Source organism: Ancylobacter rudongensis (genome assembly GCF_900100155.1).
GTDB lineage: Bacteria > Pseudomonadota > Alphaproteobacteria > Rhizobiales > Xanthobacteraceae > Ancylobacter > Ancylobacter rudongensis.
The window spans coordinates 1-56,717 of sequence record NZ_FMTP01000006.1 but is presented as its reverse complement, the minus strand read 5'-3'; the positions used below and the strand labels follow the sequence as shown (position 1 = coordinate 56,717).

At 68.0% G+C, this 56,717-nt stretch carries 51 protein-coding genes, 1 tRNA gene and 1 pseudogene (1 of these 53 running past the window's edge); 17 read left to right on the top strand and 36 right to left on the bottom strand.

Annotation, left to right across the window (positions count from 1 at the left end; translation table 11 throughout):
• Together hisC and BLO63_RS15350 are read right to left on the bottom strand one after the other, a co-directional pair.
• Positions 1 to 361 carry the start of a histidinol-phosphate transaminase gene (gene hisC, locus BLO63_RS15355; RefSeq protein WP_091442245.1) on the bottom strand. The gene continues 767 nt to the left of window position 1, outside the view, so the window shows 361 of its 1,128 coding nt (coding positions 1–361); the start codon lies at positions 359 to 361; its stop codon lies beyond the left edge, outside the window.
• A 76-nt stretch (positions 362 to 437) separates the two neighbouring features.
• The gene (locus tag BLO63_RS15350; RefSeq protein WP_091442242.1) at positions 438 to 1,340 is read right to left on the bottom strand and encodes a chorismate mutase; all 903 of its coding nucleotides are present in this window, start codon (positions 1,338 to 1,340) and stop codon (positions 438 to 440) included.
• A 133-nt stretch (positions 1,341 to 1,473) separates the two neighbouring features.
• On the opposite strand from BLO63_RS15350, the gene metX reads away from it, so the two are divergent.
• Positions 1,474 to 2,661 carry a homoserine O-acetyltransferase MetX gene (gene metX / locus BLO63_RS15345; RefSeq protein WP_205409341.1) on the top strand — a complete coding sequence of 396 codons (1,188 nt, stop codon included), beginning with the start codon at positions 1,474 to 1,476 and terminating at the stop codon, positions 2,659 to 2,661.
• Complete coding sequence (metW, locus tag BLO63_RS15340) at positions 2,661 to 3,311, top strand: methionine biosynthesis protein MetW (protein ID WP_091442237.1); 651 nt, start codon at positions 2,661 to 2,663, stop codon at positions 3,309 to 3,311. The genes metX and metW overlap by 1 nt, the downstream gene beginning before the upstream one ends.
• A 104-nt stretch (positions 3,312 to 3,415) precedes the next feature.
• Here metW and BLO63_RS15335 read toward each other — a convergent pair whose 3' ends face one another.
• Positions 3,416 to 4,144, bottom strand: coding sequence for a class I SAM-dependent methyltransferase (locus BLO63_RS15335; RefSeq protein WP_091442235.1), 729 nt, complete (start codon positions 4,142 to 4,144; stop codon positions 3,416 to 3,418).
• Positions 4,145 to 4,438: 294 nt separating this feature from the next.
• On the opposite strand from BLO63_RS15335, the gene BLO63_RS15330 reads away from it, so the two are divergent.
• Positions 4,439 to 5,851, top strand: coding sequence for a DEAD/DEAH box helicase (locus BLO63_RS15330; RefSeq protein WP_091442232.1), 1,413 nt, complete (start codon positions 4,439 to 4,441; stop codon positions 5,849 to 5,851).
• A gap of 159 nt (positions 5,852 to 6,010) precedes the next feature.
• A complete protein-coding gene (infA, locus tag BLO63_RS15325; RefSeq protein WP_013168254.1) occupies positions 6,011 to 6,292 on the top strand; it encodes a translation initiation factor IF-1 in 282 nt (93 codons plus the stop codon).
• A gap of 79 nt (positions 6,293 to 6,371) precedes the next feature.
• On the opposite strand, the gene tenA is transcribed toward infA, so the two are convergent.
• The 8 genes from tenA to ccmA all read right to left on the bottom strand — a co-directional run bounded on the left by tenA (position 6,372) and on the right by ccmA (position 13,788).
• Positions 6,372 to 7,061, bottom strand: a complete 690-nt coding sequence (tenA, locus tag BLO63_RS15320; protein WP_091442230.1) for a thiaminase II — start codon at positions 7,059 to 7,061, stop codon at positions 6,372 to 6,374.
• 94 nt (positions 7,062 to 7,155) lie between these two features.
• Positions 7,156 to 7,572, bottom strand: coding sequence for a F0F1 ATP synthase subunit epsilon (locus BLO63_RS15315; protein WP_091442229.1), 417 nt, complete (start codon positions 7,570 to 7,572; stop codon positions 7,156 to 7,158).
• A 69-nt stretch (positions 7,573 to 7,641) separates the two neighbouring features.
• Positions 7,642 to 9,075 (bottom strand): F0F1 ATP synthase subunit beta, encoded by a 1,434-nt coding sequence (atpD, locus tag BLO63_RS15310; protein ID WP_091442226.1) that lies wholly within the window; start codon positions 9,073 to 9,075, stop codon positions 7,642 to 7,644.
• Between the two features lie 25 nt (positions 9,076 to 9,100).
• Complete coding sequence (locus BLO63_RS15305) at positions 9,101 to 9,982, bottom strand: F0F1 ATP synthase subunit gamma (RefSeq protein ID WP_091442224.1); 882 nt, start codon at positions 9,980 to 9,982, stop codon at positions 9,101 to 9,103.
• 40 nt (positions 9,983 to 10,022) lie between these two features.
• Positions 10,023 to 11,552, bottom strand: a complete 1,530-nt coding sequence (atpA, locus tag BLO63_RS15300; RefSeq protein WP_018388219.1) for a F0F1 ATP synthase subunit alpha — start codon at positions 11,550 to 11,552, stop codon at positions 10,023 to 10,025.
• Positions 11,552 to 12,106 (bottom strand): F0F1 ATP synthase subunit delta, encoded by a 555-nt coding sequence (locus BLO63_RS15295; RefSeq protein ID WP_018388220.1) that lies wholly within the window; start codon positions 12,104 to 12,106, stop codon positions 11,552 to 11,554. Before BLO63_RS15295 ends, atpA begins: the two co-directional genes overlap by 1 nt.
• 375 nt (positions 12,107 to 12,481) lie before the next feature.
• Positions 12,482 to 13,153: a heme exporter protein CcmB gene (gene ccmB / locus BLO63_RS15290; RefSeq protein ID WP_091442221.1), complete on the bottom strand. Its 672-nt coding sequence runs from the start codon at positions 13,151 to 13,153 to the stop codon at positions 12,482 to 12,484.
• A complete protein-coding gene (gene ccmA / locus BLO63_RS15285) occupies positions 13,150 to 13,788 on the bottom strand; it encodes a heme ABC exporter ATP-binding protein CcmA (RefSeq protein WP_091442219.1) in 639 nt (212 codons plus the stop codon). Before ccmA ends, ccmB begins: the two co-directional genes overlap by 4 nt.
• Before the next feature lie 220 nt (positions 13,789 to 14,008).
• Here ccmA and acnA point away from each other — a divergent pair, with 220 nt between their 5' ends.
• The 5 genes from acnA to aguA all read left to right on the top strand — a co-directional run bounded on the left by acnA (position 14,009) and on the right by aguA (position 20,619).
• Positions 14,009 to 16,693 carry an aconitate hydratase AcnA gene (gene acnA, locus BLO63_RS15280; RefSeq protein WP_091442216.1) on the top strand — a complete coding sequence of 895 codons (2,685 nt, stop codon included), beginning with the start codon at positions 14,009 to 14,011 and terminating at the stop codon, positions 16,691 to 16,693.
• Between the two features lie 307 nt (positions 16,694 to 17,000).
• Entirely contained in the window at positions 17,001 to 17,801 is an 801-nt protein-coding gene (locus BLO63_RS15275; protein ID WP_091442215.1) for a DUF1223 domain-containing protein, read from the top strand.
• A 400-nt stretch (positions 17,802 to 18,201) separates the two neighbouring features.
• Positions 18,202 to 18,543 carry a DUF2794 domain-containing protein gene (locus BLO63_RS15270; protein ID WP_091442213.1) on the top strand — a complete coding sequence of 114 codons (342 nt, stop codon included), beginning with the start codon at positions 18,202 to 18,204 and terminating at the stop codon, positions 18,541 to 18,543.
• Positions 18,544 to 18,632: 89 nt separating this feature from the next.
• A complete protein-coding gene (aguB, locus tag BLO63_RS15265) occupies positions 18,633 to 19,523 on the top strand; it encodes an N-carbamoylputrescine amidase (protein WP_091442211.1) in 891 nt (296 codons plus the stop codon).
• A gap of 4 nt (positions 19,524 to 19,527) precedes the next feature.
• On the top strand, positions 19,528 to 20,619 hold the full coding sequence (aguA, locus tag BLO63_RS15260; protein ID WP_091442683.1) for an agmatine deiminase: 1,092 nt from the start codon (positions 19,528 to 19,530) through the stop codon (positions 20,617 to 20,619).
• 3 nt (positions 20,620 to 20,622) lie between these two features.
• Here the strand turns inward: aguA and BLO63_RS15255 are convergent, their stop codons facing one another.
• The 8 genes from BLO63_RS15255 to BLO63_RS15220 all read right to left on the bottom strand — a co-directional run bounded on the left by BLO63_RS15255 (position 20,623) and on the right by BLO63_RS15220 (position 28,865).
• Complete coding sequence (locus tag BLO63_RS15255) at positions 20,623 to 21,654, bottom strand: SDR family oxidoreductase (RefSeq protein WP_091442209.1); 1,032 nt, start codon at positions 21,652 to 21,654, stop codon at positions 20,623 to 20,625.
• Positions 21,654 to 22,319 carry a nickel pincer cofactor biosynthesis protein LarB gene (larB, locus tag BLO63_RS15250; protein WP_091442206.1) on the bottom strand — a complete coding sequence of 222 codons (666 nt, stop codon included), beginning with the start codon at positions 22,317 to 22,319 and terminating at the stop codon, positions 21,654 to 21,656. The genes BLO63_RS15255 and larB overlap by 1 nt, the downstream gene beginning before the upstream one ends.
• 3 nt (positions 22,320 to 22,322) lie before the next feature.
• Positions 22,323 to 23,129: an ATP-dependent sacrificial sulfur transferase LarE gene (larE, locus tag BLO63_RS15245; protein ID WP_091442203.1), complete on the bottom strand. Its 807-nt coding sequence runs from the start codon at positions 23,127 to 23,129 to the stop codon at positions 22,323 to 22,325.
• Entirely contained in the window at positions 23,122 to 24,447 is a 1,326-nt protein-coding gene (larC, locus tag BLO63_RS15240) for a nickel pincer cofactor biosynthesis protein LarC (protein ID WP_244517897.1), read from the bottom strand. The genes larE and larC overlap by 8 nt, the downstream gene beginning before the upstream one ends.
• A complete protein-coding gene (locus tag BLO63_RS15235; RefSeq protein WP_091442201.1) occupies positions 24,444 to 25,751 on the bottom strand; it encodes a nickel-dependent lactate racemase family protein in 1,308 nt (435 codons plus the stop codon). Before BLO63_RS15235 ends, larC begins: the two co-directional genes overlap by 4 nt.
• Before the next feature lie 197 nt (positions 25,752 to 25,948).
• A complete protein-coding gene (selD, locus tag BLO63_RS15230) occupies positions 25,949 to 27,004 on the bottom strand; it encodes a selenide, water dikinase SelD (protein ID WP_091442198.1) in 1,056 nt (351 codons plus the stop codon).
• Positions 27,005 to 27,156: 152 nt separating this feature from the next.
• The gene (locus tag BLO63_RS15225; protein ID WP_091442196.1) at positions 27,157 to 28,299 is read right to left on the bottom strand and encodes a transglutaminase-like domain-containing protein; all 1,143 of its coding nucleotides are present in this window, start codon (positions 28,297 to 28,299) and stop codon (positions 27,157 to 27,159) included.
• On the bottom strand, positions 28,296 to 28,865 hold the full coding sequence (locus tag BLO63_RS15220) for a TlpA disulfide reductase family protein (protein ID WP_091442194.1): 570 nt from the start codon (positions 28,863 to 28,865) through the stop codon (positions 28,296 to 28,298). The genes BLO63_RS15225 and BLO63_RS15220 overlap by 4 nt, the downstream gene beginning before the upstream one ends.
• Positions 28,866 to 29,151: 286 nt before the next feature.
• Here BLO63_RS15220 and fdnG point away from each other — a divergent pair, with 286 nt between their 5' ends.
• The 7 genes and pseudogenes from fdnG to BLO63_RS21145 all read left to right on the top strand — a co-directional run bounded on the left by fdnG (position 29,152) and on the right by BLO63_RS21145 (position 38,514).
• Positions 29,152 to 32,241 (top strand): formate dehydrogenase-N subunit alpha, encoded by a 3,090-nt coding sequence (gene fdnG, locus BLO63_RS15215; protein WP_091442191.1) that lies wholly within the window; start codon positions 29,152 to 29,154, stop codon positions 32,239 to 32,241.
• A gap of 12 nt (positions 32,242 to 32,253) precedes the next feature.
• A complete protein-coding gene (fdxH, locus tag BLO63_RS15210; RefSeq protein WP_091442189.1) occupies positions 32,254 to 33,234 on the top strand; it encodes a formate dehydrogenase subunit beta in 981 nt (326 codons plus the stop codon).
• Positions 33,231 to 33,962 (top strand): formate dehydrogenase subunit gamma, encoded by a 732-nt coding sequence (locus BLO63_RS15205; protein WP_205409340.1) that lies wholly within the window; start codon positions 33,231 to 33,233, stop codon positions 33,960 to 33,962. Before fdxH ends, BLO63_RS15205 begins: the two co-directional genes overlap by 4 nt.
• A gap of 88 nt (positions 33,963 to 34,050) precedes the next feature.
• Positions 34,051 to 34,965 carry a formate dehydrogenase accessory protein FdhE gene (gene fdhE, locus BLO63_RS15200; RefSeq protein ID WP_091442186.1) on the top strand — a complete coding sequence of 305 codons (915 nt, stop codon included), beginning with the start codon at positions 34,051 to 34,053 and terminating at the stop codon, positions 34,963 to 34,965.
• 10 nt (positions 34,966 to 34,975) lie between these two features.
• Complete coding sequence (selA, locus tag BLO63_RS15195; RefSeq protein ID WP_091442184.1) at positions 34,976 to 36,397, top strand: L-seryl-tRNA(Sec) selenium transferase; 1,422 nt, start codon at positions 34,976 to 34,978, stop codon at positions 36,395 to 36,397.
• Positions 36,394 to 38,268: pseudogene (gene selB / locus BLO63_RS15190) on the top strand (selenocysteine-specific translation elongation factor); the annotation flags it as partial. The gene selA and the pseudogene selB, both read left to right, overlap by 4 nt.
• 150 nt (positions 38,269 to 38,418) lie before the next feature.
• Positions 38,419 to 38,514 (top strand) — tRNA-Sec (locus BLO63_RS21145).
• A 128-nt stretch (positions 38,515 to 38,642) separates the two neighbouring features.
• Here the strand turns inward: BLO63_RS21145 and BLO63_RS15185 are convergent.
• The 11 genes from BLO63_RS15185 to rplU all read right to left on the bottom strand — a co-directional run bounded on the left by BLO63_RS15185 (position 38,643) and on the right by rplU (position 49,154).
• A complete protein-coding gene (locus BLO63_RS15185) occupies positions 38,643 to 39,533 on the bottom strand; it encodes an ABC transporter permease (RefSeq protein ID WP_091442178.1) in 891 nt (296 codons plus the stop codon).
• A complete protein-coding gene (locus tag BLO63_RS15180) occupies positions 39,530 to 40,540 on the bottom strand; it encodes an ABC transporter permease (protein WP_091442176.1) in 1,011 nt (336 codons plus the stop codon). Before BLO63_RS15180 ends, BLO63_RS15185 begins: the two co-directional genes overlap by 4 nt.
• 1 nt (position 40,541) lies before the next feature.
• Positions 40,542 to 41,621, bottom strand: coding sequence for an ABC transporter ATP-binding protein (locus BLO63_RS15175; RefSeq protein WP_091442173.1), 1,080 nt, complete (start codon positions 41,619 to 41,621; stop codon positions 40,542 to 40,544).
• Positions 41,622 to 41,722: 101 nt separating this feature from the next.
• Positions 41,723 to 42,895, bottom strand: coding sequence for an extracellular solute-binding protein (locus tag BLO63_RS15170; RefSeq protein ID WP_244517896.1), 1,173 nt, complete (start codon positions 42,893 to 42,895; stop codon positions 41,723 to 41,725).
• A gap of 178 nt (positions 42,896 to 43,073) precedes the next feature.
• Positions 43,074 to 44,093 (bottom strand): serine hydrolase domain-containing protein, encoded by a 1,020-nt coding sequence (locus BLO63_RS15165; RefSeq protein ID WP_091442169.1) that lies wholly within the window; start codon positions 44,091 to 44,093, stop codon positions 43,074 to 43,076.
• Between the two features lie 467 nt (positions 44,094 to 44,560).
• Complete coding sequence (locus tag BLO63_RS15160; protein ID WP_091442167.1) at positions 44,561 to 45,160, bottom strand: hypothetical protein; 600 nt, start codon at positions 45,158 to 45,160, stop codon at positions 44,561 to 44,563.
• 66 nt (positions 45,161 to 45,226) lie between these two features.
• Positions 45,227 to 46,411 (bottom strand): glutamate 5-kinase, encoded by a 1,185-nt coding sequence (gene proB / locus BLO63_RS15155; protein WP_091442164.1) that lies wholly within the window; start codon positions 46,409 to 46,411, stop codon positions 45,227 to 45,229.
• A 213-nt stretch (positions 46,412 to 46,624) separates the two neighbouring features.
• Positions 46,625 to 47,662, bottom strand: a complete 1,038-nt coding sequence (gene obgE, locus BLO63_RS15150; protein ID WP_091442162.1) for a GTPase ObgE — start codon at positions 47,660 to 47,662, stop codon at positions 46,625 to 46,627.
• A gap of 68 nt (positions 47,663 to 47,730) precedes the next feature.
• Positions 47,731 to 48,402 carry a GNAT family N-acetyltransferase gene (locus tag BLO63_RS15145; protein ID WP_091442159.1) on the bottom strand — a complete coding sequence of 224 codons (672 nt, stop codon included), beginning with the start codon at positions 48,400 to 48,402 and terminating at the stop codon, positions 47,731 to 47,733.
• Positions 48,403 to 48,546: 144 nt separating this feature from the next.
• A complete protein-coding gene (gene rpmA, locus BLO63_RS15140) occupies positions 48,547 to 48,816 on the bottom strand; it encodes a 50S ribosomal protein L27 (RefSeq protein ID WP_091442156.1) in 270 nt (89 codons plus the stop codon).
• A 29-nt stretch (positions 48,817 to 48,845) separates the two neighbouring features.
• The gene (gene rplU, locus BLO63_RS15135) at positions 48,846 to 49,154 is read right to left on the bottom strand and encodes a 50S ribosomal protein L21 (protein ID WP_091442154.1); all 309 of its coding nucleotides are present in this window, start codon (positions 49,152 to 49,154) and stop codon (positions 48,846 to 48,848) included.
• A gap of 280 nt (positions 49,155 to 49,434) precedes the next feature.
• Between rplU and BLO63_RS15130 the strand changes: the two genes are divergently transcribed.
• Positions 49,435 to 50,673, top strand: coding sequence for a CaiB/BaiF CoA transferase family protein (locus tag BLO63_RS15130; protein WP_091442151.1), 1,239 nt, complete (start codon positions 49,435 to 49,437; stop codon positions 50,671 to 50,673).
• A 43-nt stretch (positions 50,674 to 50,716) separates the two neighbouring features.
• On the opposite strand, the gene BLO63_RS15125 is transcribed toward BLO63_RS15130, so the two are convergent.
• From BLO63_RS15125 to BLO63_RS15095, 6 genes are all read right to left on the bottom strand, one after another.
• Positions 50,717 to 51,730 carry an ABC transporter substrate-binding protein gene (locus BLO63_RS15125; RefSeq protein ID WP_091442148.1) on the bottom strand — a complete coding sequence of 338 codons (1,014 nt, stop codon included), beginning with the start codon at positions 51,728 to 51,730 and terminating at the stop codon, positions 50,717 to 50,719.
• A 27-nt stretch (positions 51,731 to 51,757) separates the two neighbouring features.
• Positions 51,758 to 52,552 (bottom strand): ABC transporter permease, encoded by a 795-nt coding sequence (locus BLO63_RS15120; protein WP_091442146.1) that lies wholly within the window; start codon positions 52,550 to 52,552, stop codon positions 51,758 to 51,760.
• Positions 52,549 to 53,412 carry an ABC transporter ATP-binding protein gene (locus BLO63_RS15115; protein WP_091442144.1) on the bottom strand — a complete coding sequence of 288 codons (864 nt, stop codon included), beginning with the start codon at positions 53,410 to 53,412 and terminating at the stop codon, positions 52,549 to 52,551. The genes BLO63_RS15120 and BLO63_RS15115 overlap by 4 nt, the downstream gene beginning before the upstream one ends.
• A gap of 24 nt (positions 53,413 to 53,436) precedes the next feature.
• A complete protein-coding gene (locus BLO63_RS15110; RefSeq protein ID WP_091442141.1) occupies positions 53,437 to 54,381 on the bottom strand; it encodes a hydroxymethylglutaryl-CoA lyase in 945 nt (314 codons plus the stop codon).
• A complete protein-coding gene (locus tag BLO63_RS15105) occupies positions 54,378 to 55,628 on the bottom strand; it encodes a CaiB/BaiF CoA transferase family protein (protein ID WP_091442138.1) in 1,251 nt (416 codons plus the stop codon). The genes BLO63_RS15110 and BLO63_RS15105 overlap by 4 nt, the downstream gene beginning before the upstream one ends.
• A 750-nt stretch (positions 55,629 to 56,378) precedes the next feature.
• A partial coding sequence (locus BLO63_RS15095) for an integrase core domain-containing protein (protein ID WP_143007077.1) occupies positions 56,379 to 56,717 on the bottom strand: 339 nt, incomplete at its 5' end.

Below are 56,717 nucleotides of genomic sequence, written 5' to 3'. Positions count from 1 at the left end.
CGAGGAAGCCATGCTGGGAAAACAGCACCTCGTCGCCTGGGCCGGCGAAGGCGGCGGCGGTCAGCATCAGCAGCTCGTCTGAGCCGGTTCCGCAGACAATGCGCGCCGGGTCGAGCCCATAGGTCGCGGCGATCGCCTCGCGCAGCTTGATCGAGGACCCGTCGGGATACAGTTCCAGCGCGGTGGCCGACTGGAAGGCGGCGACCGCCTTCGGGCTGGGGCCGAGCGGGTTCTCATTCGCCGAGAGCTTGTGCACCTTCGCGCCCGAACCGCCATGCGACTTGCCCGGCACATAGGCCTCGATCGCCAGGACGCTGGCGCGCGGGACGGGACGGGACGGGCGGCTGGCGGGGGACGACATGACAGGGCTCCGGAGGGCGGCGGTTCTCAGATAGGGACGGATGGAGGTGGAAGAAGGGCGGAAGGCGGGACGGGCGTCAGCTCTGCGGCGAGTGGGTATAGCGGCTCGCATGGCTGCCGACGAGAGCCGCCGCGCGCACCGAGGCGCCGCCTTCGCGCAGCGCCGCCAGCACCGTATCGAGACTGGCCGCGCCGCCGACCGGGATCGAGGCCAGCAGGGCCGCCCCGTCGAGCCCGCGATCGGGCACGGCGATCACATCGGCGAGCGGCGCCAGCGCCCGGGCCGCCTGCGCGTTCCAGCCGGAGACATGCAGGCTCCAGGTTTCAACGTCCGTCACCGCCCCGTCCGTCACAGGATGGGCGATGCAGAACACCGGCAGGCCGGCGGGGTGGTCCGCCCGCTCGACGAAGGGCAGGCGGGCGATGATCTTGGGCGCATGCGCGCCCTCCAGCGCCGTCCACCATGCGCCGGCGGAGGGCGAGGCGAAGGCCGGCACCAGGCCGAGATCGCCGCGCGAGCGCGCCACCGCCGCCACCACGCCCGCCGCGCCCATATGGCCGATGAACGGCACGGTAAAGCCGAAATGGAAGCGCGAGGCATCGCGCATCGCCGCCTCGCCCGAGGCGAGGTCGGCATGCACGGCATAGGGTGCCTGCACATAGGTGAAGGTGGAGATGATGACCCGCCAGATGCCCTCCACCGTGTCGAGGGGGAGGATGCCGCGGTGCCGGTCGACGATTCGGCGCATCATCGAGGCCTCGCGCGCCGGACGGAAGGCCGAGCCGCCTTCTGTGCCCTGCGCCCGCTTTACCGCCACCAGCCGGTCGATGATCTGGCTGCGCTCGATCAAAAGCGCGTGCATCGCCGCGTCGATACGGTCGATCTCCGCGCGCAATGTCCCGAGGTCCGGCGCGGTGGGCGCACAGACCGGCGAAAGGGCGGCTTGCGGCCCTTCGGGCCTATCGGCTTTCATGTCCATCGGGCGATGTCGTACCCTTCGCGCGCGTCGCGCGCAAAAGAAAATCGGGGGGCGCCCTCTATTGACAAGTGCCGGCTGTGGGATCATCCGATCGTCCGGTATAACGAACTCTTCGTCCGGTATGACGGTTCCCATGTCCGACAACACGGCCCTGCGCGATCTTCCGGCCTATGAGGCTGCCCGCGGCGAAGCGGACCACCCGCACTCCGCCGTGGTGCGCTTCGGCGCCGACATGCCGCTTCAGCTCGACGCCGGCGGCGTGCTGACCCCGTTCCAGATCGCCTACCAGACCTATGGCACGCTGAACGCGGCGCGCTCCAATGCCATTCTGCTGTGTCACGCTTTGTCCGGCGACCAGCACGCGGCCAATGTCCATCCCGTCACCGGCAAGCCCGGCTGGTGGGAGACGCTGGTGGGCCCGGGCAAGCCGATCGACACCGACCGCTTCTTCGTCATCGCCTCGAATGTGCTGGGCGGCTGTCTCGGCACGACGGGCCCCTCCTCGACCAATCCCGCCACCGGCCAGCCCTATGGCCTCGACCTGCCTGTTGTGACGATCCGCGACATGGTGCGGGCGCAGGCCATGCTGGTCGACCATCTCGGCATCGAGAAGCTGCTCGCTGTGGTTGGCGGCTCCATGGGCGGCATGCAGGTTCTGCAATGGGCAGCGAGCTATCCCGAGCGCGTCTTCGCCGCCATGCCCATCGCCACCGCCGCGCGCCATTCGGCGCAGAATATCGCCTTCCACGAGGTCGGCCGGCAGGCTGTCATGGCCGATCCGGAATGGCGCGGCGGGCGCTATCTGCAGGAGGGCACCAGCCCGCGCCGCGGCCTCTCGGTCGCCCGCATGGCCGCGCACATCACCTATATGTCGGATTCCTCGCTGCACCGGAAATTCGGCCGGCGGCTGCAGGACCGTGACGGCCACACCTTCTCATTCGACGCCGACTTCCAGGTGGAATCCTATCTGCGCCACCAGGGCGAGGCCTTCGTCGACCGCTTCGACGCCAATTCCTATCTCTACGTCACCCGCGCGATGGATTATTTCGACCTTGCGGCGGACTATGGCGGCGTGCTGGCCAATGCCTTCAAGGGCAGCAAGACGCGCTTCTGCCTCGTCTCCTTCACCTCCGACTGGCTGTTCACCACGGCGGATTCGCGGGCCATCGTGCACGCGCTCAACGCCTCCGGGGCGCAGGTGTCCTTCGCCGAGATCGAGAGCGACAAGGGCCACGACTCCTTCCTGCTCGACGAGCCGGAATTCTTCGCCATCACGCGGGGCTTCATCGACGCCGCCGCCCGTGCCGTGGGGGCGCTGTGATGGCCGCGCGCGACCTCACCATGAGCGAAGCCGCCCGCGTCGCTGGCGCGCGCGTCGACCTGCTGCTCATCGCCGAGATGGTGAAGCCCGGCTCGCGCGTGCTCGATGTCGGCTCGGGCGACGGCGAATTGCTGGAACTGCTCGCCACCACGCGCGGCTGCGACGCGCGCGGCATCGAATTGTCGCGTGAAGGCGTCAATGCCGGCGTGGCGCGCGGCCTGCCGATCATCCAGGGCGACGCCGATGTCGATCTGGCCGACTACCCCGACAATTCCTTCGACTATGTGATCCTCTCGCAGACCATCCAGGCGACGCGCCGGCCAAAATGGGTGCTGGAGCAAATGCTGCGCGTGGGGACCCACGCCATCGTCTCCTTCCCGAATTTCGGCTTCTGGCGGATGCGGCTCGACCTGCTGCTCAATGGCCGCATGCCGAGCACGGAAAACCTGCCCTATAGCTGGCACGACACGCCGAACATCCATTTCTGCACCATTCGTGACTTTGTGGCGCTGGTGGAGGAGGTCGGCGCCCAGATCGACCGCGCCGCCGCGCTGAACGGCTACGGCCACCCGGTGCGTTTCAACCTGCCCTGGGCGGTGTGGAACCTGCTGGGCGAACAGGCCGTGTTCCTGCTCTCGCGCAAGGGGTGAGCGGGGCGCGGTCAGCGCGCGAGGCAAGCGGCCGCCGATCGTATCTAAGACGCTGATCAAATCTGCATTTACGCTGCCGAGTCCGCCTCAGTCCTTCGTAAGGCTCATCCCCCCATCGGCTGCGGCGCCAGCACCGGCTCGAACACCCGCAGCCGGGCGCGGCGCTTGGTCGGCACCGGCTTGTAGACCTGCTTGGTCGCCTCGACGATGTGCACCCCGGCGAACGGCAGCGCCAGCGTCGACCCCACCCGCTCCCACGCCACGGCCGAGCGCAGGAACCAGTTGCGCGGCACGGGCGGCATGTAGAGTGCCTCGTCCCAGCCGACGGGTGTGAACAGCGCCTGCCGCAGTAGATCGGTGATCTGGGTGCGCGAGAACGGCCGCCCGTGCCCGAACGGGTTGTTCTCGGTGCGGGCCCAGATGCCGCGCCGGCTCGGCACCACGCAGATGAGCCGCCCGCCCGGCGCCAGCACCCGCCAAACCTCGCGCAGCACCTCCCCCGCCTCGGGGGTCATCTCCAGCAGATGCACGGCGATGATGCGGTCGATCATGCCGTCGCGCAGCGGCAGCTCGGTCTCGTCGACCAGCGCGGCGAGCGTCGGCGCGGCGGAAGGCCAGCGCGTCACCCCCTGCGCGCCCGGCATGAAGGCGAGCGCCCGCTCGCATTCCTCACGGAACATGCCCAGATAGGGCGTGGCATAACCGATGCCCAGCAGGGAGAGGCCGCGCACATTGCCCGAACGCGCGCGGATGGCGCGCCCGACAAGGCGGCGCGTCACCACACCGATGGGTTGGGCATAGAAGCTGCGAAGGCCGACGACATCAGGATACATGGCTGAAGCTTATAGCCTGAGCGATGACGCCTTGAAATCACCACCCTTTTAGGCCACATAGGCGGTGCATGCGGGCGTCTCGTCCGCATCGGGGCCGCGTCGCTCGATGTCCGCTTCGGCTGGGAGCCGGATTTGTTCAGGTTTTTCCTGATCGAATTTCCGCCTCCACTTCTGAGCCGCGGCAGTCTTCGGCCCTTCATCACCTGAAATCGCCGACGTCCCAGGCCACGCGGGGTGTCTCAACACCCCGTGATTCGCGGTTTGCGCCCGATGTGCGCGCGAACGCAATCGCCCATGAAAGAATTTTACTTGATCTCCTTCAACGAACTCGGCCTTGCCGAGCCGATCCTGAAAGCCCTCGCGGAAGCGAACCACACCACCCCCACCCCGATCCAGATCCAGGCCGTGCCGCAGGTGCTGGCCGGGCGCGATCTCATCGGCATCGCCCAGACGGGCACCGGCAAGACGGCCGCCTTCGCGCTGCCGATCCTGCAGCATCTCGTCACCAACCGCTTCCGCCCCGAGCGCCGCTCGGCCCGCGCGCTGGTGCTGAGCCCGACCCGTGAGCTCTCCGGCCAGATCCTTGAGAGCTTCCGCCTCTATGGCAAGCATGTGCGCCCCTCCACGGCGCTCGCCATCGGCGGCGTGCCGATCGGCCGCCAGGCCCGCGCGTTGGCCAATGGCGTCGACGTGCTCGTGGCCACTCCCGGCCGCCTCGTCGACCTGCTTGAAAACAACGCGGTCCGCCTCGACATGGTCGAAGTGCTCGTCCTCGACGAAGCCGACCAGATGCTCGACATGGGCTTCATCCACGCCATCCGCGCCATCTGCGCCCGGCTGCCGGCCAAGCGCCGCAACCTGTTCTTCTCGGCCACCATGCCGCGCGAGATCGAGAAGCTGGCGGATTCGCTGCTGACCGATCCGGTCCGTGTCGCGGTGACGCCGGTCGCCAAGACCGCCGACCGCGTCGAGCAGAAGGTGCTGTTCACCGACCGCGCCGGCAAGCCGAACCTGCTGGTCGAGCTGCTCTCCGAGCCGGAGATGGACCGCGCCCTCGTCTTCTCCCGCACCAAGCACGGCGCCGACCGTGTGGTGAAGGGCTTGGCCGGGGCCGGCATCGCCGCCGAGGCGATCCACGGCAACAAGTCGCAGCCCCAGCGCGAGCGCGCACTCGCCGCCTTCCGCCAGGGCGTGGTCAAGGTGCTTGTCGCGACCGATATCGCCGCCCGCGGCATCGACGTGCCGGGCGTCAGCCACGTCATCAATTACGACCTGCCCAACGTGCCGGAAAGCTATGTTCACCGTATCGGCCGCACCGCGCGCGCCGGTCGCGAGGGCATCGCCATCTCGCTGTGCGACGGCGAGGAGCGCGCCTTCCTGCGCGACATCGAGCGGCTAATCAAGATCACCATCCCCTCGGTCGACCGCCGTGGCGAGAGCCGTCGCGAAGGCGCCCCGCGCCTTGAAGGCTTCCGCTCGGAAGGCCGCCCCGAGGGCGCCCGCCCCGCGCGCGACGCCCGTGGCCCGCGCAGCGACGCTCCCCGTGGCGCCCGCCCGTTCAACCGGGGCCCCCGCCCCGAGGGTGACGCCCGCAAGGACGGCCCGCGCCACGAAGGCCCGCGTCTCGACGCCGTTGTGCGCCGGGATGGCCCGCCGCTCGAAGGCCGCCGGCCGCCGCGCCGCAAGGCCTATCGTGCCGCCCCGTGACCGCCTGAAACCCGCCCCGCGCCCCGATAAGGGTGCGCGGGGTGTTGCGGAGGCTGGCATGTACGGCGCCGCAGCATTATCAGGACAAGACAAATGCCGGCCGGCAGGGTATTGGCCTAGCGGCAAGGCCGGCAGCAGCCTGTACGAGGAGAGCCATTAATGGCGAAAGAGGAACTGCTCGAGTTCGACGGCACCGTGACGGAAGTTCTGCCCGACGGCAACTTCCGCGTCGTGCTCGACAATGAACACGAGATTCTCGCCTATGCGGCGGGCAAGATGAAGAAGAACCGCATCCGCACCATCGTCGGCGACCGTGTCGTCGTCGAGATGTCGCCCTATGATCTGGAGCGCGGACGCATCAACTTCCGCCACAAGACCGGCGGACCGACCCCGCCGATCGGCAGCGGCCAGCGTCGCCCGCCGCCCGGTCGTCGGCGCTGAGCAGCCGGGCGTCGCCGCCCGGCCCCTCTCCCCGCCGCGCGCGGGCCCGCCCCGTTCGCCTACGCCACGCCCGGTCCGTTCAGACCGGCCAGTCGGCGAGGCGCCAGGCCGAATCCCAGAACATCCATTCGAGTTCCGTGGCCCGCTTATAGGCCGCGTGCATGCGCGCGAGCACGGCGGGCGATGCACCCATCGCCGCGCGGTCAGTCGTGGCGATCACCGCCTGCACCGCCTCGTGGAACTCCTCGCCGGCATAGGTGTCGATCCAGGCATCATAGGGGTTCGGCCGCACCGCCCGCCCGAGAATGTCACGCCCGACCTCGGCATAGATCCAGAAGCACGGCAGCAGCGCCGCCAGCGCCACCGGATAGGGCTCGCTATAGGCGGTGGCGATCAGGAAGCTGGAATAATGGTGGCACACCGGCGACATGGGCGTGCGCTCGAACGCATCCGCGTCGATGCCGAAGCTCTCGAAGAAATCGGCATGCAGCGAGCGCTCGACCACCACCGCGACCTTGGCGGCCTCGGCGAACTGCACCAGCCCGTCTGTATCGTCCGCCTTGGCGGCGGCAATCGCCAGCGCCCGGCCGAAGGCGATCAGATAATGCGCGTCCTGCAGCATGTAGTGCCGGAACCGCTCCAGCGAGAGCGTGCCATCCGCCAGCGCCGCGTTGAACGGCATGGTGCGGATCGCCTCATAGGTCGGCAGGTTCCGGCCCCAGGCATGGGCACTGAAGGAATGGGCACCGAGGGTCGAGCCGTCGCTCATGAGCGTTTCCTCCTGACATGAAAAGGGCCGCTGGTGACAGCGGCCCGGATCATACGTGTCTCAACGGGGAGAGCAAAACCGGCTGCTCCGCTGGTCAGTGCGCGGTGCGCGCATCCGCCTCGATCGCCGCCGCCGCCGATGTCAGCTGTTCGAGGAACTGCTGGCGGCTGGCGCGGGTCGCCTCGTCGCGGGCATCCTCGACGTCTTCCTGCGCGTCGCGGATCATCTTGGCGAGGTTTTCGGCCCGCAGCTCAGCGAGCGGAATGGCCGTTTCGGCCAGCACGGTAAGGCCGGCCGGGTTGGCTTCGGCGAAGCCGCCGCGCACGAAGAGCTTCTTCGGCCCGCCATCGCCCTTTATCGTCAGCACGCCGGGCTTCAGCGTCGACACGAAGGGCGCATGGCCGGCAAGGATGCCGAACTCGCCCTCGGCGCCGGGGACGATGACTTCCGTCACCGCGCCGGAATAGACGAGGCGCTCGGGGGAAACGAGTTCAAACGGGAAGGTGGCCATGGATCCTCCAGGGGATGCGTCAGCGTCAATGATCGACGCCCCGTGCCGTCAGCGGCCGGGGCGCGCGGATCACGCGGCCTCGGCAGCCATCTTCTTGCCCTTCTCGATCGCCTCTTCGATGGTGCCGACCATGTAGAAGGCCTGCTCCGGGAGGTGATCATACTTGCCTTCCACCAGGCCCTTGAAGCCCTTGATGGTGTCGGCGAGGTCGACGAGCTTGCCGGGCGAGCCGGTGAACACTTCGGCGACGTGGAAGGGCTGCGACAGGAAGCGCTCGATCTTGCGGGCGCGGGCGACGGTGAGCTTGTCCTCTTCCGAGAGCTCGTCCATGCCCAGGATCGCGATGATGTCCTGCAGCGACTTGTAGCGCTGCAGCGTCTGCTGCACCTGGCGCGCCACGTTGTAGTGCTCCTCGCCGATGATCAGCGGCGAGAGAATGCGCGAGGTCGAGTCGAGCGGGTCCACCGCCGGGTAGATGCCCTTTTCCGCGATCGAGCGCGACAGAACGGTCGTCGCGTCAAGATGGGCGAAGGAGGCGGCCGGCGCCGGGTCGGTCAGATCGTCGGCGGGCACGTAAATGGCCTGCACCGAGGTGATCGAACCCTTGGTGGTGGTGGTGATGCGCTCCTGCAGCGCGCCCATGTCGGTGGCCAGCGTCGGCTGATAGCCCACCGCCGAGGGAATGCGGCCGAGCAGAGCCGACACTTCCGAACCCGCCTGGGTGAAGCGGAAGATGTTGTCGACGAAGAACAGCACGTCCTGGCCCTGGTCGCGGAAATGTTCGGCGACGGTGAGGCCGGTGAGCGCGACGCGGGCGCGGGCGCCGGGCGGCTCGTTCATCTGGCCATAGACCAGCGCGCACTTGGAGCCGGCGGAGGAGCCGTTGTGCTCGTGCGGATCGACGTTCACCTTGGACTCGATCATCTCGTAATAGAGATCGTTGCCCTCGCGGGTGCGTTCGCCAACGCCAGCGAACACCGAGTAGCCGCCATGCGCCTTGGCGATATTGTTGATCAGTTCCATGATCAGCACGGTCTTGCCGACGCCGGCGCCGCCGAACAGGCCGACCTTGCCGCCCTTGGAGTAGGGCGCCAGCAGGTCGACGACCTTGATGCCGGTGACGAGGATCTCGGCCTCGGTCGACTGGTCGGCATAGGAGGGCGCGGGCTGGTGGATGCCGCGCGTGGCCTCGCCGACGATCGGGCCGAGTTCGTCGACCGGCTCGCCGATGACGTTCATGATGCGGCCGAGGCACGCCTCGCCGACCGGCACGGAGATCGCGCCGCCGGTGTCCGTCACCTTGGTGCCGCGGACCAGACCTTCGGTCGAGTCCATGGCGATGGTGCGCACGGTGTTCTCGCCGAGGTGCTGGGCGACTTCGAGAACGAGGCGGGCCCCGTTATTCGTCGTCTCCAGCGCGTTCAGGATCGCCGGGAGGTGATCCTCGAACTGCACGTCCACGACGGCGCCGATGACCTGCGTGATGCGTCCGACATTAGCCATGTTCGTCGTCCTTCCGGGTCCTGCCTCACAGCGCCTCGGCGCCGGAAATGATCTCGATAAGTTCCTTCGTGATCATCGCCTGGCGGGTGCGGTTGTAGGTCAAAGTCTGCTTCTTGATCATGTCACCCGCGTTGCGGGTGGCGTTGTCCATCGCGCTCATGCGCGCGCCCTGTTCGGACGCGCCATTTTCGAGCAGAGCCTTGAAGACCTGCACGGCGAGATTGCGCGGCAGCAGGTCGGCGAGGATCTCGGCCTCGCCCGGCTCGTATTCATACACCGCCTCAGCCCCGGTCGCGGCAGCGGCCGGTGCGGCGAAGGTGGCGGGGATCAGCTGCTGCGCGGTCGGGACCTGCGAGATCACCGACTGGAAGCGGCTGAAGAACTGGGTCGCCACGTCGAACTCGCCGGCGGCGAACATGGCGCCGATCTTCTCGGCGATCTTCTGCGCATCGGCGAAGGAAACGCCCTTGTTCGAGCGCAGCTCGACGACCTCGACGATCTGCTTCTCGAACTGGCGGCGCAGCGCCTCGTGGCCCTTGCGGCCGACGCAGAAGATCTTGACCGTCTTGCCCTGCCCCATGAGCGAGAGAGCGCGCTCGCGGGTAAGGCGGACGATCGAGGAATTGAAGGCGCCGCACAGGCCGCGCTCGGCGGTCAGCACGATCAGGAGATGCGTCTGGTCCTTGCCGGTGCCGGTCAGCAGCAGCGGCGCGTCCGGCCCGCCGGAGATCGCGCCGGCAATGTTGCCGAGCACGCTCTCCATGCGCTGGGCATAGGGACGCGCGGCCTCGGCCGCCTGCTGGGCGCGCCGCAGCTTGGCGGCGGCGACCATCTGCATGGCCTTGGTGATCTTCTGCGTCGCCTTCACCGAAGCGATGCGATTGCGCAGATCCTTAAGGCTGGCCATCTAACTTGGACTCCCGTGCCCCGGTGCTCGGCTCTGCCGCTCAGGCGAAGGTCTTGGAGAAGGAATCGAGCGCCTTGACGAGCTTCTCGGCGGTGTCCTTCGACAGTTCCTTCGACGTGCGGATGGCGTCGAGAATGTCGGCATGCTTGGTGCGCAGGAAGATCAGCAGGCCCTGCTCGAACTCGCGGACCTTGGAAACCGGCAGCACGTCGAGATAGCCATTGGTGCCGGCATAGATCACCACCACCTGCTCCTCGACCCGCAGCGGCGCGAACTGCGACTGTTTGAGCAGCTCGGTGAGGCGGGCGCCGCGGTTCAGCAGCTTCTGCGTCGAGGCGTCGAGGTCGGAGCCGAACTGGGCGAAGGCGGCCAGCTCGCGATACTGGGCGAGCTCGCCCTTGATCTTGCCGGCAACCTGCTTCATCGCCTTGATCTGCGCCGAGGAGCCGACGCGCGACACCGAGAGGCCGACGTTCACCGCCGGGCGGATGCCCTGGAAGAACAGGTCGGATTCCAGGAAGATCTGGCCGTCGGTGATCGAGATCACGTTGGTCGGGATGTAGGCCGAGACGTCGTTGGCCTGGGTCTCGATGACCGGAAGGGCGGTCAACGAGCCGGCGCCATTCTCGTCATTGAGCTTGGCGGCGCGCTCCAGCAGGCGCGAGTGGAGATAGAACACGTCGCCGGGATAGGCTTCGCGGCCCGGCGGGCGGCGCAGCAGCAGCGACATCTGGCGGTAGGCCACGGCCTGCTTGGACAGATCGTCATGGACGATCAGCGCGTGCATGCCGTTGTCGCGGAAGAACTCGCCCATGGCGGTGCCGGAGAACGGCGCCAGGAACTGCATCGGCGCCGCATCGGAAGCGGTGGCGGCGATGATGATCGAGTATTCCAGCGCGCCCTGCTCTTCCAGCACCTTCACGAACTGCGCGACGGTGGAACGCTTCTGCCCGATCGCGACATAGACGCAATAGAGCTTTGCCTTCTCGTCGGTGCCGGCGTTGATGGTCTTCTGGTTCAGGATGGCGTCGAGCGCGACGGCGGTCTTGCCGGTCTGGCGGTCGCCGATGATCAGCTCGCGCTGGCCACGGCCGATCGGGATCAGCGCGTCGATGGCCTTGAGGCCGGTCTGCATCGGCTCATGCACCGACTTGCGCGGGATGATGCCCGGCGCCTTCACGTCGACACGGCGACGCTCGGTGTATTCGATCGGGCCCTTGCCGTCGATCGGGTTGCCGAGGGCGTCGACGACGCGGCCGAGCAGGCCCTTGCCGACCGGAACGTCGACGATGGCGCCGGTGCGCTTGACCGTCTGGCCTTCCATGATCTCGCGGTCGGAACCGAAGATGACGACGCCGACATTGTCGATTTCGAGGTTCAGCGCCATGCCGCGCGTGCCGTTCTCGAACTCGACCATCTCGCCCGCCTGGACGTTGTCGAGCCCGTAGATGCGGGCGATGCCGTCACCGACGGACAGAACCTGACCGACCTCGGAGACTTCGGCTTCCTGGCCGAAATTCTTGATCTGCTCCTTGAGGATCGCGGAAATTTCAGCGGCGCGGATATCCATCAGCGAACCTCTTTCATCGCAGTGCGGATCGAATTGAGCTTGGTCTTCAGCGAGGCGTCGACGAGCTTCGAGCCGACCTTGACCTTCAGCCCGCCCAGAAGCGAGGGATCGACCTCGACGGCGAGCTTGACGTCCTTGCCGGTGAGCGCGTCGAGCGCCTGCTTCAGCGTGGCAGCGTGAGAATCGGAGAGCGGCTGGGCGACGGTGACTTCGGCCGTCACTTCGCCCTTATAGGCGGCGACCAGCAGCGCGAAATCGCGCAGGATGGCCTCGACCGTGAAGAGCCGGCGGTTGGCCGCCACGGTCTTGAAGAAATTGGCGGAGAGGCCGGTAATGCCCGCCTTGGCGAGGAGGGCGGCGATCGCCCTCTCCTGCTCCTCGGACGCGAAGACCGGGCTGCGCACGAGGCGCTTGAGATCATCGCTCTCGGCGATCATGGCGCTGAACCTGTCCAGGTCCGCCTTGACCGCATCGACAGCATTGGCGTCGCGGGCCAGCTCGAAGAGCGCCGTCGCGTAGCGTCCTGCCGCTCCGGATACGTAGGTCTCGGCCACTTTGCCTCTCTCGGGGCTTGTCCGGAGCGCGCGTCACCCGGCAGGGGACGCCTCTTCCGGACTGGAAGGATGTGAACTCAAGGCGGCGCAGGGATTTCCCTTACCCGACAGTGAGGTCGGCGGTTCCCTAACACGGCTCTCCGCATGCTGCAACACGAGGGCGTGAGGGAAAAACCGGGTCAAATGACGTAGCGGCCGGATAATGCTCGCTCAAGCGCCATATCTCGCTGCCGCAAGGCTTTGCGGGGCCTGCGGCGCATTGTTGCACCGCGCCTTTTCCCCATCGCGGCACGAGGTTTTCCACCCCTGCGCGAGGATGTCGCGCTTTCTGGCATACCAGAGCCCGGCCACCGCCGCCGGGCCGGGGACGTCAGCTCAGTCGCGGGCCACCCGCAGCGCCGCCGCCGCAGCGATCGGGCCGAGCACCATCGCCGCCAGCGACAGGCCGAGCAGGATTCGGAACGGCGTGCCGAACGGCACCGTGCCGCCGAGCGCGGTGGAGGTGGCCGCGACCGCGAAGATCAGCACCGGGATCGTCAGCGGCATCACCAGCACCGCCACGAGCAGCCCGCCGCGCCGGAACACGGCGGCGAAGGCGGCGCCGATCAGGCCGAGAAAGGTGATGGCGGGCGTGCCCACCAGCAGTGTCAGCGTCAGGGCGCCGATCGAGGCGGGCGCAAGGTTCAGCAGCAGCGCCAGCATCGGCGCGGCCACCACCAGCGGCAGGCCGGTGGCGATCCAGTGCGCCAGCCCCTTGGCCGCCGCCACCAGTTCCAGCGGCAGCGCCCCCATGGCGAGCACATCGAGCGCGCCATCCTCGGCATCGGCGGAAAACAGCCGGTCGAGGCCGATCAGCGAGGCCAGCAGCGCGCCGATCCACAGGATCGCCGGGCCGATGCGGGCGAGCAAAGCAAGGTCCGGTCCGATGGCGAAGGGCGTCACCACCACCACGGCGAGGAAGAAGACGACGCCCAGCCCCGCCCCGCCGCCGGCCCGCAAGGCGAGGCGCAGGTCGCGGGCGAGCAGCGCCAGAAAGGCCCGGCTCATGCGTCGATCCTCTCGGCAACAGGCCGCGCCGGCCGCCAGGCGCCGAGGTCGAGCCCGTCGGACGGGCCAAAATCCAGCGGCGCATGAGTGGCGGCGACGATCAGCCCGCCCGCCGCCACATGTGCCCGCGCCAGTTCGGCAAAGCGCGCCTGCGCCGCCGTGTCGAGCGCCGTGGTCGGCTCGTCCAGCAGCCAGAGCGGGCGCTGCGCCACCAGCAGGCGGGCCAGCGCCAGCCGGCGCTTCTGACCGGCAGAGAGCACCGCCACCGGCAGCCGTTCCAGCCCGCCGAGCCCGACCGCCTCCATGGCCTCGCCCACGCTGAGCGCCGGGCGGCCCAGCATGGCGCGCCAGAAGGCGAGGTTTTCCTGCGCGCTCAGCGCGCCCTTATGGGCATCGAGATGGCCGAGATAATGCGTCTCCTCGGTGAAATCCTCCGGCTCGGGCGCGCCCTCCAGCCGCAACAGGCCCGCCTCGGGCCGCGCCAGGCCAGCGAGGATGCGCAGGAGCGAGGATTTTCCGGTGCCGTTCGGCCCGGTCACGATCAGCGCCCGCCCGGCCTCCAGGGTGAAGCCGAGGCCGGCGAACAGCATCCGCACGCCGCGCCGACAGGCCAGATTCTCGACCACGAGCCGCATCAGGCGCTCTGCTCCCTGACGCTGCCGACGCGCCGCACAATTTTCCGATGCATCGCGTCAAGCCCTCTAGGATCGGAGTTTGAAATGGCTCTATATAGAAATCTGAACGATGCGCCCTGTGCCGTGCCAGGGCCCGCCCGAGCTGAGCTATAGCCCGCGGGCCTGCTTCCCTCCAAGGCCCAGCGCATCCTGTCACTTTGTTAGCGGGGACCTGCCAGCCGTGACGTCGCTCGACAGCTTCAAAAGCCGGAAAACTCTCACCGTCGGGTCCAAGACCTACGTCTATTACAGCCTGCCGGAGGCGGAGAAGAACGGCCTCGACGGCGTCTCGGCCCTGCCCTTCTCGATGAAGGTGCTGCTGGAGAACCTGCTCCGCTTCGAGGACGGCCGCTCCGTCTCGAAGAAGGACATCGTCTTCATCAAGGACTGGCTGGTCAATCGCGGCAAGGTCGAGAACGAGATCGCCTACCGTCCCGCCCGCGTGCTGATGCAGGACTTCACCGGCGTTCCCGCCGTGGTCGACCTCGCCGCCATGCGCGACGCCATGGTGCATCTGGGCGGCGATCCCAAGCGGATCAACCCGCTGGTCCCGGTCGACCTCGTCATCGACCATTCGGTCATCGTCAACTTCTTCGGCGACAGCGCCGCCTTCGGCAAGAATGTCGACGAGGAATACAAGCAGAACCAGGAGCGCTACCGCTTCCTGAAATGGGGCCAGTCGGCCTTCGATAATTTCCGCGTGGTGCCGCCCGGCACCGGCATCTGCCACCAGGTGAACCTCGAATATCTCGCCCAGACCGTGTGGACGAGGGACGAGGACGGTGAGACCGTCGCCTATCCCGACACCTGCGTCGGCACCGACAGCCACACCACCATGATCAACGGCCTCGGCGTTCTCGGCTGGGGCGTGGGCGGCATCGAGGCGGAGGCGGCCATGCTCGGCCAGCCGGTGTCCATGCTGATTCCCGAGGTCATCGGCTTCAAGCTGACCGGCGAGATGAAGGAGGGCATCACCGCCACCGATCTGGTGCTCACCGTCACCCAGATGCTGCGCAAGAAGGGCGTGGTCGGCAAGTTCGTCGAGTTCTTCGGCCCCGGCCTCGATCACCTCACCCTCGCCGACCGCGCCACCATCGGCAACATGGCGCCGGAATATGGCGCCACCTGCGGCTTCTTCCCGGTCGATTCGGAAACCATCGCCTATCTCGACGAGACCGGCCGCACCGATGAGCGGATCGCCCTTGTCGAGGCCTATTCCAAGGCCCAGGGCATGTGGCGCACCGCCGGCACCGCCGACCCGGTGTTCACCGACGTGCTGGAGCTCGACATCTCCACCGTGCTGCCCTCGCTCGCCGGTCCCAAGCGCCCGCAGGACCGCGTGCTGCTCTCCGGCACCAAGCAGGGCTTCCTCGCCGCGCTGGAAGGCGAGTTCAAGAAGGCCGGCGAGACCGGAAAGCGCGTGCCGGTGGCCGGCACCGACTATGATCTCGGCCATGGCGACGTGACCATCGCCGCCATCACCTCCTGCACCAACACCTCCAATCCCTCCGTGCTGATCGCCGCCGGCCTGCTCGCCCGCAACGCGGTGGCCAAGGGCCTGAAGTCGAAGCCTTGGGTGAAGACCTCGCTGGCGCCCGGCAGCCAGGTGGTGGAAGGCTATCTCAACGCCGCCGGCCTGCAGGACGATCTCGACGCGCTCGGCTTCAACCTGGTCGGCTTCGGCTGCACCACCTGCATCGGCAATTCCGGCCCGCTGCCGGAGGCGATCTCGGAAGCCATCAACACGCACGACCTCATCGCCGGCGCCGTCATCTCCGGCAACCGCAATTTCGAGGGCCGCGTGAATCCGGACGTGAAGGCGAACTACCTCGCCTCCCCGCCGCTCGTCGTCGCCTATGCCATTGCCGGCTCGCTGCAGATCGACCTCACCACCGAGCCGCTCGGCATCGGCTCGGACGGTCAGCCGGTGTTCCTCAAGGACGTCTGGCCGTCCAACCAGGAGATCGCCGCCTTCATCCGCGCCAACGTCACCAAGAAGATGTTCCAGGAGAAATATTCCGACGTCTTCAAGGGCGACGAGAACTGGCAGAAGATCGCCATTCCGCTCGGCGAGACCTATGCCTGGGACGACCGCTCCACCTATGTGCAGAACCCGCCCTATTTCGAGGGCATGCGCATGGAGCCGGAGCCCGTCACCGACATCATCAAGGCGCGGGTGATCGGGCTGTTCCTCGATTCGATCACCACCGACCACATTTCCCCGGCCGGCTCGATCAAGGAAGCCAGCCCCGCCGGCGCCTATCTGCGCGACCACCAGGTGCGCCCGGCCGACTTCAACCAGTACGGCACACGGCGCGGAAATCATCAGGTGATGATGCGCGGCACCTTCGGCAATATCCGCATCAAGAACCAGATGCTGAGCGGCACGGAAGGCGGCTTCACCCGCCACTGGCCGGATGGTACCGAGATGCCGATCTACAATGCCGCCATGCTCTACAAGCAGGAAGGCATCCCCACCGTCGTCTTTGCCGGCAAGGAATACGGCACCGGCTCCTCGCGCGACTGGGCGGCCAAGGGCACGTCGCTGCTTGGCATCCGCGCCGTCATCGCCCAGAGCTTCGAGCGCATCCACCGCTCGAACCTGGTCGGCATGGGCGTGGTGCCGCTGGTGTTCCAGAACGACGAGAGCTGGCAGTCGCTCGGCATCAAGGGCGACGAGATCGTCACGCTGAAGGGCATTGAGGGCGACCTCAAGCCGCGCCAGACGCTGATCGCCGAGATCACCTTCGCCGACGGCACCATCAAGAACGTCCCGCTCACCTGCCGCATCGATACGCTGGACGAGCTGGACTACTTCCGCAATGGCGGCATCCTGCCGTTCGTGCTGCGCAATCTCGCCGCCTGAGCCGGCGGCCCTGCCTTTGTGAAAAGCCGGCGCGGGGCTTCCCCCGTGCCGGCTTTTCCATGTCCGGGCGCCGTCCGCGCCGCTGGCCCGCCCGGCCTCGCGGCGCGCCGCGCCCCGTCACGCCGGCGTGCGCAGCGACACCCGAATGTGACTGGTCGGGGCGCGGCTGGCGTCTTATTGCCTTGGGGGCGGACCAGCCGGCAGGCTCCGGCAACGGCTCCGCCCCCGAGCCCCGCGACCGGCGCCATCCCTGCGGACCGGCCCGCCCGTAACCGAGACGTCCGCGCCCAAGGGACCCCCGCCCGACATGTCCGTGATCGCCTTCGCCCTGCGCCTGCCTGCTCCTTCCGCCCGTGCGGTTGCGCTGGCCCTGCTCGCCTTTACCCTGGCGCTTCCGGGCGCCGCCCGGGCGGAAGAAGTGACGGCGGCGACGGCCGCGCCGGTGAAGCCGGTGGCGGCGCCGAAGGCGATGATCGAGCTGTTCACCAGCCAGGGCTGCTCCTCCTGCCCGCCCGCCGACCAGCTGATGGGCGAGCTTGCCGCCCGCTCCGACGTGATCGCGCTCACCCTGGCGGTGGACTATTGGGATTATCTCGGCTGGAAGGACACGCTCGCCAAGCACGGCCATTCACTGCGCCAGAAGGCCTATGCCCATATGCGCGGCGACGGCAAGATGTTCACCCCGCAGGCGGTGATCAATGGCCGCGCCATGGCGATCGGCTCCGATCGCGCCGCGCTGGAGCGCGCGCTGGCGGCCAGCAGCGCCCCGCCCGTGCCGGTTTCGGTGGAGAGCGCCGCCGGCACGGTCAAGGTCCGCATCGGTGCCCTCCCCGGCGCGACCAAGGGCGAGGTCTGGCTCTGCCCGGTGGCCAGCCGCATGGATGTCGAGATCGGCCGCGGCGAGAATGAGGGTGCCAAGGTGACCTACCACAATGTGGTGCGCGGCTGGGTGCGGCTGGGCAGCTGGGAGGGCACGGAAACCAGCTTCGAGACCAGGCTTCATCGCCAGCCGGGCGACGCCGTTGATGCGGTGGTGGTCTTCGTCCAGTCGGGCTCCTCCACCGAGCCGGGCACGATACTCGGCGCGACGCTGCAGCCGCTCGACTGACACCTTCAGCAACGAGGATCACGCGCTCGTTAACGGAAAACACAAGGCTGCCCGATTTCGGCCGTTGCCGTGCCCCTTGTGCCGGTCAGTCTCGTCTTCATAGCGTTGGGCCGGTTCGCGAGTGCCGCGGTTTCCCAGCCCCCCAGCCCCCCGCGGTGCCTGTGGACCGGCCTGACGTTATCTCTAGGTTCAATCCCCGAATTGTTCTTCAGGGCCGGCGCCTTTGCCGGCCCTTTTTTGTGTCCGGCGCCGCCACTGCCCCGTCACGGGCGCGGCGCAGGGGCCGCCCGGCGCGAAAGGCGCTTGAAGCGGCGCGCCGCCCGGTGGATCATGACGCCGACATGACATGGCTCAGCCCACAGGCCCGCACGCGGCGGGCCACAGAGGCCGGAGGCGCCGCGTGGCGGAAATCGACCCCATAGCCCTGCCGGTCGGCACCCGTACCGACCGCGTCACCTTCGACCGGCGCGAACTCGACCGCATCCTCGATCTCTATGGCCGCATGGTCGCGCAGGGCGAGTGGCGCGACTACGCCATCGACTTCACCCGCGACAAGGCGATCTTCTCGATCTTCCGCCGCGCCACCGAAGTCCCGATCTATCGGATCGAGAAGGACCCCCGCCTCGCCCGCAAACAGGGCGCCTACACGGTGGTGTCGCAGACCGGCCTCATCCTGAAGCGCGGGCATGAGCTTGCGCGGGTGATCGCGGTGCTGGAAAAACCGCTGCGCGCCGTCAACTGACGCCCTTCCACGCGACGGACCTCCGCTTCGCGTGCAAAAACTGCGTCGGGCCCTAAACCAGAGCCTTCCCCTACGATTCGGAGATTTCCATGCGCAGCCTCACCGTCGCCGCTACCCAGATGCGCTGCGACTGGAACATTGAGGGCAATATCGCCCGCGCCGAAGCCCTCGTGCGCGAGGCCGCCGCGCGCGGCGCAAAGCTCATCCTGCTGCAGGAACTGTTCGAGACCCCCTATTTCTGCCAGGACCAGCTGCACGAGTTCCTCGACCTCGCCCGGCCCTTTGAGGGCAACCGGCTGGTCGCCCATTTCGCCCGTCTGGCGAAAGAGCTGGGCGTCGTGCTGCCGGTCTCGTTCTTCGAGCGCGCCGGGCAGGCCACTTTCAACAGCCTTGCCATGGTCGACGCCGATGGCCAGGTGCTCGGCCTCTACCGCAAGAGCCACATACCGGACGGGCCGGGCTACACCGAGAAGTTCTATTTCTCGCCCGGCGACACCGGCTTCCGCGTCTGGGACACGGCGGTCGGGCGGATCGGCGTCGGCATCTGCTGGGACCAGTGGTTCCCCGAATGCGCCCGCACCATGGCGCTGCTTGGCGCCGAAGTGCTGCTCTATCCCACCGCCATCGGCTCCGAGCCGCATGATTCGGGCCTCGATTCGGCCGGCCACTGGCAGCGCGTGATGCAGGGCCATGCCGGCGCCAACCTCATGCCGCTCATCGCCTCCAACCGCATCGGCCGGGAAGAGGGCCGCAACGGCACCTCCATCACCTTCTACGGCTCCTCCTTCATCGCTGGCCCCACCGGCGAAAAGGTCACCGAGGCCGGCCGCGACGAGGAAGCCGTGCTCACCGCGACCTTCGATCTCGACGGCATCGCCCGCCAGCGCCAGAGCTGGGGCGTGTTCCGCGACCGACGGCCGGACCTTTATGGCCCGCTGCTCTCGCTCGACGGGCGGGCGCCCATGCGGGCGAATGGATGACATCATGACCCACACCCTCACCACCCTGCCCGCCGCCGACGGCTTCCGCATGCCGGCCGAATGGGAGCCGCATGCCGGCACCTGGATGATCTGGCCCGAGCGCCCGGATAATTGGCGCGCCGACGCCGAACCGGCGCAGGACGCTTTTGTGGCCGTGGCCAGCGCCATTGCCCGCTTCGAGCCCGTCACCATGCTCGCGAGCCCGCGCCAGTGGCGCCATGCCCGCGCCGCCCTGCCGCCTTCGGTGCGCGTGGTGGAAGCGACCTCCGACGATTCCTGGTGCCGCGACTGCGGCGCCACCTTCCTCACCGATTCCGCCGGCCGGCTGCGCGGCGTCGACTGGGGCTTCAATGCCTGGGGTGGCCTCTACGCCCCCTGCGACCAGGACGAGCTGATCGCCGCCAAGATGCTGGAGATCGAGCGGGCGCCGCGCTACGTGGCGCCGCTCGTTCTGGAAGGCGGCTCGATCCATGTCGATGGCGAAGGCACGGTGCTCACCACCGAGGAGTGCCTGCTCAACCCCAACCGCAACCCGGACCTCTCGCGCGAGGAAATCGAGCAGCACCTGAAGGACTATCTCGGCGTCTCCAAGGTGCTCTGGCTCGGCGCCGGCCTCGTCGACGACGAAACGTCAGGCCATATCGACAACCTCGCCTGCTTCGTCCGCCCCGGCGTGGTGGCGCTGACCGGCTGCGACGACCCGCTCGACCCGCAATACCCGATCTCGAAGGACGCGCGTGAGCGCCTGGCGGCGATGACCGACGCCCGCGGGCGCGCGCTTGAGATCGTCACCCTGCCGCTGCCCGGCCCGCTGTTCCGCACGGGCGAGGAAGCGCTCGACCTCGGCACCGAGCCCGGCACCATGTCGCGCCGTCCCGGCGAGCGGCTCGGCGCCTCCTATGCCAATTTCTATCTCGGCAACGGCTTCGTGTTGATGCCGCTGCTCGACCCGGCGCAGGACGCGGCGGCGCAGAACATCCTCGCCCGCCTGTTCCCGGAGCGCGAGGTGGTGGGCGTGCCGACGCATGAGATCATTCTCGGCGGCGGCAACATCCACTGCATCACTCAGCAGCAGCCACTGGGCACGCCGGCCTGACGCTCATCCCTTCACCAGGCCCAGCCGGATCAGGCTTTCCGCCGTAGCAAGGATCGCCTCTTCCGCCGGGCGCGGCGACCAGCCGAGGATGTCGCGCGCCTTGGCATTGGCGGCGTCGCGGCGGATACCGAGCCGGGGCACCGCCATCCGGGCCATCGGCAGCACGAGCGCGGCAAGGCGCACCATCACATCAGGCAGCTGGATGCGCGGCACACGCCGCGCCGCCGGCCCGAGCCCCGCCCGCAGCACCTTCGCCATCTCATGCAGCGACACCGCCGCGCCCGCCGTGGCGAGAAAGCGCTCGCCTGCCGCCTCCGGTGCCGTCATCGCCTTGAGATGCAGATCGGCGACGTCGCGCACATCGACAAGGCCGAGATAGAGGCGCGGCGTCGCCGGCATGGCCCCGTCCAGCAGGGCGTGTATGAGGTCCAGCGAGGCGGACATGTCAGGCCCCAGCGCCGGGCCGAGCACCACCACCGGGTTGACGGTCGCCAGTTCCATGCCGGCGCCCTCGCCGGCGATGAAATCCCATGCCGCCCGCTCCGCCAGGGTCTTGGAGCGCGTATAGGCGTCGACGCCGGCACCATCAGGCGCGGTCCAGTCGCGCTCGTCATAGGGGCCCGTGCGCGGCGCATGGCCATAGCCCACCGCCGCGAAGGAGGAGGTGACGACCACCCGCCGCACGCCCGCCGCCCGCGCCGCCTTCAGCACCCGCACCGTGCCCTCGCGCGCCACCGCGATCAGCCCCGCCTCATCATCCGCCACCAGGCCCGCCGGCACGGGTGAGGCCACATGCAGGGCATAATCGCAGCCGGCCAGCGCGGCCGCCCAGCCGTCATCGTCGAGCAAATCGGCGCGGTGGAAGCTCAGCGCCGCCTCCGGCCGGGCCCCGCCCGCCGCCAGCTGGGCCCGCGCCTGCCCCTCCTGCGCCATGTCGCGCAGCGTGGCACGCACCTCATGGCCTTGGCGCAGCAGCGCGAGAATGACATAGGCGGCGATGAAGCCCGAGCCGCCGGTGACGAGAACGCGCGCCATCACGGCTCCCCCCGGCTAGGCGCGGCCATGGCCAGCATTTTGAGCGCGGCGCAGGCCGCGCCGAAGCCATTGTCGATGTTGACCGCCACCACCCCCGGCGCGCAGCTCGCCAGCGCCGAGGTGAGCGCGGCCCGGCCTCCCTCGGCGACGCCATAGCCGACCGAGGTCGGCACGGCGATAACAGGCGCGCTCACCAGCCCGCCCAGCACGCTGAACAGCGCCCCCTCCATTCCCGCCACCGCGATCACCACCCGGCAGACGCGGATGTCCTCGATCCGTTCCATCAGCCGCCACAGCCCGGCGACGCCGACATCGGCGACGAGCAGCGCCCCCTGCCCGCTGAAGGCGAGGGTCTGCACCGCCTCGCGCGCCACCGGCAGGTCCGAGGTGCCAGCCGCCACCACCGCCACCTGGGCGTCGGCCAGCGCCACCTTGCCGCCCAGCACGGCGGTGCGGGACAGCGGGTCATAGTCGAGCCCGGCACGCGCCGCCGCGTCCAGCGCCGCAAAGCCCGCCGGCTCCAGCCGCGTCAGCAGCAGCCGCGCCCCGCGCGCGCGGGCGGCGGCGAGGATCTCGGTGATCTGTTCGGTCGACTTGGCGCTGCACAGCACCGCCTCGGGCAGGCCGGTGCGCGCGGCGCGGTTCCAGTCGAAGATGAAATCCATGGCTCAGGCCCCCATGGTCGGAGCGCCGACGAACATGGCGCCGCGACGATAGGCGCGGGAGCCGGCATAGGCCCGCCCGTCCCCGGCGCAGAGCTGCGCCATCAGCGCGTCCACCGCACCCGCCTGCCCCATCGCCTCCTCGCCCAGTTCCACCGCCACGCCCTGATGGGTGATGCGGCAGCGCAGCGTGCCGCCGCCGGTGAGCGCGGAAAGCCGGCGCTCAGCCCGCTCGACAAAGGCGAGGTCGTCCGCATCGATGGCGATCCCGGTCTCGACCCGGCTGGCGAGGCAGGGCTGCGCCGGCAGTTCCGCGACCGCGCCGAGCCCGAGCTCGCGGGCGAGCGCGCGCACATCGGCCTTGGTCATTCCGGCCTCGATAAGGGGGTGCACCACCCGCCGTTCGGTGGCGGCGATCAGGCCCGGCCGGTAGTCGCCGAGATCGTCGAGATTGGCGCCCGACGCGATCGGCCGGTCGGTCAGCCCGGCAATGCGGTCATAGAGATTGGTCTTGCAGAAATAGCAGCGGTCCACCGGGTTGTCGCGGTAGCGCGGATCCTCGAACTCGCCGCTGCCGGTCACGGTCAGGTCCCAGCCCTGCGCCGCCGCCAGCTCCCGCACCCGCGCCGTCGCCTCCGCCGGCACGGCCGGGGACACGGCATGGATCACGCTGAGCGGCACGCCATGGGCGAAAGCGAAGCTGGCCAGGGTGAGCGAATCGACCCCGCCGCTCACCGCCACCGCCAGCGCCGGGAAGCGGTCGAGCACGCGCGCCAGCCGCGCGGCGGCGGGCATTGGCTGGAGATCACTCATCCCCGCGCTCCGCCCGCTGCTTCTGCGCCCGCCGCGCCATCAGCGTGGCGCCGGTCAGCGCGTCGCTCTCCGCTTTCACCGTGGCGCCACCGGGGCGCGCCGCGCGCTTCACCGCCACGCCGTCAACCGCGCCCGCCGCGCGCGTCAGGGTGAGCCGGCGCTCCTCGCGGATGCGCAGCCCCAGCGTCGAGGTCTGCGCGAAGCAAGCCCTCGCCACCGCCTGCGTGCAATCCGGCCGCACCAGCAGCCGCAGCGCCACCATTGGCCGCCCCTTCTTGCCGAAGCGCTGGTCGAGGCTGACATCGAGCACGCCGGCCTCGCCGCGCAGCAGCGCCGTGGCGGTGCCGATCTCCTCGCCGGTCATGTCGTCGATCTCGCATTCGAAGACCGTGACCACATCGCCCGCCAGCGTATCGCCTTCCGCCGGCGCCGGCTCGAACACCAGCGCCCGCAGCACATTGGGCAGGCCGGGCAGGTCGCGCGTGCCCGCCCCGGTGCCCGACGCCACCAGCCGCCCGCCGGCCGGGCGACCGGCGCGCGCCAGATGCTTGAGGATCGCCGCCCCGGTCGGGGTCACGCGCTCGCCGGCGACGCCATCCTCGCGCCAGTCAAAGCCGGTGAGGATGGAAGTGGTGGCCGGCGCCGGAACCGGCAGCAGCCCATGCTGCGTCTTCACCAGCCCGCCGCCGAGCGGCAGCGGCGAGACGGTCCACTCCGCGCCGTCCAGCGCCGCCGCGAGGCTACCGGCGGCCACCACGTCGAGCAGCGAATCCCAGTCGGCGATTTCGTGGAAATGCACCTCCTCCACCTTCACCCGGTGGATGGCGGCTTCCGCCTCGGCAATGAGGGCGAGAATGGCGCAGGCATGCTCCGTCGTGCCGGCGCTGAGCGACGCCGCCGCGATCCGCACCCGCATGTCGCGATAGGTGCCGGCGTGGGGGTGGGAGTGAGCGTGGGGCGCGTGCGCGTGCGCGTGCTCATCCCCGGGCTCGACCCGGGGACCCAGCCCCTCCGCCCCAACCCCGGTGGACGCCTGGGTGGCCGGGTCGAGGACGGAAGGAGGGTGAGCGTCGTGGGTGTGAGAATGGGAATGGGAATGGGCGTGCGTGTGGGCGTGCTCGCCCTTCAGCCCGAAGCGGCGCACGGCGATGCCACCGCTCAACCCCGCGCGCAGAACGGGCGTGCCCGCCTCTTCCGGCAGCACGGCGCGGGCATCCGCCAGCACGCGGGGGGCGAGGTCCGGAAAGGCATCCAGCAGCGCCGCCACGAACATGTCGCCGGCGACGCCGCCCACCGCGTCGAGATGGATGCGTCTCACGCCGCCGCCTGCCGGCCGCGGCAGACCGGGATCACATAGGGCCCCTCGGGAATGATGGCGAGCGCGTTGTCGCCGGAACGCTTCAGGCTGGCGGCGATCGCCTCGTTGAGATCCGCGACGATTTCCACCGCCGTGATGCGCCGCTCCTCCTCGGTCAGCCCCGTGGTGTGGAGCTGGATGCGGCCCACGCGCATGGGCTTGAGCTGCATCTCGGTCTGCCATTCATCGACATCGGCCAGCGTCTTGGCGGTGAGCGTGGCGAGGAAGCGCTCCGGCCCCAGTTCCACCAGCCGCTCCTGCGCGGCGCGGAATTCCTCGCTGCCAAAACCTTCCGAGCACTCCGAGGCGATGATCAGCGTGCCGCCGGGCTCCAGAATGTCGAGCGGCGTCACCATGCCCTTGACCGTCTGGTAATAGGTTTTGTCCAATGGATAGCCGGCTGAAGATGTCACCACCGTGTGGAAACGGCGCGGCGCCTCGATCACAGTCGAACTCTCCACGAACGCCACGGCGGCGAGGTGGCTGGCGATGATCTCGCCGAAGGAGACGAAGACCAGGTCCCGCTCCTCGTCCAGCACCGTGTTCAGCGCATAGACATCGCCGAGCTTGCGCACGATCTCCAGCTGCTCCTCATGCAGCGGATTGCCGACGAGGTTGCACTGCACCGCCAGTGGATCTTCCATGAAGCGGGCAGAATGGAAGGTGCGGATGGTCTGGTGGCCGGCGACGCCGGGCGCCACCACCTTGCGCCCGCCGGACCAGCCGGCCATGAAGTGCGGCTCCACCAGCCCGGTGGCGATGCGCAGATCGGCCTGCGCAAAGCGCCGGTCGATGAAGACCGGCGTGCCGCGCGTCGGGGTGGGGCCCAGATCGACATGGGCGGCCTCATCGCGGGCGAAGTGGTTCTCGACCGTCACCGTCTCCAGCACCCAGGGGTCGCCGACCAGCTCGGCCAGTTCCTCGCCCTCATTCGGCCGGTGCAGCCCGGTCGCGACCAGCACGGTGATCGCCCCGGCAGGGATGCCGGCCGCCATCAGCGTTTCAATCATCGGCCGCAGGAACAGCCGGTTCGGCACCGGGCGGGTGATATCGCAGATGAGGATGCAGGCGCTCTTGCGCCCCTTCGCCAGCTCATGGAGCGGTGCCGAATCGACGGGATGCGCGAAGGCGTGGCGGATGGCGGCCACATTGTCGGGCAGCTTCGGCAGCGCCGCCTTGCGCAGCACGGTCGGCTGCGCCTCGGGCGGCAAGGTGAGGTCCAGCGCGCCGCGCCCGAAGGCGAGTTCAAGACCCGTGTGAGACATGGCCGCTCCTTGAGGTTGCCCACTGCTGGAGGCTCCCCTCCCCGATGGTCGAGAGAGGAGGATATCCCGCTGGGGGCCGGACATAAACCGGCAAGCCGACAACGAAAAGCGGCGCGGCCGGCTCGCCGAAGCCCGATCCACGCTTTGGCGGCATCGCCAAGGGGCGTACGCCGCGCGGGCGGCACTGGGGCGCCCGATCAAACCACCGTGACTGAGGGCGTTCCCTCCATCGCGCGGCCGATGATGGCGGCGCGGGAGAAGCCGGCGGCGCGGATCTCGCCCAGCACCCGCTCGGCCGCCTCGGGCGCCACCGCCAGCAACAGCCCGCCCGAGGTCTGCGGGTCGGTGAGCAGGTGCCGCGCGGCCTCCAGCATGGCTTCCGGCAGGCGCACGCCGTCGCCATAGCTCGCCCAGTTGCGGTGCGAGGCGCCGGTGACGAAGCCCGCCTGCGCCAGCGCCCGCGCCTCGGTGAGCAGGGGCAGCGCCGACGCCGCGATTTCCAGCGCGAGGCCCGAGCCGCGCGCCACTTCCAGCCCATGGCCGAGAATGCCGAAGCCGGTGACATCGGTCACCGCATGCACAGCCACGTCCCGGCCGAGCGCGGTGCCGATGCGGTTGAGCGTCGTCATCGCGGCGATCATCTCGGCATAGGCGGAGGGCGAGAGCTTCTCCTTCTTGAAGGCGGCGGAATAGACCCCCACCCCCAGCGCCTTGGTCAGGATCAGCACGTCGCCGGCGCGGGCGGTGCTGTTCTTGCGGATATGTTCCGGCCGCGCGGTGCCGATCACCGCCAGCCCATAGATCGGCTCCGGCGCGTCGATGGAATGGCCGCCCGCCACCGGAATGCCGGCCTCCGCCGCGATCGAGGCGCCGCCCTTCAAAATCTCGCGCACCAGCGCCGGCTCCAGCTTGCCGAGCGGCATGCCGAGAATGGCCAGCGCCAGCAGCGGCGTGCCGCCCATGGCATAGACGTCGGAGATCGCGTTGGTGGCGGCGATGCGGCCGAACTCATAGGGGTCGTCCACCATCGGCATGAAGAAATCGGTGGTGGCGATCAGGCAAGTGTCGTCGTCCAGCTGGTAGACCGCCGCGTCGTCGCCGGTCTCGGTGCCGACCAGCAGCCGGGTGAAACCGGCGCCGGAAGGCTGCTCGGCCAGCAATTCGCGCAGCACCGAGGGCGCCAGCTTGCAGCCGCAGCCCCCGCCATGGGCGAGGCTGGTCAGGCGAAACGGGGCGGCGGGGGTGTCGAGCATGGCATGTCTTCCTTATCGTCGGCACGGACGCGGCGATCGCCTGCGCCCTTCGAGGCCCGGCTTTGCCGGGCACCTCAGGATGACGTGAGCCACAGACGTCCGTCATGCTGAGGAGCGGGGCAACGCCCCGCGTCTCGAAGCACGCAGGCCCCTCACGCCGCCACTTCGCTGGCCTTGATCACATAGGCGAAGGCGTCGGGGTCGAGGCAGTCATGGCGCAGGCTGGCCACTTCCGCCTGCGGGTACATGAGGAAGCCGAGCTTGGGCCCGTCAGAGCCCGGCAAAGCGATGTCGTGGCCGTCATTATAGGCGAGCCAATTGCCCTCCCAGGAGCCGAACAGCGCCTTGCGCGCCGCCAGCACCTTGGCGTCGTCCAGCGCGTTCTTGCCCGGCGGCTCCTCCAGCACGACCTTGCGCACATCGGCGGGGTCGGTGGCGACCCAGCCGAAGCCCTCCAACCACACTTCGGCGCGGCAGTGCTGCGCCTTGGAGATGGTGGGGGAATTGGCGCCGAGGCTCTTATAGCCAAAGGCCGAGGGCGCCACCCGGATGCCGTAGAGGTCGCGGGCGGGAATGCCGGCGGCGCGGTTGAGCCCGACGAACAGCGCGTTGAGGTCGGCGCATTTGCCGCCGAGATTGCCGCTCGCCAGCAGCGAGCCGACGTCGCCGGTTCCGCAGCCGCGCGTCGCCGCGTTGCGATAGGTGTTCTCCACCACCCATTCATAGATGGCGCGCGACTTCTCAAGGTCCGAGGTCTTGCCGGCGGTGATCCTGTCGGCGGTGGCCTTGACGATGCCGTCGGTGGGGATGAGGTCGGTGGCGGCAAGGAACAGCGCCCGCTCATCCGGCGTGAGCGCGGCCACCGTGCCGGGCGTGGAGAAATCGGTGGCGCGGTCGCGGGTGGAAAAGCGCGAGGTGATCTCGACCGTGGGCTTCTCTTCGCCCTCGGCCCAGGTCAGGTGCAGCATCTGCGCGCCGTAATGCGGGTCCTTCACCATTTCGGCTTTGGCGGCATTGGTCTTCCAGCTGCTTTCGCCCGGCTTCATCCAGTCGGAGGCGGTGTAGGAAGGCAGCGGCACCCAGGCTTGTGCCGGGCCGGCCTTGCCCTCGACGGGTTTGACATCGAGCACCGTCACCACCTCGAAGTCGCGCCATTTGCCCGGCTTCGGGGCGAAGGCGGCGGCCGCCGCCGGGCCTGCGGCCTGGGCGAAAGCGGCGTGCGGGGCGGCGGCGACGGCGGCAAGGGCGACGCCGGCCTTGAGGAAATCACGGCGGCTGTTCACGGGTCTTGTCATGGCGAACTCTCCCGGGGCGTTTGATCGTCGTTGAGGGGCGGCAGCCCCGCGCCGAGGGGCGCGGCGGCGGGATCGGCGAGGCTGTCGAGAAGGCGCTCGGTGGCCGGGTCGTCCCACTCGACCGGGCCATCGGCGTGGAGGCGCAGCGTGTGGCCGGCATCGAGCACGAAGCTGGCCGGCAGGCCGGCGACCTTCCACGCCTTCAGCGCGGCGCGGTCCTCGTCCAGCAGCACGGGGAAGGGCACGGGCTGGGCCTCGAAGAAGCGGCCCACCCGCACCTTCACCTCGCCGACATCGACGGCGAGAACCGCCAGCCCGCCCGCGGCCCGCCGCGTCGCGAGCCGCGCCAGCCCGGCCATCTCCTCCCGGCAGGGCGCGCACCAGGTCGCGAAGAAGTGAACGATCACCGGGCGCCCATGCAATGCGGCAAGGTCCTGCCGGCCGTGGTCCAGCGAGGCAAGCGCCAGCGGGGGCGGCGCGGCACCGAGCGGCAGCGGCGCGGTGGCATGGCCCGGCAGCGCCCCGCCAAGCGCCAATGACGCAAGGGAAGCCACAGTAACCAGCAAGAAACGGTTCTTTCCGCCCCGACACGCGGGAGCCGCAGACGCGAGCACGCCGTGATGCTGCGCCGGGTGCTGCCAATCGTCAATCGGCCGATGGGCAAAACCCGCAATGGTTGCACCGCAACATGTCGAAATCGCACGGCAACAATTTGAAACCACTGAAATCAAACGGCTTTTCGTCTTTCACTTCGCCGTTGGACTGTTTGACTTTGGAGGAAGTAAAAAATAGCCTGTGATCGGAAAGGCCAATCGCCTGATTGGCTTTGCGGAGAGACACGGGAGGGCCACGATGAATATGGAGCTCTCGCGCCGTACGTTCCTCAAGACGTCGGGCGCCGGCCTTGCCGGCACCACGTTGGGTGCCTTCGGCTTCAGCGAGGCGGAGGCGGCCGTCGCCGCTGCCGTGAAGCCGTTCCACCTGGTGAACACCACGGAAGCGCGAAACACCTGCACCTACTGCTCGGTCGCCTGCGGCATCATCATCTATTCCAAGGGTGATCTGAAGAAGGGCGAGAAGGCCGACATCGTCCATATCGAGGGCGACGCCGACCACCCGACCAATCGCGGCACGCTCTGCCCCAAAGGCTCGGCGCTGCGCGACATCGTGAAGTCGCAGACCCGGCTGACCCAGCCGATGCTGCGCAAGGCCGGCTCCGACACATTCGAGGCCGTTTCCTGGGACGTGGCGCTCGACAAGATCGCCCGCGCCATGAAGGACGACCGCGACGCCAATTTCGTCGCCACCAATGCGGACGGGGTGACGGTCAATCGCTGGCTTACCACCGGCTTCCTCGCGGCCTCCGCGACCACCAATGAGACCGCGTTCGCGACCTACAAGGTCGTGCGCTCGACCGGCATACTGGCATTCGATAACCAAGCGCGCGTCTGACACGGCCCGACGGTGGCGAGTCTCGCCCCAACATTTGGCCGTGGCGCCATGACCAACGCCTGGACGGATATCAAGAACACCGACCTCGTGGTCATCATGGGCGGCAATGCCGCCGAAGCGCATCCGTGTGGATTCAAATGGGTCACGGAGGCGAAAGCCACCCGCGGCGCCAAGCTGATCGTCGTCGACCCGCGCTACAACCGCTCGGCGGCGGTGGCGGATTTCTACGCGCCGATCCGGCAAGGGTCGGACATCGCCTTCCTGATGGGCCTGATCAATCACTGCATCAGCCATGACAAGGTGCAGTGGGACTATGTGAAGCCCTTCACCAACGCCACCTTCGTGGTGCGCGAGGGCTATGCCTACCAGGACGGGCTGTTCACCGGCTATGACGAGGAAAAGCGCGACTACGTCAAGGACAGCTGGGAATATGAGATCGGCCCGGACGGCTATGCCGTGGTCGACGAGACGCTGCAGAATCCGCGCTGCGTGTGGAACCTGCTGAAACAGCACGTCGCCATCTACACCCCCGAAATGGTGGAGCGCATCTGCGGCACACCGAAGGACGCCTTCCTGAAGGTGGCCGAGATGGTGGGCGAATGCTCGACCCCGACCAAGACCATGACGAGCATGTATGCGCTCGGCTGGACCCAGCATTCCAAGGGCGCGCAGAATATTCGCGGCATGGCGATGCTCCAGCTCATCCTGGGCAATATCGGCGTGCGCGGCGGGGGCATGAACGCCCTGCGCGGCCATTCCAACATCCAGGGGCTGACCGATCTCGGGCTGATGAGCAACCTCATCCCCGGCTATCTCAACATCCCCACCCAGAAGGAACCCGACTTCGCCACCTATATGTCGACGCGGGCCTTCAAGCCGCTGCGACCGAACCAGACCAGCTACTGGCAGAACTATCGCAAGTTCTTCGTCAGCTTCATGAAGTCGATGTACGGCCCCGCCGCCACGGCGGAGAACGACTGGGCCTATAGCTACCTGCCCAAGCTCGATGTCGCCAGCTACGACGTGCTGCGCGTCTTCGAGATGATGAAGCAGGGCAAGGTGAACCTCTATTTCTGCCAGGGGTTCAACCCGCTTCAGGCCTTCCCGGACAAGGGCAAGCTGGCCGCCGGCCTCGCCAAGCTGAAGATGCTGGTCATCATGGACCCGCTGCAGACCGAGACCGCCCGTTTCTGGGAGGACCACGGCACCTTCAACAAGGTGAACCCGGCCGACATCCAGACCGAGGTGATCCAGCTTCCCACCACCTGCTTCGCCGAGGATGAGGGCTCGCTGGTCAATTCCGGCCGCTGGCTGCAATGGCACTGGCCGGGCGGCTCGCCTCCGGGCGAGGCCAAGACCGACACCTGGATCATGGCGCAGATCCATCTGCGGCTGAAGGAGCTCTACAAAAAGGAAGGCGGCGCCTTCCCCGACCCGATCGTCAATCTCAACTGGTCCTACAAGGACCCGGGCGACCCGACGCCGGAGGAACTGGCGAAGGAGATGAACGGCTCGGTGCTGGTCGATGTCTTCGACCCCGCCGACCCGACCAAGAAGGTGCTGGAAGCCGGCAAACAATTGTCCGGCTTCGGCCAGCTGCGCGACGACGGCACCACGGCGGGCGGCTGCTGGATCTATTCCGGCTGCTGGACCGAGGCCGGCAACATGATGGCGCGGCGGGATAATTCCGACCCCGGCGATGCCGGCATGTTCCTCAAATGGTCGTTCTCCTGGCCGGCGAACCGGCGCGTGCTCTACAACCGCGCCTCCTGCGACCTCGACGGCAAGCCGTGGGACCCCTCGCGCAAGCTGATCGAGTGGGACGGCACCAAATGGACCGGCTACGACGTGCCGGACATCGCGCCCACCGCCAAGCCCCGGGATGTCGGCCCCTTCATCATGAACCCCGAGGGCACCTCGCGCCTGTGGGTGCGCAAGATGATGCGGGACGGGCCGTTCCCGGTGCATTACGAGCCGTTCGAGAGCCCGGTCGCCAACGTCATCGCGCCGAAGATCCGGGGCAACCCGGTGGCGCGCGTCTTCCCCGACGACTGGAAGACCTTCGCCGATATCGGCGATCCGGCTTATCCCTATGCCGGCACCTCCTACCGTCTCACCGAGCATTTCCACTACTGGACCAAGAACAACCATGTGAACTCGGTCCTGCAGCCGGAGCAGTTCGTGGAGATCTCCGAGGAACTGGCGAAGGAGAAGGGCATCGCGCTCGGCGGCTGGGTGCGGGTGTGGTCGAAGCGCGGCGAGCTTTACGCCAAGGCGGTCGTCACCAAGCGCATCAAGCCGATGACGGTCGACGGCAAGACTGTCCACATCGTCGGCGTGCCGATCCATTGGGGCTTCGTCGGTGCCGCCCGCAAGGGCTTCACCGCCAACACGCTCACCCCCTTCGTGGGCGACGCCAACATCGAGACCCCGGAGTTCAAGGCGTTCATGGTCAACATCGAGCCCTCGGCCGGGCCGGTGGTGGCATAGGGAGGCGGCAGCATGTTCCCACCCATCCCCAACCCCTCCGTCGCCTCCGACGCCCCGCGCTTCGGCGAGAAGGATGTGATGCGCCGCTCCGCCTCCGAGGTCACGCCGCCCGCGACGCGGCTGACCGAGGTCGCCAAGCTGATCGACGTGTCGAAATGCATCGGCTGCAAGGCCTGCCAGGCCGCGTGCCTGGAATGGAACAACCTGACCGAGGAGATCGGCTTCAACCACGGAATCTACACCAATCCCATGGACCTGACGCCGGACACCTTCACCCTGATGCGCTTTACCGAATGGGTGAACCCCGAGACCGAGAATCTCGAATGGCTCATCCGCAAGGATGGCTGCATGCATTGCGAGGACCCGGGCTGTCTCAAGGCCTGCCCGGCCCCCGGCGCCATCGTGCAGTATTCCAACGGCATCGTGGACTTCCAGCACGACAACTGCATCGGCTGCGGCTACTGCATCAAGGGCTGCCCGTTCAACATCCCGCGCATCTCCAAGGTCGACCACACCGCCTATAAATGCACGCTCTGCTCCGATCGTGTGGCGGTGGGCCAGGGCCCGGCCTGCCAGAAGGCATGCCCGACCCAGGCCATCGTCTTCGGCACCAAGGACGAGATGAAGGACTGGGCCGAGCTGCGCATCACCGACCTCAAGTCGCGCGGCTACAGCAATGCCGGGCTCTACGACCCGCCGGGCGTCGGCGGCACCCATGTGATGTATGTGCTGCAGCACGCCGACACGCCGTCCATCTACGCCAGCCTGCCGGACAATCCGCGCATCTCGCCGCTGGTCGACGCCTGGAAGGGCATGACCAAATATGTCGGCCTTGCGGTGATGGGCTTCGCCGCCGCCGCCGGCTTCCTGCACTATGTCGTCGCCGGGCCGAACAGGGTCTCGGAGGAGGATGAGGAGAATGCCGAGAGGCTCGCCGACGGCACCCCGCCGCCGGCGCCGCCCACCAGCCTGCACGAGGGGAGGAGGCCATGAGCGCCAGCAACCTCAAGGCGGCAAAACCGAACCACCTGCCGGATGACGTGGAACCGGGCGATTCCGTCCGTCCGGGCCACCCGGTGCAGGTGTCGCGCTACACGGTGGCCGCGCGCATCAACCACTGGATCACGGCGCTGAGCCTGATCCTGCTGGCGCTGTCGGGCATGGCGCTGTTCACGCCGAGCCTGTTCTTCCTCACGGGCCTGTTCGGCGGTGGCCAGTGGACGCGGATTCTGCATCCCTGGATCGGCGTGGTGCTGTTCTTCTCCTTCGCCGGGTTGTTCCTGCGCTTCTGGAAGGCGAACCTGCCGGCGCGGGAGGACGGCACCTGGCTCGCGCGGATCAGCGATGTGCTGCGCGGGCGGGAGGAAAGGCTGCCGGAGATCGGCAAGTACAATGCCGGCCAGAAATTCGTCTTCTGGGGCATGTCGGGCCTCATCATCGTGCTGATCGCCAGCGGCATCGCGATGTGGGACCAGTATTTCTACACCTTCACCACCATCGAGCAGAAGCGCGTGGCCGTCCTCGTCCATGCAGTGGCGGCGGTCTGCATCATTTGCGTGTGGATCATCCATGTCTACGCCGCCATCTGGGTCAAGGGCACCATTGGCGCGATGACGCGCGGCAAGGTGACGGGCGGCTGGGCCTGGCGGCACCACCGCAAATGGCTGCGCGAACTGGTCGGCACGCGGCCGGGCAAGCGCCCGCCGACGCCGGCGGAGTAGGCCGGCCCGCTTTCGACCCCGTCCCGGACGCTCGCGTCTCCGGGGCAGGGCCCTTCCGTTCCACGTGGCCCGTGCGGTTCGTGAGGTGATGATGTCGCAGGATCTCAAGCCCGATCCCACCGTGATCGGTGCCGTTTCCGCCCCGCCCTTCGCTGTCCTGCCCGATCCCGCGCGCCTGTTCGGCGTGCGGGCGAAGCGGTTGCGCACCTATGCGGCGGTCAGCCCGCTCAAGCCCTATCTCGATTTCGTCGCCGGCCTCATCGAGGCGCAGCAGGCCATCGTGCCGACCTTGCCGCCGGTGGAAGCGCCCGCCCCGGAGAAGCTGGAGCGCGTCCGCGCCTTCGAGATGCCGGCGTTGGAGCGCGCCACCACCCTGCTCGACGACACGCTGGAGGCGACGCTCGACCAGCTGTTCGACGCCGCCGCCCGCGTGCCGATGCCGGAGGAGGCCGCCGCCGCCCTCACCCGCGTTCGCCTCGCCGATGGCCCGGTGCGGGCGCAGATGGTGCGCGACGTGCTGGCCCATGACCTGCCAGTGGAGAGGCTGGCCGAGCATGTCTATGTCGCGGCCGGCCTGCAGGTGCATTTCGCCCGCCGCGCCGCCGCGCTGGAGGCGAAAAAGCTGGTGCCGGTGGGTGATGGCGTTTGCCCGTGCTGCGGCGGCCCGCCTGTCGCCTCGCTCATCGTCGAATGGCCGAACGCCCATGGCAACCGCTTCTGCGCCTGCTCGCTCTGCTCCACCCTTTGGCACTATGTCCGCATTCGCTGCTGCGCCTGCGGCACCACCAAGGGCATCGGCTATCAGGAAATCGAGGGCAGCCCCGGCACTGTGAAGGCGGAAACCTGCGACGAGTGCCACACCTATGTGAAGGTGATGTACCAGAACAAGGATGTGACCATCGAGCCGGTGGCCGACGATATCGGCACGCTGGGGCTCGATCTGATGATGCGGCAGGGGCCGTATCGCCGCGCCGCCTTCAACCCGTTCCTGCTCGGCTATTGAGGGCGCGGCCATGGACGCACCCTCCCGCCCCGCCATGCCCGCCCCGCGCGACCTGCCCTCGGTCGACCGGGTGCTGGCGACGCCCGCCGGCCAGCAGGCGGTGGAAGCGTTCGGCCGCGCCCCGGCGACACAGGCGATCCGTGCCGCGCTGGACGAGGTGCGCGCCTGCCTGCTGGCGGGCAAGCTCGTCGCCGTGCCCGCGCCCGACCATGTGGCGCTGGCCGCCACTGAAACGCTGGAGCGCGACGCCCGCGCGCATGTGCGGCCGGTGTTCAACCTCACCGGCACGGTGCTGCACACCAATCTCGGCCGCGCCCTGCTGGCGGAGGAAGCGGTGGAAGCCGCCACCGCCGCGATGCGGTCCGCCGTGGCGCTGGAATATGACCTTGCCACCGGCACGCGCGGCGAGCGCGACGACCATGTGCGCGAGCTGCTGATCGAGCTGACCGGGGCGGAAGACGCCACCGTCGTCAACAACAACGCCGCCGCCGTGCTGCTGGTGCTGAACACGCTCGGCCTCGGGCGCGAGGCCATCGTCTCGCGCGGCGAACTGATCGAAATCGGCGGCGCCTTCCGCATGCCCGATATCATGGCCCGCGCCGGGGTGAAGCTGGTCGAGGTCGGCACCACCAACCGCACCCACCCCAGGGACTATGCCGGGGCGCTGAATGACGCCACCGGGCTGGTGCTGAAGGTGCACACCTCCAATTACCGCATCGAGGGGTTTACCCGCGAAGTGTCGGCCCGGGAACTGGCTGATATCGCCCATGCGAAGGGCGTGCCCCTCGTCAATGATCTCGGCTCCGGCACGCTGTTCGATCTCGCCCGGCTCGGCCTCGCCCATGAGCCGACCGTGCGCGAGGCGGTGGCGGAAGAGGCGGACCTCGTCACCTTCTCCGGCGACAAGCTGCTCGGCGGGCCGCAGACCGGCTTCATTGTCGGCCGTGCCGACCTCATCGCCGCGATCAACAGGAACCCGATGAAGCGGGCGCTGCGGGTCGACAAGATCCGCCTCGCCGCGCTGGAAGCGACGCTCCGGCTCTACCGTGACCCCGACCGGCTGGCTGCGCGCCTGCCGACGCTGCGCCTGCTGGCGCGCACGCGCGCCGACATCGCCGCCCGCGCCCACGAACTGGCCGAGCCGCTCGCCGCAGCTCTGGGTGAGGATTTCGACATCGAGATTGTCGACTGCGTCAGCCAGATCGGCTCCGGCGCGCTGCCGCTGGAGACCCTGCCCAGCGCCGGCTTCGCCATCCGCCCGGCGGCGGAGGCGTCGGGGGGAAGGCTGAACGCGCTGGCGGCGGCGCTGCGGGCACTCCCCGTCCCGGTCATCGGCCGCATTGCCGAGGGCGCGCTGATCCTCGACCTGCGCTGCCTGGAGGACGAGCAAGGCTTCCACGACAGCCTCGCCCATGTCGGGGGGCCGGGATGATCATCGGCACCGCCGGCCATATCGACCATGGCAAGACCGCTTTGGTCGGCGCGCTCACCGGCGTCGATACCGACCGGCTGAAGGAGGAGAAGGCGCGCGGCATCTCCATCGATCTCGGCTTCGCCTATCTCCCCACCGAGGCCGGCACGCTCGGCTTCATCGATGTGCCCGGCCATGAGAAGTTCATCCACACCATGCTGGCGGGCGCCAGCGGCATCGATTTTGCCCTGCTGGTCATCGCCTGCGATGACGGGGTGATGCCGCAGACCCGCGAGCATCTCGCCCTGATCGACCTGCTCGGCATTTCGCGCGGTGTGGTCGCGCTGACCAAAGCCGATCTGGCCGATGACGCCCGCCGGGCCGATCTGGCCGATGACGCCCGCCGGGCCGAGGTGACGGGCGAGATCGCCGCGCTGCTGGAGGGCACGGCGCTGGCGGGCGCGCCGGTGCTGCCGGTGTCCGCCCATACCGGCGAGGGGGTGGACCGCCTGCGCGCCCACCTCATCGAGGCCGCCCGCGCCTTCGCCGCTCGCCCGGCGCAAGGCCGCTTCCGCCTCGCGGTGGACCGCAGCTTCACCCTTGCCGGCGCCGGTACCATCGTCACCGGCACGGTGCTCTCCGGCCGGGTGCGGGTGGGCGATCCGCTTCTCGTCAGCCCCGATGGCCGGCCCGCCCGCCTGCGCTCGCTGCACGCGCAGAACCGCAAGGCGGAGGAAGGCCGCGCCGGCGAGCGCTGCGCGCTCAATCTGGCCGGCGAGGCGATCTCGGCGGAGGCGATCCGGCGCGGCGACCTGGTGCTCGACCCCACGCTGCACGCCCCGACCGAGCGGATCGACGCCACCCTCACCGTGCTGGGGAGCGAACCGAAGCCGCTCGGGGCGTGGTTTCCGGTGCGCTTTCACCACGGCGCCAGCGAGGTCGGCGCCCGCCTCGTGCCGCTCTCGGCCGAGGCGCTGGCCCCCGGCTCGTCCGGCCTCGTGCAGATCGTGCTGGAGCGCCCCATCGCCGCCGCGGTGGGCGACCGCTATGTGATCCGCGACACCTCGGCCCAGCGCAGCCTTGGCGGCGGCCGGCTGATCGACCTGCGTCCCCCCGCCCGCAAGCGCCGCGCGCCCGAGCGCCTCGCCCAGCTCGGCGCGCTGAGCGAAACCGATCCGGACGCGGCGGTGGCCGGGCTGCTGGCGGTGGCGCCCTGGCATCTCGACCTCACCGCCTTTGCCCGCGACCGGGCGCTGGCGGCGGACGCGCCATCGGAGATCGCCACCCGCCTCGGCCTCGTCGCCCTCACCGCCGGCGGTACCCTCACCGCGCTCGCCCCGGAGCGCTGGGCGCTCTATGGCGAGGCACTTTTGGCCGAGCTCGCAAGCTTCCACGAGGCCAGCCCGGACCTGCCGGGCATGGGGGCGGAGAAGCTGCGTCTCGCCCTGCTCCCGCGCCTTGCCAGGCCGGTGTTCACCGAGGCGCTGCATCGGCTGGCCGAGGCCGGGGCGCTGGTGCGCGAGGGCGCCTGGGTGCGGCTGCCGGGCCATGAGGTGCGCCTCACCGCGAGGGATGAGCACCTGTGGGAAGGCCTCGCGCCCCAGCTCGCCGGCCCCGCCCGCTTCCGCCCGCCGCGCGTGCGCGATCTCGCCGCATCCACCGGCGAGGCGGAGAGCGAAATTCGCCGGCTGATGAAGCTGCTGGCCCGCATGGGCAAGGTGGACGAGGTGGCGCATGACCACTTCGTCCTCCGCCCCGCGCTCGCCGAGATGGTGGCGATGGCGAGCGCCCTGTCCACCGCCGCGCCGGGGCGGGAGTTTCCCGCCAGCGCCTTCCGCGACCGCATCGAGCAAGGCGGCCACGCGGTCGGGCGCAAGGTGGCGATCCAGATCCTGGAATTTCTCGACCGCCACGGCGTCACCCTGCGCCGCGGCGACCTGCGCCGCATCAACCGCCACCGGCTGGACCTGTTCGGCGCGATCGACCACACTGCGGTCGAGCCAGCCCTTCCCGCCCGCGAGCCGGGCGCGGACACGACTTCTGGAAGAGCGTTGCCTCCGGTGAGGTATCCGGACTTCAAATCCGGAAGGGGCCGCGAGCCGGTCCCTGGTGGGTTCGACTCCCACTCTCTTCCGCCATCCCCTTCGCCGCCCTCCTCCTCGTCACCGGGCTCCGGGCCGGGCCGGCAGGCCGGCACTGACGCGGGCAGGTGAGAGGCGCGCGCTTACCCCCGCTCCGTCATCCCCGCGTCCTTACCCCCGCGCTTTCACCCCATCGCCGCCGCCGGCGTGCGGCCGGCAAGTTCCGCCTCCTCGGCGTCCAGCGCGGCGCGCTGGCGCGCCGCCGCCGCCGCGTCGGAACGGCGCTTGTAGATCTCATAGGCGATGGCGCCGATCACCGTCACCGCGACGATCACCACCGCAAGCGCCGAAATCGCCGGGGTCGAGCCCTGCCGCACCCGTCCGGCCAGCACCGTGGTCAGCGTCTTGTCGGAAAGGATGGCGAAGGTCGTGGTGTTGTAGTTCTCGAAGGAGGACAGGAAGGCCAGCACCGCCGCCGAGGCCAGCGCCGGCTTGAGGAAGGGCAGCAGTATGTGGCGGAACACCTGGGGGTAGCTCGCCCCGAGGTCCAGCGCCGCCTCCTCCTGCGAACGGTCGAAGCGCTGCAGCCGGGCAAGGATGATCAGCATGCAATAGGCGGAGATGAAGCTCGCCTGCCCCAGCACAGTCAGCACCACCCCGTCATAGAGGAAGCGCGTGCCGGTCTGCCCGGTGAACTGGCGCCAGAACACCACGGTGGAAATGCCGATGATGATGCCCGGGGTGAGCACCGGTGAGACCACGACGAGATAATAGAGCGAGCGCACGCGCGGCTGGATCTGCGTCATGATGATGGCGCCGGCCAGCCCGATCGGCACCGAGATGCACACCACCAGCAGCCCGATCCACAGGCTCATCTTCAGGCCCGTCATCATGTCCTGGTCGGCGAACAGCGCCGCGAACCAGTCGAGCGTCACCCCCTCGATCGGCCAGACCTGCGGGTATTGCGGGGTGTTGAAGGCGGAAACCGCCATCACCGCCAGCGGACCGAGCAGATAGAGGAAGAAGATCACCGTGTAGAGCGCGAACATCACCCGCTGGAACGGACCCGGATTCATCGCGTGATTTCTCCAAGGCTGAGCCTGAACGCCTTGAGCACCACCAGTACGAAGATGATGCAGCTCACCAGCAGGATGAAGGCATAGGCCGCCCCCTGCGGCCAGTTGAAGGCCTGATAGAAGCGGTCATAGACGATGGGGGTGAACCACAGCGTGCGCGGCCCGCCCAGCACCAGCGGCGCCGCCAGCGCGCCGGCGGTCAGCATGAACACCAGCGTGCAGCCCGAGGCGATGCCCGGCTTGGCGTGCGGCAGCACGATGAAGGCGTGGATGTGCCACCACGGCGCGCCAAGGTCCCGCGCCGCCTCGACCTGGTTCTTGTCCAGGCTCTCAATGGCGTTGTAGAGCGGGAAGATCATCATCAGGAGATAGGCGTAGGACAGGCCCATATAGAGGCCGACATCGGCGCCGAGGAAGTCGATCGGCTCATTGGTGAGCCCGCTGCCCATCAGCATCTGGTTGATGATACCCCCCGAGGAGAGGAGCACCCGGAAGGCGAAGGCCCGCAAAATCTCGTTCACCCAATAGGGCAGGATCAGCAGCAGCAGCAGCACCCGCAGCCGCGCCGCCGTGGCCGATTGCGCCATGTGGAAGGCCAGCGGGTAGCAGATGGCGAAATTGATCAGGGTGATGACGATGCTCACCCCGATGGTGAGGAAGAAGGCCTTGATGTGGAGCCAGTTCCATTCGGCGGTCGAGGTGGTGGAGCCGAACAGGAAGTAGCGGTAATTCTCCAGCGTGTAGAGGTCCTTCGGCCCGCCCATCTGCGAGGGCGGCAGCTTCGGGCGGAACGACATGTCCACCATGGCCAGCTGTGGCAGCAGGATGATGAAGAAGGCCCAGAAGCCCACCGCCAGCACCAGATAGAGCCCGATCGCGAGGCCGTTGCGCTGGAAGAAGCCGCCGCCGACGGCGACGCCGGTGCGCCGCTCATAGGCGGCAAGGGCGAAGAAGAACACGACCACCGCCAGCGGCAGGCCGAAGACGAAGGCGAGGCTGCCGCTCATCTCAGTGCCTTTCCGGCCGGGCCAGCAGCAGCGCGTCTTCCGGGCGGAAGCCGATGCGCAGCGTCTCGCCCGGGGTCGGCAGCGCGGCAAGCGCGCTGGCGCCAAGGCTCGCGATGACCTTCTGCCCGGTCCGCACCCGCAGCGTCACATGAGTCACGCTGCCCTCATAAGCGACATCGAGCGTCTCGCCCTCGAAGCCCGCCGTGGTGCCATTGGCGCGCAGCTGCATCACTTCCGGCCGCACGAACAGCAGCGCTTCCTGCCCGACATCGAGCGCCACCGGGTTGCGGCCGGCGAGCGTGCCGAGCGGCGTCTCCAGCGTCGCCATGGCGCCGTCGCGGGCGGTGATGCGGCCGCGAATCTGGTTGTTCTCGCCGACGAAGGCGGCGACGAAGGGCGTGCGCGGCTCGGCATAGACGGCGCGGCCGTCGCCCACCTGTTCGATCACCCCGGCATTCATGACAGCGATGCGGTCCGACATGGTCAGCGCTTCGCCCTGGTCATGGGTGATGTAGATGAAGGTGATGCCGACCCGCTTCTGGATGGCGCGCAGCTCCGAGCGCATGTGCTGGCGCAGCTTGAGGTCGAGCGCGGAAAGCGGCTCGTCCAGCAGCAGCACGGAGGGTTCGACGGCAAGCGCCCGGGCAATCGCCACGCGCTGCTTCTGGCCGCCGGACAGCTCGGACACCTTCTTGTGGCCGTGCTCGGCGAGGGCGACCTGGATGAGGAGGTTCTTCACCTTCTCGTCGCGCTCATGCCGGGGCACGCCGCGCACCCGCAGGCCGTAGCCGATATTCTCGGCCACCGTCATCATCGGGAACAGCGCGAGGTTCTGGAAGATCAGCGCGGTCGGCCGCTTGTTGGGGCCAATGCCCTTCATGTCGGCGCCGCCGATCCGCACCTGCCCGCGCGTGGGCTCGATGAAGCCGGAAATGGTGCGCAGCAGCGTGGTCTTGCCACAGCCGGACGGCCCGAGAAAGGAGAAGAACTCGCCCGGCTCGATGGTGAGATTGGCCTCCTTCACGGCGACGAAATCGCCAAAGGTGACATTGACGCCCTCAAGCTCGACGGCAGCGGCCATGCGGATTTCCTGTACTCGGGGAAGATGCGGGCCAAGGCGCGGCCCGGACGCCCTCACGACCGGAGAGGTCCGGCCGTGAGGGGTGTGTCAGTGGGCAGGGCTCACGCCGCCTTGAACTTCTCGGCATACTGGGTGCGCAGCTCGGCGTACCAGGACGGCTCCGGCGGGCGGCTCCAGAGGTTGTCGAGCGCGTTGCCGGGATAGGCCTCGGCGAAGTTCTTCTTGGCGACTTCGGTAAGGAAGGCGTCCGCGCCCTTCACCACCGGGTTGTAGCCCGAGCCATTGGCGACCATGGCCGAGATCTCGGGCGTGTGGATGAAGTTGATGAACTCATAGGCCTGCGCCGTGTTCTTCGCCGCCTTGGTCATCGACCAGCCGTCGATCCAGGTGATGGCGCCTTCCTGCGGCGCCATATAGGCGACCGGCTTGCCGTCCTTCTTCAGCGACAGCGGCGGGCCGTCCCAGGTCTGGCCGATGACGCAGCCATTCTCCATGAAGCCGGACTTGGTGTTGTCGGCCGAATCCCAGAACTGCTTGACCTGCGCCTTGTTGGCGACGGCGAATTCGAGGATCGGATCGTAGATCTTCTTCATCGTCGCCTCGTCCTTGAAGGCGTCGAGCATGCGGTTGGAGGGCAGCTTGCCGGTCTTGTCCCACCACAGGCCGATGCCGAGCAGCAGCGAGTGCGGGCGGCCCTGCATCTTGCCCTTGAACTCCGGCGCCCACAGCGTGCCGTAGCTCAGCGTGTCGTATTTCAGGTCGGCGAGGTCGGTGCGCCAGGCGATCGCTTCCGAGCCCCAGCAATGGGGCACATGGTACAGCCCGCCATCCCAGGTCCACACGCTGGTGGAGCCTTCCATCATCGCCGGCAGCACCTGGTCGAGCTTCAGCTTGGAGAGGTCGTAGGGGGCGAGCACGTCCAGTTCCTTGAACTGGGGCGCGCGGTCGCGGGTGGGGGCGCACAGGTCGAAGCCGTCGCCCTCGGTGGCCTGCAGCTTGTTGATCTGCTCCTCGTTCTGCGAGAACGGTGTGGAGTTGACCTTGATGCCGGTCTTCTTGGTGAATTCCGGGATCACCGGGTCGGGCAGCTCGTCCGCCCAGTTGAGCAGGTTCAGCTCGCCGGAGGAGGAGAAGGCGTCGCGCACGAGATAGGGGCCGGCGGCGGTCATGGCGCCGGCCGCCAGCGCGCCCTTGAACAGCACGCGGCGGGTGAAGCTGCGGGCGGCGAGCAGCGTCTCGATGGAGGAATTGGTCGGCTCGATCTTCTTCGTCACGGCGTTCCCCTCGGAATGGCGATGGATCGCCTGACGAGGAGCACGAAGCATGCCAGCGCCGCGCCCGCCGTTGCTGCGTTGCACAATGGCGACGAGGCCCCTGTCGAAACCCGACATGAAACCGGCACTGGCGCGCAATTCAGCACGCCCGCGCGCCGGGCTGCCTGTGAATCGAGCGCTACCGGAGTGCCGCCAGCATCTCGCCGGCCAGCGCGTGCAGGTCGTCGCGGTGGCCGGTGCGGCCGGAGGGCGCGTCCGTGGTCGAGGTCATTACCAGCGAGACGCCGCGTTCGGGCACCACATAGAGCATCTGCCCGCCATAGCCCCAGCCATAATGGGCGCGCGCCCCGTCGATCTCCCGCGTGAACCAGCCATAGCCATAGGCGTCGCCGGTGAAGCGCGATTGCGTGCGCGCCTGCCAGCATTGGGCGATCCAGTCCGGCGGGATCACCTGTTGTCCGGCCCGGTTGCGCCCGCCGTTGCGGCAACACTCAGTGAAGGCGAGCAGGGAGGTCGGCCGCATCGCCATCTGGTTGCCGCCGAAATAGATGCCCTGCCTGTCCTGCTCCCAATCGGCGATGGAAAACCCCTCGATCGGCCCGAGCCAGTCGCGCGCCAGCGCCAGGGTCGAGCGCCCGCTCGCCCGCGTCAGTATGGCCGATACGAGGTGCGAGGAGCCGGTGGAATAGAGCATCTGCCCGCCCGGCGCATCGACAAAGGGCCGCGCCAGCGCGGCGCGCACCCAGTTGGGGCTGGCGACCCACGCGCCATAATAGGCGCCGGAGGTGCGCTCCAGCCCCGCCTGCATGGAGAGCAGGTTGCCGAGCGTGATCGCAGAGAGGCGCGGGTCGGGGTCATCGGGCAAATCGGCCTTGAGCAGCGGCGCGATCTTCTGCCCCGCCCCCTCCAGCACGCCCTTCTCGATGGCGATGCCGGCCAGCATGGCGAGAATGCTCTTTGAGGCCGACTTGATGTTGGTCGGCCGGTCCACCCGCCCGCCGCCAAAGCCCCGCGCGGCCAGCGTTTCGCCGTCCTTCGAGACAATCACGGTGCGCAGCGGCTCCAGCCCCCCGGCGCGGTCGAGCACCGCGTTCAGCGCGGCCGGCGCGGGGGATTCGGGCGGGGGCTCAGCCTGAGCGAGGGCGAGGCGCGGGGTGAGCAGAAGCAGCGGAGCGGCAAGCAGGGAACGACGATGCATGCCTGACAAGATAGGGCGGGATAGGGGGAGGTGGGGTCACGAAAGGGGGAGGGAGGCGATCCCATCCTTCGGAAAAATGGGATTTGCCTCGACTTTTTAATCAATCTCTACTTGCAGACGGAACGTACGCGCTTACCTTGGGGAGGTTTGGAATCAGGAGTGGTATATGTCCAAGGTTACAGAAGCTGAGATTGCAGTTGCGGTTTGTCGCTACCTGTCATCGATCCCCGGCGGGGAGGCTACACTTAAATCCATCCGCTGCAACGTCCCCAACTTCATTACCTTGTCGTCCGAAGACAGAACGCCATCTCCAACGAGAAACGGCGAGGAAATGTGGGAGCAGCAAGTTCGGAACATTGTTTGCCACAGACGAAGTGAAGGAAATTTCATCAACCGTGGATACCTGCATTGGAGGCCGAGCCGCTTAGCTGTGACGACCGCAGGACGAGCTGTTACCCCATAGTCGGCTACAAGCGTCGATTTTTGTAGCCTGGCTTGAACCAACGAAGTTCTGTCCGTCCGACAGCATCTTTGTCCCAAACAAACCAAGCGTAAGCGGTCGTTCCTGACCCCTTTTGAACAGCGCCAGCCGGGTAAAAGGTAATCCTCTCGCTAAATACCCATACCCGACTGGGTGGATTTGTCGAAAATATTGTATTTGCTCGATTTGCCCCTTCGAGAAAGGCCAAACGGAGCAATAATGCGAACTTTCTGCTAGCTTTATTTATACCAGCCTTAACGAAACCTTCGGCACTATTATACGGAGGATTTGTAATAATGTTGTCCGACACTCTAGGCGAACTGAGAAAATCGACACCCGCATCGCCGTAGCCGCGCTTGTATAGATCGGAGCTATGGACATTGCTCTTGCCCTGCGCCTTCTCAAGCACACTAGACATTGCCCCGTCACCGCACGCGCATTCCCATATTTCCCCGCTGAAGCGCTCGTTATCGACAAGAGCAAACGTTGCCCACGGAGGCGTTGGGAAAAAATCCGGTCCATCAAGATCGGCGAAGCGCTTCATCGTCGGCTTATAACTGCCGCCCAAATTGTAGGTTGCATCCATGATTCGCCTCCAGCCAAGAGAGTTGGCGGGTTATATGGTTAATCGTCAGTTAATTTCGCCGGAAGGTCACCCCCCGCCCAGCACCAGATCATCTCGGTGCACCATCGCGGCGCGGCCTTCAAACCCGGTAATCGTCACGATCTCGTCCGATGACCGGCCCTTGAGGCGTTCGGCGTGGTCGTGGTCATAGGCCACCAGCCCGCGCCCGATCTCGGCGCCGTCCGGCCCGCGCAAAATCACCGCGTCGCCCCGGCTGAAATCGCCTTCCACCCGGGCGACGCCGGCCGGCAGCAGGGATGAGCCCCGGCGCAGGGCAGCAACGGCGCCGGCGTCGAGATGCAGCGTGCCGCGCGGCTCCAGCGCGCCGGCGATCCAGCGCTTGCGCGAGGCCACCGGATTGGCGGGAGCGAGAAACCAGGTGCAGCGCGCCCCGGTCTCGATGGCGCGCAGCGGGTTCTTCACCTTGCCGGAAGCGATGACGAGATGCGCGCCGGCGGTGGTGGCGATCTTGGCCGCCTCCACCTTGGTCTTCATGCCGCCGCGCGACAGCTCGGTGCCGGCGCCACCGGCCATCGCCTCGATCTCGGCGGTGATGCGCGGCACCACCGGAATGAGGGTGGCGTTGGGGTCCTCGTTCGGCGGGGCGGTGTAGAGGCCGTCAATATCCGAGAGCAGGATCAGCAGATCGGCGCTGGTCATGCCGGCGACGCGGGCGGCGAGCCGGTCATTGTCGCCATAGCGGATTTCCGAGGTCGCCACCGTGTCGTTCTCGTTGATGACGGGGACGACCTTCAGCTCCAAAAGCTTCGCAATGGTCGAGCGGGCGTTGAGATAGCGCCGCCGCTCCTCGGTGTCGCCCAGCGTGATCAGGATCTGCCCGGCGGCCACGCCCTCATGGGCCAGCGCCTCCGACCAGGCCCGCGCCAGCGCGATCTGGCCGACAGCGGCGGCGGCCTGGCTTTCTTCCAGCTTCAAGGGCCGCTTGGGCAGCTTGAGCACATTGCGCCCCAGCGCGATGGCGCCCGAGGACACCACCAGCACTTCCTTGCCCTCGCGGTGCAGCTGCGCCACATCCTCGGCCAGCGCCGCCAGCCAGGCATGGCGCAGGGCGCCGCGCGCCTGGTCGACCAGCAGCGCCGAGCCGACCTTCACCACGATGCGGCGGAAGGCGGACAGCTTCGGCGCGGCGGGAACGGCGGCAGCTTCGGCGAGGGAGGCGGTGTGGGTGGCGGAATCGGCGGGAACGGTCATCGCGGCGGGCTTCGATCAGAGGAGAGACGGCGCGCTACATACGCCGTTTCCGCCGGGAAGGCGCGGGAATTGTGGCCTTCACCTCTCCCCTCGGGGGAGAGGTCGCCGCATCGCGGCGGGTGAGGGGCCGGGACGGACACGGCGGGTGCGCACAGGGCCGGGGCGCAGCGCCCCTCACCCCACCCCTCTCCCCCGAGGGGAGAGGGAGGGAACTCACGGGTGCCAGGGCTCGGGCACCACGCCGCGCTGCAGTTCCTCGGCGCGGCCCTCGTCGATGACGCCGATCAGCGCCCGCAGCGCCTCGCGCACGCCCTCGCCGGTGGCGGCGGACAGCGCCAGCGGCTTCTTCTTCGCCGCGCGCTTGAGGCGATCGAGCTGGGTCTTCAGCGTCTCCTTGTCGAGCGAATCGATCTTGGAGAGGGCGACGATCTCCACCTTGTCGGCGAGGTCGTGGCCATAGGCCTCCAATTCGCCGCGCACGGTCTTGTAGGCCTTGCCGGCATGCTCGCAGGTGCCGTCGACCAGATGCAGCAGCACGCGGCAGCGCTCGATATGGGCGAGGAAGCGGTCGCCGAGGCCGATGCCCTCATGCGCGCCCTCGATCAGGCCGGGAATGTCGGCGAGGACGAATTCGCGCCCGTCCACCTTTACGACGCCGAGGCCGGGGTGGAGCGTGGTGAAGGGATAGTCGGCCACTTTCGGCTTGGCGGCTGTCGTGGCGGCGAGGAAGGTCGACTTGCCGGCATTGGGCAGGCCGACGAGGCCGGCATCGGCGATGAGCTTGAGCCGGAGCACGATCCAGCGCTCCTCGCCCTCCTGGCCGGGGTTGACCCGGCGCGGGGCCTGGTTGGTCGAGGTCTGGAAATGGGCGTTGCCGAAGCCGCCATTGCCGCCCTTGATGAAGCGAATGCGCTGGCCGACCTCGGTCAGATCGGCCAGAACGGTCTCACCGTCCTCATCAAGAACCTCCGTGCCCGCCGGCACTTTTAGCACAACATCGTCGCCTTTGGCCCCGGAACGGTTGGAACCCATCCCGTAGCCGCCTTTTTTGGCTTTAAAGTGCTGTTGGAAGCGGTAGTCGATGAGCGTGTTCAGCCCATCCACGCACTCGATCCAAACATCCCCCCCCCGCCCCCCATCACCGCCATCGGGGCCGCCGAACTCGATGAACTTCTCGCGCCGAAACGAGAGGCAGCCCGCTCCGCCGTCGCCGGCGCGGACATAGATCTTGGCCTGGTCGAGAAACTTCATAGTGGCGGCTCAATGTTGCGGGGTTCCCACACGCGCGGGAACCCGGAAAGGATAGCATAAACGTCGACTCAATGCCGGACGGCGTCGAGTTCGTGCAGGCGCGCAGGCTGGGTGGCGCCCCAGGCGCGCAGCGAAGTCCACAGCCGCCGCTCCAGCCGGAAGCGGTCAACCGGCACCGAGGCGCCGATCGCCCGCACTCGGGCGAGGCCGACGCCGGTCCACTGGAAACCGCACTTCTCCAGCACGCCGCGCGAGGCCGGATTGACCACCCGGGCGGAAGCGGCGAGCGCGGCGAGCTTGCGGTCGCCGAAAGCGTGGTCGACCAGCGCCCGCACGGCCTCGGTGGCAAGTCCGTGGTCCCAATAGGGCTCGCCGAGCCAGTAGCCGATCTCAGGCACGTCCTCGTCGCGGCGATTGAAGCCGCACATGCCGACCGGGATGGCGGGGCCGAACGCTGCCGCGCCCGGCAGTCGCAGGCTCGCCTCGTTCTTCAGGAAGATGGCGAAGGTCGCGGCCTCCGGGCCGCCCGGCAGATTGGCGACGAAGGAGGCCGCATCCGCCATGCCGTAGGGGTGGGGAATATTCGCCGTCATCTCCGCCACCTTGCGGTTGTCGGCGAGCTCGGCGATCCACGTCATGTCCTCGATCCGGGGCGCGCGCAGAAGGAGGCGGCCGGTTTCGAGGACGGCGGTACTGCTCTCGACAAGGGGAGACCCGAGGGTCGCTTCAACGAGGGTCATCTGAGGGCTCCTGGGACCGGAACGACGAAGGGGAGGCGGTTTCCTCGCCTCCCCTGTCGGGTACCCCGTATGTCCTTCAGGGACGTTCGGGAAATCCTTCCGGTCGGGCGAGACCGGCGGGATTTCCAAGAACCCTCACCGGCTTTATTCGGCGGCCTCGGCGGCCGGAATGACAGATACGTACGTACGGGAATTGGCTTTAGCTCGGAATTCGACGCGGCCTTCAATGAGCGCAAAGAGGGTATGGTCTTTGCCCATGCCGACATTGGTGCCGGGATGCCAGGTCGTGCCGCGCTGACGCACGATGATGTTGCCGGCGACGACTTTCTCGCTGCCGAACTTCTTGACGCCGAGGCGACGACCGGCCGAGTCGCGACCGTTGCGGGAGGAACCGCCTGCCTTCTTATGAGCCATGTTGCTCTCCTATTTCCTAGCTGGCGGTCTCAGGCGCCGATGATCGAGGTCACGCGCACGACGGTGAAGTCCTGCCGGTGGCCGATCTTGCGACGCGAATTCTGACGGCGACGCTTCTTGAACGCAATAACCTTCGCACCACGGGTGTGCTTGACCACCTCGAGCGTGACGGACGCACCGTCGACCAGCGGAGCGCCAACCTTCGGGCTGTCGCCACCGAGCATCAGAACCGGCAGGGTCAGGGAAGAACCCGCCTCGGCTTCAATCTTGCCGACGGTAACAAGCGCATCGGGGGCAACGCGATACTGCTTGCCACCCGTTTTAATGACCGCGAACATGTTCTGTCCTTTCGTTCGAGCCCGGTCTCCGGCGTTGCCGCCTGGACCGGCTTCTTTCGGTCGGTTGAAATAAGCGCATGGGACACAGGATCCCACGACGCAGGCCGGCTCCTTACAAAGCGAGCCCCGCCCTGTCAAGGAAAAGCTGACGCGCCAAGGTTTCCCGAAGGGCTGAGCGTGATGCCGAGGCCACACGGGGCGCCTGTTCGTGACGCCCCGATGGCCCCCCTAGCGCGGGCCGGCTATCGTACCGGCCGCACGCCCGCCCAAGGACACTCCCATGACCGAAGACCGCACGAGCACGTCCACCGCGCAGGCGCTGGCCGGAATCCGGGTGCTCGATCTCTCCCGCGTGCTGGCCGGCCCCTGGGCGACGCAGACCCTGGGCGATCTCGGCGCCGAGGTGATCAAGATCGAGAAGCCGGGCGAGGGTGACGACACCCGCGGCTGGGGCCCGCCCTGGCTGGCTGACGGCGAGGGGCGACCGACACGGGAGAGCGCCTATTTCCTTGCCGCTAACCGCAACAAGCGCTCGGTTACGATCGACATGGCGACGGCGGAGGGGCAGGCGCTGATCCGCCGTCTTGCGCAGCAGAGCGACGTGGTGGTGGAGAACTTCAAGGTCGGCGGCCTCAGGCGCTACGGGCTCGACGCCGAGAGCCTCGCCGCGCTGAACCCCCGCCTCGTCACCTGCTCCATTACCGGCTTCGGGCAGGACGGTCCGGACGCGGGCCGCGCCGGGTATGACTTCATGATCCAGGGCATGTCGGGCCTGATGTCGGTGACCGGCAGCCCGGACACCGAACCACAGAAGGTTGGCGTCGCCCTTGTCGACATTCTCACCGGACTGAACGCCACCATCGCCATATTGGCGGCTCTGGAGCAGCGCCGCCGCACCGGGCGCGGCCAGCATATCGACATCGCCCTGTTCGACGTAGCGGTGGCAAGCCTGGCCAACCAGGCGCTGAACTATCTTGTCGGCGGCAGCGCGCCGCGCCGGCTGGGCAATGCCCACCCCAATATCGTGCCCTACCAGGCCTTCGAGACGGCGGATGGCCATCTCATCCTCGCGGTCGGCAATGACGCGCAATTCGCCCGCTTCTGCCGCCTCGCCGATCTCCCCGAACTGGCAACCGATGCGCGCTTCGCCACCAATCGCGACCGCGTGGCCCATCACGAGACGCTGATCCCCATTGTCGCCGACGCCCTCAAGCGTCAGTCGACGGGCGAGTGGCTGGCCATGCTCGATGCCGCCGGCATCCCCGCCGGGCCGATCAACACCATCGCCCAGGCCTTCGCCGAGCCGCAGGCTTTGGCACGGGGCCTCGCGATCAACCTGCCCCATCCCCTCGGCGGCCACGCGCCGGGCGTGCGCAGCCCGTTGCGGCTGAGCGATTCCCCGACCGAAGAGCCCACCGCCCCGCCGCTGCTCGGCCAGCATACGGACGAGGTGCTGGCGACGGTGCTCGGCCTCAGCATCTGCGAGCGGCAGGCGCTACGCGAGGCCGGGGCGATCTGACGCCCCGGCCAACGGCGCCCGGCCTGCCGTGCCGCCTGTGTGCCTACTGGCCCTTCGCCTTGGCAAGGAAGGAGCCGTCGAAGGTCTTGGACAGATCGATCTTGGCCGGGTCGATTTTCGGGTCGGTGGTGGCGATGAGGTTGAGCGCACTCTTCATGCTCGCCTCATTGATGTTGCCATCGGGCGAATAGGATTCGCGCGAGGCATTGAAGGCCTTGATGTACAGGTCCTTGTCGCCCAGCCAGTATTCCTGCGGCACCGTTGCCGCCACCTCTTCGGGCGTCGCCTTCTCCAGCCATTTCAGCGTCTTGTAGAAGGCGTTGGTCAGCGCCTGCACGGTGTTCGGGTTGGCCTTGATGAAGCTCTCCTTGAGGTAGAGCACCGCCGCCGGGTTCTGGCCGCCGAACACCGCCTCGGTGCCGGCCGTGGTGCGGGTGTCGACCAGCACCGTCAGTTCGCCCATGTCCTGCAGCTTGGAGATGACCGGGTCGAGATGCGAAATGGCGTCGATCTCGCCCTTCTGCATCGCCGCCACCGCCGAGGCGCCGCTGCCGACGCCGATGAAGGAGGCGTCGTCCGGCGACATGCCGTTCTTCATCATCAGGTACTGCACGAGGATATAAGTGGACGAGCCCGGCGCGGTAACGCCGATCTTGGCGCCCTTGAGGTCTGCCACCGACTTGATCGTGTCGGCTTTGCGTTTGCTCACGCCCACCACGATGCCGGGATAGCGGCCCAGATCGATGACGGCGCGGATGTCCTGCTTCTTGTCCTGCATGCGGATCGTGTGCTCATAGGCACCCGTGACCGCATCCACAGAGCCGCCGATCAGCGCCTGCAGCGACTTCGAGCCACCGCCGAAATCGTTGATCTCGACGGTCAGCCCTTCATCCTTGAAGTAGCCGAGCCGCTCCGCCAGGGTCAGCGGGAGATAATAGAGCAGCGGCTTGCCGCCGACGCCGAGCGTCAGGTTCGGCTTTTCGATCTCGCCGGCCTGCACCGCGCCGAGCGCGGGAATGAGCAGGCTTGCCGCCAGCAGCAATGTACGCATCTTCATGGCACGTCCTCCCGTTTGTTGTCGTTGTCAGTTCTGTTCGCTGGCCGCCTGCGGGCGCCACACCAGCAGGCGCTTCTCCACCCGCGTCACGAACCAGTCGATGACCAGCACGAAGGCAGCGAGAATGAACATGCCGGCAAACACGCCGGTCACGTCGAACACTCCCTCCGCCTGGTGGATGAGATAGCCGAGCCCGGCGGCCGAGCCGAGATATTCGCCGACCACCGCACCGACCAGCGCGAAGCCCACCGCCGTGTGCAGCGAGGAGAACATCCACGACATGGCGGAGGGCCAGTAGACATTGCGGAACAGCTGCCGCTCATTCATCCCCATCATGCGCGCATTGGCGAGCACCACCGGGCTCACTTCCTTCACGCCCTGATAGACGTTGAAGAACACGATGAAGAAAACCAGCGTCACGCCCAGCGCCACCTTCGACCAGATGCCGAGGCCCAGCCACAGCATGAAGATCGGCGCCAGCACCACGCGCGGCAGGGCGTTGACCATCTTCACATAGGGGTCGAACACCGCCGCCACCACCGGCTTGCGGGCGAACCAGAAGCCGATAACGACGCCGCCTACCGACCCGATGATGAAGGCCAGCACGGTCTCGGTCAGCGTGATCCAAAGATGCTTCCAGATCGTGCCGGTGACGAACAGCTCGACAACGCGGGAGAGCACATCCCCGGGCTTGGAGAAGAAGAACTCGGGCAGCAGAAAGTCGCCGCCGATCGGCACCGTTGCGCCGATCTGCCAGAGGGCGAGCGCGGCCACCGCGACGAGGATCTGAAGAAACAGCAGCTTGGCAGGGTGCAGCTTCATGAAGAGGCCTCCAGACCGTTCATATCGTCACCATAGGTCTTGGCGACCTCGGCCTTGAGCTGGCTCCAGATCATCCGGTGCAGTTCGTGGAAGCGCGGATCGAGCCGGATTTCCGCCGCGTCGCGCGGGCGGGCGAGGTCGATCGGAAAGTCGCCGATGATCCGCGCCTCCGGGCCGGCCGACATGATGACCACGCGGTCGGACAGCGCGATAGCCTCTTCGAGATCATGGGTCACGAAAAGCACCGCCTTGCGGTCCTGCGCCCACAGCCGCAGCAGCAGCGTACCCATGATCTGCCGTGTCTGGGCGTCGAGCGGCCCGAAGGGCTCGTCCATCAGCAGGATCTTCGGCTGGCGGATCAGCATCTGCGCCAGCGCCACGCGCTTTCTCTGGCCGCCGGAAAGCTCATGGGGGTAGCGCTCGGTGAAACGGGCAAGGCCGACACGCTTCAGCCAGTCCTGCGCCTGCGCCACCGCGTCGGCGCGGCGCATGCCGCCGATCTCTAGTGCGATGGCGACATTGTCGAGCGCTGTCTTCCACGGCATCAGCGCGTCCTGCTGGAAGAGATAGCCGGCGCGCGCATTGAGACCCACCAGCTTCTCGCCAAAGATCGACACCGTGCCGCCCGCTGGCGCCAGCAGGCCCGCCGTAGCGTTCAAAAGCGTGGACTTGCCGCAGCCGGTGGGGCCGACAATGGCGACGAACTCGCCCTCGCGCACATGCAGCGAGGTCGGTGCCACCGCGTTGAACACCGGCCGGCCCTTGACCGCGAAGCTGATGGCGATGTCGTCCAGCGCCACCGCCAGTGAGGCCCCCGCGTGCGGCGCCTCGGCGGTCGTCGCCCTCGCAGCGGCGTTCATGGTCTCTCCTGCCATCCTGTGGTCCTACTGGGCGGCGCGCAGATGCGCCGGCACGGGGTGAAGATCGCCGCTGCGCCCGGCCTTGGCGACCTGTCCGGGAATGTCGTGGCCGAGCAGCGCCGGCAGGCTGCGCGCCAGCGCGAGAAGGGCGGGAAGGTCGACCCCGGTCTCGACGCCCATCGCCTCCAGCATGTGGACGAGGTCCTCGGTCGAGATGTTGCCGGTCGCGCCGGGCGCGAAGGGACAGCCGCCAATGCCGCCAAGCGAGGCGTCGAAGCGGTCCGCCCCGGCCTCCAGCGCGGCGAGCACATTGGCGAGGCCCATGCCGCGCGTATTGTGGAAATGCAGCGTCAGCTTCACGTCGTCGAACCGCGCGCGGAAGGCGCTCACCAGGGCGAAGACCTGCCGTGGATTGGCCATCCCCGTGGTGTCGGCCAGCGTCACTGAGTGCAGGCCTACTGCCAGATAGGCCTCGGCGAGATCCAGCACCTTCTCAGCCGGCTGGGCGCCCTCGAACGGGCAGCCAAAGGCGGTGGCGATGGACCCGTTGAGCGCCGCCCTGGTGCCGGCCGCCGCCGCCACGATGGCGCGGAAACCTTCGAGAGAGTCCTGCGGCGTCATCCGCATATTGGCGAGGTTGTGGGTCTCGCTAACGGAGAGAACGAGGTTCAGCTCGTCCATATCCGCCTCCAGCGCCGCCTCGGCGCCACGCAGATTCGGCACCAGCGCGACATAGGTCACATCGGGCCGGCGGCGGATGGCGCGCGCCACCTCGCGCGCATCGGCGAGGTTCGGCACGGCACGCGGCGAGACGAAGGACGTGACCTCGATCTTGGCGACGCCCGTCTGCGACAGGGCGTCGATGAGCGCGACCTTGTCCTCGGTCGGCAGAAAGCGCGGTTCGATCTGCAGCCCGTCGCGCGTCACCACTTCCTGTATGAACGCGCGCGGGGGAACGCCTGTTCTCATGCGGGCTCTCCAGCCGGCCCGTCGGGGGCCTGTGCGACAGCCCCGCTGGCCACCAGCGCGTCGATCTCCTGCTCGCCATAGCCCAGCGCGGCGAGAACCGCCGCCGTGTGCTCGCCCAACTGCGGCCCCAGCCAGTTCACCGCACCGGGCGTGGCCGAGAGCTTCGGCACGATGCCGGGCATCTTCACGTTGAGCCCGTCCGGCAGGGTAGAGGGCAGGATCATGTCACGGGCGAGATATTGCGGGTCGCTGACAATGTCGGCGACCGAATAGATGCGCCCGTTGGGAACCTCGGCGCGGTCGAGCGCGGCCGTCACCGCGTCGAGCGAATGCCGGCTGGTCCACGCGGTAATCGCGCCATCGATCTCGTCGACATGCACCACCCGCCCGTCATTGGAGGCAAGGCGCGGGTCGCTGGCGAGATCCTCGCGGCCGATCGCCCCCATCAGCCGGCGGAAGATGCCGTCGCCATTGCCGGCGACGATGACATAGGTGCCCTCGGCGGTGGGGTAGGAGTTCGACGGCGCGATGCCCGGCAGTGCGCCCCCCGAACGGGTGCGCACGAAGTCGAATGCGTCGAATTCCGGAACCAGGCTCTCCATCATGTTGAAGACGCTCTCGAACAGCGAGACGTCCACCACCTGGCCGGTGCCGCGCCCGGACTTGATGTGCAGCAGCGCCATCAGCGCCCCCATCACCGCGTGCAGGGCTGCAAGTGAATCGCCGATGCTGATGCCGGTGCGCGCCGGCGGCCGGTCCGGCTCACCCGTGGTGAAGCGCATGCCGCCCATCGCCTCGCCCACCGCGCCGAAGCCGGGGCGCTCGCGATAGGGCCCGTCCTGGCCGAAACCGGAAATGCGGACCATGACGAGGTTGGGGTTGATCGCCTTCAGCGCCTCCCAGCCAAGCCCCCAGCGCTCCAGCGTGCCCGGGCGGAAATTTTCGATCAGCACATCGGCGTCGCGCACGAGGCGACGCACCACCTCCTGCCCCTCAGGCAGGCGCATATTGATGGCGACCGACTTTTTATTGCGCGACTGCAGGTACCACCAGAGCGAGGTACCCTCGTGCAGCTTGCGCCATTTGCGCAGGGGATCTCCCTCGCCCGGGGCCTCCACCTTGATGACCTCGGCGCCGAACTCCGCCATCAGCCGCGTGGCGAAAGGCGCGGCAATGAGATTGCCGAGCTCAATCACACGGATGCCGCTCAGCGGTCCCTCAGCGGGACCCTGCCGGGAAGCTTCCATCGCAGGCGCTCCTCACACGTCGTTTTTTCGTTCTATCGGCCGAAAGGGGCCGGGGGTCCACCCCTCTTTAGGCAAAGATGGGCGATGAGACCAGTGTGAGGAGGCCACCGGAACGCCTTGCACGCCGTGGCGTGCAGGGCGTTGAAGCGGTTCAGAAGAAGACGGTCAGCCTAGTATTGAAGGAACCGCACGGACCAGCCACGCCATAGCCCCAAGCCGGCGACGTGACCATCGTCGAGGACACCTGGTCGTTCACAAGATTGGGGCGAGACCCGCACCTCACGCCGTGCGTACCGGGACGCAGCAGGTGGCGGTGAGGCTCGCCATGTGGGCCTTTTCCAGCTCCAGGCCGATATTGCCGACATGGCCATTGCCGTCGCGGAACCAGCCGATCATGTTCATCGCAATGGCAGTGGTAGACTTGGAATAGCGCTCGCAGAGACTGGGCGAGCGGGTCTTGCAGGCGAGGCCGATATCGAACTGCCGCGCCGCGTGCGGCTGGTAGCGCAGGTTCGCCGAACCGTCGATGTTGATGTCGGTACAGCGTGGTCCAGCGCATTTTAAGACGGCGTGGTCCAGCGCATTTTAAGGCGGCGGAATGGGCGCCCGCGTCGGCGGGCACGAAATCCTCATAGTTCATGTCCAGCGGCCCGGTCGAGGCGCCGCGGTCCTGGCGGACGATGGTGACGGTGGGCAGCTACTCGACGTCCCTCACATCGGGGGCTGCGCGTGTGACGTTGCCCCCAACTTCTATCCAGCTTTCAGTTCGTTCTGACGGTTGGATTTGCCCTGTCGGGCGTGCGGAGCGGCGGGGGCAGACGCGGAGCCGTTGATGGTGAGGATCGTCTGATCCCGCCGCGGGTGGAACGTTGAGGCGAAGGCCGTTGGCGTCTGCCATCCGAGCTTGGAGTGCGGCCGGGCCGTGTTGTAGTCGAGCTGCCACTTGGCGAGAGCGGCTCTGGCCTGGGGCAGGCTGGAGAACAGCGTCTCGTTCAACAGCTCGTCCCGCAATCGGCCGTTGAAGCTTTCGATGAAGCCGTTCTGCATCGGCTTGCCGGGCGCGATGTAGTGCCACTCGACCCTCGCCGC

Coding starts and splice junctions, on each gene's coding strand:
- BLO63_RS15305 (WP_091442224.1), bottom strand. CDS start 9,982: ATGGCCAGCCTTAAGGATCTGCGCAATCGCATCGCTTCGGTGAAGGCG.
- BLO63_RS15180 (WP_091442176.1), bottom strand. CDS start 40,540: ATGAGCGGCAGCCTCGCCTTCGTCTTCGGCCTGCCGCTGGCGGTGGTC.
- BLO63_RS15120 (WP_091442146.1), bottom strand. CDS start 52,552: ATGAAGCTGCACCCTGCCAAGCTGCTGTTTCTTCAGATCCTCGTCGCG.
- aguA (WP_091442683.1), top strand. CDS start 19,528: ATGACCCACACCCTCACCACCCTGCCCGCCGCCGACGGCTTCCGCATG.
- atpA (WP_018388219.1), bottom strand. CDS start 11,552: ATGGATATCCGCGCCGCTGAAATTTCCGCGATCCTCAAGGAGCAGATC.
- selD (WP_091442198.1), bottom strand. CDS start 27,004: ATGCTCGACACCCCCGCCGCCCCGTTTCGCCTGACCAGCCTCGCCCAT.
- BLO63_RS15205 (WP_205409340.1), top strand. CDS start 33,231: ATGAGCGCCAGCAACCTCAAGGCGGCAAAACCGAACCACCTGCCGGAT.
- BLO63_RS15225 (WP_091442196.1), bottom strand. CDS start 28,299: ATGACAAGACCCGTGAACAGCCGCCGTGATTTCCTCAAGGCCGGCGTC.
- BLO63_RS15110 (WP_091442141.1), bottom strand. CDS start 54,381: ATGAGAACAGGCGTTCCCCCGCGCGCGTTCATACAGGAAGTGGTGACG.
- BLO63_RS15125 (WP_091442148.1), bottom strand. CDS start 51,730: ATGAAGATGCGTACATTGCTGCTGGCGGCAAGCCTGCTCATTCCCGCG.
- obgE (WP_091442162.1), bottom strand. CDS start 47,662: ATGAAGTTTCTCGACCAGGCCAAGATCTATGTCCGCGCCGGCGACGGC.
- aguB (WP_091442211.1), top strand. CDS start 18,633: ATGCGCAGCCTCACCGTCGCCGCTACCCAGATGCGCTGCGACTGGAAC.
- BLO63_RS15350 (WP_091442242.1), bottom strand. CDS start 1,340: ATGGACATGAAAGCCGATAGGCCCGAAGGGCCGCAAGCCGCCCTTTCG.
- ccmA (WP_091442219.1), bottom strand. CDS start 13,788: ATGCGGCTCGTGGTCGAGAATCTGGCCTGTCGGCGCGGCGTGCGGATG.
- tenA (WP_091442230.1), bottom strand. CDS start 7,061: ATGAGCGACGGCTCGACCCTCGGTGCCCATTCCTTCAGTGCCCATGCC.
- selA (WP_091442184.1), top strand. CDS start 34,976: ATGGACGCACCCTCCCGCCCCGCCATGCCCGCCCCGCGCGACCTGCCC.
- larB (WP_091442206.1), bottom strand. CDS start 22,319: ATGGATTTCATCTTCGACTGGAACCGCGCCGCGCGCACCGGCCTGCCC.
- BLO63_RS15175 (WP_091442173.1), bottom strand. CDS start 41,621: ATGGCCGCTGCCGTCGAGCTTGAGGGCGTCAATGTCACCTTTGGCGAT.
- infA (WP_013168254.1), top strand. CDS start 6,011: ATGGCGAAAGAGGAACTGCTCGAGTTCGACGGCACCGTGACGGAAGTT.
- fdhE (WP_091442186.1), top strand. CDS start 34,051: ATGATGTCGCAGGATCTCAAGCCCGATCCCACCGTGATCGGTGCCGTT.
- fdxH (WP_091442189.1), top strand. CDS start 32,254: ATGTTCCCACCCATCCCCAACCCCTCCGTCGCCTCCGACGCCCCGCGC.
- BLO63_RS15165 (WP_091442169.1), bottom strand. CDS start 44,093: ATGCATCGTCGTTCCCTGCTTGCCGCTCCGCTGCTTCTGCTCACCCCG.
- BLO63_RS15330 (WP_091442232.1), top strand. CDS start 4,439: ATGAAAGAATTTTACTTGATCTCCTTCAACGAACTCGGCCTTGCCGAG.
- BLO63_RS15115 (WP_091442144.1), bottom strand. CDS start 53,412: ATGAACGCCGCTGCGAGGGCGACGACCGCCGAGGCGCCGCACGCGGGG.
- larE (WP_091442203.1), bottom strand. CDS start 23,129: ATGAGTGATCTCCAGCCAATGCCCGCCGCCGCGCGGCTGGCGCGCGTG.
- BLO63_RS15335 (WP_091442235.1), bottom strand. CDS start 4,144: ATGTATCCTGATGTCGTCGGCCTTCGCAGCTTCTATGCCCAACCCATC.
- BLO63_RS15185 (WP_091442178.1), bottom strand. CDS start 39,533: ATGAATCCGGGTCCGTTCCAGCGGGTGATGTTCGCGCTCTACACGGTG.
- BLO63_RS15315 (WP_091442229.1), bottom strand. CDS start 7,572: ATGGCCACCTTCCCGTTTGAACTCGTTTCCCCCGAGCGCCTCGTCTAT.
- BLO63_RS15235 (WP_091442201.1), bottom strand. CDS start 25,751: ATGTCTCACACGGGTCTTGAACTCGCCTTCGGGCGCGGCGCGCTGGAC.
- rplU (WP_091442154.1), bottom strand. CDS start 49,154: ATGTTCGCGGTCATTAAAACGGGTGGCAAGCAGTATCGCGTTGCCCCC.
- BLO63_RS15130 (WP_091442151.1), top strand. CDS start 49,435: ATGACCGAAGACCGCACGAGCACGTCCACCGCGCAGGCGCTGGCCGGA.
- BLO63_RS15255 (WP_091442209.1), bottom strand. CDS start 21,654: ATGGCGCGCGTTCTCGTCACCGGCGGCTCGGGCTTCATCGCCGCCTAT.
- BLO63_RS15160 (WP_091442167.1), bottom strand. CDS start 45,160: ATGGATGCAACCTACAATTTGGGCGGCAGTTATAAGCCGACGATGAAG.
- BLO63_RS15145 (WP_091442159.1), bottom strand. CDS start 48,402: ATGACCCTCGTTGAAGCGACCCTCGGGTCTCCCCTTGTCGAGAGCAGT.
- ccmB (WP_091442221.1), bottom strand. CDS start 13,153: ATGAGCCGGGCCTTTCTGGCGCTGCTCGCCCGCGACCTGCGCCTCGCC.
- metW (WP_091442237.1), top strand. CDS start 2,661: ATGGCCGCGCGCGACCTCACCATGAGCGAAGCCGCCCGCGTCGCTGGC.
- metX (WP_205409341.1), top strand. CDS start 1,474: ATGTCCGACAACACGGCCCTGCGCGATCTTCCGGCCTATGAGGCTGCC.
- BLO63_RS15105 (WP_091442138.1), bottom strand. CDS start 55,628: ATGGAAGCTTCCCGGCAGGGTCCCGCTGAGGGACCGCTGAGCGGCATC.
- BLO63_RS15275 (WP_091442215.1), top strand. CDS start 17,001: ATGTCCGTGATCGCCTTCGCCCTGCGCCTGCCTGCTCCTTCCGCCCGT.
- rpmA (WP_091442156.1), bottom strand. CDS start 48,816: ATGGCTCATAAGAAGGCAGGCGGTTCCTCCCGCAACGGTCGCGACTCG.
- atpD (WP_091442226.1), bottom strand. CDS start 9,075: ATGGCTAATGTCGGACGCATCACGCAGGTCATCGGCGCCGTCGTGGAC.
- proB (WP_091442164.1), bottom strand. CDS start 46,411: ATGACCGTTCCCGCCGATTCCGCCACCCACACCGCCTCCCTCGCCGAA.